The following is a 57,671-nucleotide window of genomic DNA, read 5'->3' on the forward strand; positions in this document are numbered from 1 at the left end:
CTAAATATAATTGACAGAACTGCCAAAAACAATTGTTTTAAAGTGGCTCAGCATAGCCGTAATTCACGGTAAAATTAACGCTTACCGCTGGCTAAATAGCCGACTATTTTACTTGTTAGGGTTCAGCCTGCTCTGCTTTTTTAGCACTTAAAGCCTCGGCAAAAGACGCTAGCCCTGTTTGCACCAACTGATAAGTTTTATCAATATTATGGCTAATATCGCCCGCCAATACTTTTAAATCAGCTAAAATACCTTTGGCTTCAGTAAAACCTTGCTCTATACCGCCACTGATAATATCAACAAAAGCCGTTAACGATTCTTCTGCCGCCATTTCAGGATGCTGCTCTTGATAAGCACCTAGAAACTGAGTACTAAAAGCAAGAATACGCTCCGCTGTTGCTTCAGGGCTGAAATCAAGCCCCGACTGATAACTGTCTTCAGCGCTACTTTCAACACGATTATCAGCCCCAGTTTCTTTAAGCGCTTCGTTTATGCCCTGTAAGGCCGTTTTTAACAACAATGACAGCGGCTGATCGCCCACTGTGGTATTGAACTTCAGTGAAGACTCTATAATAGCGGCATTAAGCTGTTTTTTATTGTTGGCATAAATAGAGCCTTCTGCTTTAACAATATTTTTATCATTAGCCAGCTCAGATATTTGCTGCCCCTTTGGCTTGTTCAAGGTTTTATCTGATGCGTTTGCTAATGTTCGAACATCTTGACTATAGGCATCATTAGGTTTAATGGTTGAGCTCATAAAATTTACCTCGGTTTATCAAAGCATATATAACAAGTATCGGCACCATTAAGTGTAACTTAAGTTTACGCTGTAACTATCTCACTCAACACAAGCTTACATTTATCATCACAAGGTTAATTTATCAAAAACTGTCAAAGATCATGACTGACAATGAGAGTGTTAATCATCAATTTCCCCTTGACCATTACGGGTTAATTTTAGCCTATGCAGACCTTATTATTTCACTAGCTACTGGCATGGCTAACGATAAGGAATACCGTCCAGCTTTAATCATTTTTATAAAAAACAATGACACTTATTAAGCACTTAACACGGTGATTTCCCCCTGGGGTTTTCGACATTACATGGCCTAAATGATACAATTTCAATTTTAAAATAAACAAAAAATAAGCGTTGCTGAATGTCTAACATTGTATTACTGAAAACCGGTATAGAACTCCCGATGAACGCAGAAATGGTCTATTTCAATTACTTCTGGTTACGCGATAATTGTGCCACCTCATGGGATAGCAGCACTCAGGAACGCACCTTTGATATTCTTGATGAAGCTGATGATTTACACGCAACAAGCGCCTGGATAAATGCAGCCTCACTGGAAGTTATTTGGAGCGATGGCTATCAAAGTCGTTACAACCTAGACTGGCTTGAACGTTGGCACAAGGGAGAAAATCATGGTGATTTGGCCGTTCGTGCCCGTAAAACTTGGTATGGCGATCACTACCCAAACATGGCGCGTTTTAGCTATGACGATGTTATAGCTAACCCTGCCAGTGTAGCTGATTGGGCAGAGGCGATGTTAGATGAAGGTGTTGCCCTAATCCAAGATATGCCAAATTCAAACGAAGGGCTGAAAACCCTATGCGAACTGTTTGGCACTGTGCGCCCATCTTTTTCTGGTTACACCTTTGATGTCCAGTCTAAAGCCAATCCTGAAAATCTTGCTTACACCAGCAAAGCACTTGAGTTACATACTGATTTACCTGCAGAAGAACTGGCTCCAGGTATCCAGTTCTTACACTGTAGGGTTAATGATGCAGAAGGCGGCAACAGCTTGTTTGTCGATGCAACTACCGTGGCCAACGCCTTAAAAAAAAGCTATCCACAATACTTCAAAATACTGACAGAATACGAAGTGCCGTATCGCTATACCACCCACTATCAAGATGTACGCACTAAGCAGCGAATAATCGAACTCGACCCTAATAATGGTGAGGTTAGTGGTATTAATTTTAGTCAGCACTTAGCGGATGTATTTGATTTTTCTCAGCGTGAAATGGATACTTTTTATCCTGCTTTTCGTAAGTTTGGACAGATGCTACAAGACGCTCAATATTTGATGACCTTCCGCCTAAATGCTGGCGAGTGTATGGTGTTCGACAACCACCGCATCGCTCACGGCCGAGCTTCCTTTATCAAGGGCAGTGGCGCAAGGCACTTACGGGGCTGTTATGTTGACCGAGGCGATTTGCGCAGTGTTTACCGTGTTTTACGTGCTAGCTATCCAACAGCAGAAGCAGAAATAACGGCGCCACTTTAGCCATCACTAGAGGCGTAATCAGTCGAAACCTATTGAGGATAAGAAAAATGCAAACAGAACAAGAATTACGCGTCGATTTGGCTGCTGCTTTTAGGCTTATTTATGAAATGGATATGCATGAGTCAGTCGCCAATCATTTAAGCGCTGCGGTCTCTACTGATGGTAAACAGTTCTTGATGAACCCTCGTTGGATGCATTTTTCAAATGTTACGGCGAGTAACCTACAGTTACTGGATAGTGAAGACGATAGTATTATGCAGACTGACCAAGCGCCTGATGCTTCGGCTTGGACTATTCATGGCAACATGCATGCGTCATTGCCTACAGCTAGGGTTATTCTGCACCTGCACTCTACCTATGCAACTGTCCTCTCAACGTTAAAAGATCCACGTATATTGCCCATTGATAACAACACCGCGCGCTTCTTTGAACGCATCGCCTATGATAAAAGTTTTGGCGGTATTGCCACCAGTGATGCAGAAGGCAAACGTATCGTGGATAGCCTGGCCGGTAAAAATGCTTTAATGATGGGTAATCACGGTATTACGGTTACTGGCGCGACGATCGCCGAAGCTTTTGAGGATCTGTATTATCTGGAAAAAGCTTGTAAGACTATGGTGTTGGCTTATTCCACTGGCCAGCCTCTGAATATTCTCTCTGATGAGCTAGCGCGACAAACAGCAGAAAGTTGGGATGAGTTTCGAGGCCAGTCTTACGCTCATTTTGAGCAGCAAAAAGCTATGCTAGATAAAAAGGGTAGCTCGTATCGGGAGTAATAATAACTTATTACTCCCTACTTGCGCTTTAAAATGTCTCAGTTGTGTGACAAAAAACTATCTTTGATCAAGCGTTATGCCAACATCAGGCAATAGTTAGAGCTGAATTAGATCTGAATTAGGTCTGAACTTGGCCTGAATGAGCCCAGAGTTAATCTGGTCTCATTTTAACTTGGATGGGTTGCAAGCCATGCAGCGTTTTATTTAGCTTTGCCAACTAACATCAGGTTTCCAGCGACTAATCCACGCGGGAATATCACTAGCAGGCATAGGTCTGGCAATGCCATAACCTTGTGCTAATTCACAGCTCAGTTGCAATAATGCTGTGCCGTGTTCTATCGTTTCAACGCCTTCTGCAATCACTTCACGTTTGAATGATTTAGCTAAAGCAATGACGCCTTCAGCAATGGCCAAATCATCAACATCAATTAACATATCTCGCACAAAGCTCTGATCTATTTTAATCAGACTGACAGGTAAACGTCTAAGATAAGTCAGAGACGAATAGCCAGTACCAAAATCATCTAAAGCAAAGTTTCCCCCTAACGCCATACAGTCATGCATGGTGGTTGAGACCCGAGTCACATCATCTAAGGCACTTGTTTCTAACACTTCTAGTTCTAAATGGCGTGCTTCAACATCCGAATGAGCGGCTAGTAGCCTAGAGAGTCTCTTGGTAAAGTCAGGCTGTTGTAATTGCATGGCAGCAATATTTACACTTATACCTGTGGGTAAAATAAGACCACTGGTTTGCCATTGGCTCATTTGTCTCAATGCTGTATCAATAACCCATTCACCCATTTCGATACTCATCGGGTTATTTTCAATTAAGGGCAAGAACTCAAAGGGGTTTCATAAGCCTCGCTCGGGATGTTGCCAACGAATAAGCGCCTCAACCCACATCACTAAGCCTGTCTTCATATTAACTTTAGGCTGATAATGAAGGACAAATTGATGCTGGTCTAATGCGCGACGAATAGTCTTTAGGTTGTCGAGTTGTAATTTACTGGCGACATCTTCAGCGGTATCAAATAAATGATAACCATTTTTACCCGACTCTTTAGCCACATACATAGCTTGGTCAGCATGGCGTATCAGCAAGTCTGCCTCCGCATTATCTTGCGGATACAGGGTAGCGCCAATACTGGCTGATACAGTTAATACCAGATTACCTAAGGCAACAGGCTATGATGTTGCGCTATATAACCTGCTTTATCATCTCGAATACAACGGCCTGTGCAATCCACTAATGCACAATAACGAGCGTAAAGGCTTTTCTATTTTTTAACTAAATTATAGGGATTTAGGTCTAAAGTTAAGTTATTACAGAGCCTGATTTGGAATCTTAGGTTTTTCGTTTAGATTTCATTTGTACCACCTGATGCTGTTTGCTATACAGCCAGTCTTTGAGTGCGCTTAAGGGCATAGGTTTGGCAAAATAATAACCTTGAATTTGAGAACATCCTAACTGCACTAATCTATCCAGTTCAACTTGAGTCTCAACGCCTTCTGCAATAATATTCATACCCAACTCTTTGCCTATATTGATAATATTTCGGGCCATAAGATCATCTCCCTCCCCTAGCGGAGTCACAAAGCCACGATCGATTTTCAGTGTATCAAAAGGCAGGTTCCTCAGACGATCGAGCGAAGAATATCCCGTGCCAAAGTCATCTAAATGAAATTTAAAACCATGCTCGATGAATTTTTGCATTACAGGTAAAATATCTTTTTCGGCCTCTATCACCATACTTTCCGTCAGTTCTAAATGGAAGGCTGACGAGGGCAACTGATATTTATTTAGGCAGGTGGTGATCTCGGTAAATAAATCCTTATTCTGGAATTGCCTAACCGATAAATTAATATTGCACTGAAGATAAGGGTGTTCTCCCCTTAACTCTTGCAGAGCTAAACCTACCTTGTCGAATAATTGTTGTCCCAGTGTGATAATCATGCCGGTTTTTTCAGCAATCTGGATGAACTCATTTGGTGGAATAAATTCTCCGGCAAATGACCAACGTGATAGCGCCTCTATGCTGACCACTTCTCCACTGTGCAAATCGACTATTGGTTGAAACCATACCTCAAGCTGATTATCGTTAAGCGCGGAGTTTAGTGCTTGCTCTAACAGCATCCGGCGAGAAACGACATCGAGCAGAGCCATTTTAAAAAGGCTCACTTGTCCCTTACCCAGTCGTTTGGCTTCATACATTGCTAAATCAGCATATCTGAGGAGATTTTCTTTGCTGAGACTAGCGGTTACTGCCGTTAGTCCGATGGAAGCTCTAATACTAAAATTTTCACCGCTATGTTCAAAGGATTGAGTTATTTCAACCAGTAGTCTCTCGGCAAAAGACCGTGCCATCTCCAAGTCGGTGTCATTAAGCAAGATAGCAAATTCATCACCGCCTAAACGAGCAACCGTATCGTAATTGCGTACTTGTAAGAGCATACGCTGGGACATGAGTTTAAGGATGTCGTCTCCCGCAGTGTGTCCTAGCCCATCATTGAGTAATTTGAATTCATCGAGATCAATGAACAACAGCGTGCTGACAAAAGTAGGATGGCGCTGCTGCCGATGAATATTGGCATCGAGCTCTTTCAATAATAAGCGCCGATTACCTAATCTCGTCAGAGGGTCATGGTCTGCAAGAAAGCTCATTTCTTTATGCCTCACTTCCACATTGGTCATTAACTCATTCAAAGCAGAAGCAAGATTATCAAGTTCATCGTTATTTTTAACTGGCCAGCGTACTAGCAGGTTTGGTGTCAGTCGATGTTGATCCGCAAGCTGAGAAAAAATAGACAGTCTTTTCAGAATATTAAAATGAAGGGTTAGATAAATACCGAGCAATGAAAGTAGTATCAAACCCACAACGCTGGCCCCCAATAACATAAAGCTCATGTAACGTTCTTTTTTTAAATGTGTCTCCCCCTGTACTTGAATTATAGCGGGTAAATTATCCAGACTTTTACTTATTAACCATGCGGGCTCGGCTAAGTCAGACAAGTACTGTACCTTAATGTCTGCTTTATTATTTTCGAGCTGCGGCAGTAAAGTAAAATCCACAGAGGTTAACGATTTAAAGCCATCCAATATCGAGCGATCAAAATGACGTAAAAAAAACAGGTAACCACTTGGGGATCTTGATTCATTAGAATCTGTGATGGTCACGCCAGCAACCAAAATGGCATGACTATCAAACCAAAATAGGCCGGTGTTGGCGGTCAGTTTATCGGGAGTCATTAATCTCGGTAACAAGGGAGCTAATGCAGACCTCATGTCTGCGGGCATCGGAATAATAGCGCCATCGACAAGTATCATAGGGGGAGTGGCAAACGAGCCATCAAGTTTGGTCATCATATAGCCGCTGAGCTGATTGTTCTCCAGCGATATTGGGGTAAAGTTCTCTTCTATATAAACAGGATAGTCGCCTAAGACGAATGCTTCTGTACTATCCCAGTGGGCATAGTCTTTTATTTGCAATTCAAATGCGAGTTGATGCTGTTTTAACACACTGTCAACTCTCTTCAATTCCGTTTGATAAAAGCTAACGTCAAAATCATCGAAACTTGATGCAAGCTGGCTATATGTTGTCCACCAAAACAAGGCACCAGTAATGAGTAATAACCCCGTCATACAAATGACCATATATCGACCCAAGCTGGCTTGATACATCTTGCGAAATTCTAAAATTCGATTCATAAAGATAGTCCTCAGGTCCATTTGCTGATATTAAAAATTTAACTATGTGCTCCATGCGACAGATCTAAAGACCTTAACGAACTGATATAAGCAATAAAAATGCCACCACCTTACTTTCACCTTTACGCTACAAATACAGGAAAAATAAGGTAATTAATTATACCATTTTGACTCTAACACATTTAAGTTAGGCAGATTCAACTTTAAAGTACATAACTACTAAGCAGCTAAAGCCACCTTATGTTCAGCCATTAATTTAGCTGAAGTATCTGCTGGTAGGCTGTATTCATCAATTGCTGATGAGAATTAGTGTAAGCAACAATCAGTATCAGTAATATAGTAAACACGCTAAAGAACAACAATAGATAAAATGCGATCTAAAATAACCACCGCAACACTTAGTTTCTCAGTCCGTGAATAAAGCCTTACCTCCCTTGCACTCAGGCACTTTAACTCTGACATCAAAAGTATTTTTTCTCAGGTATAAAGACTTAAAACCTGTCACTGCCTGCACTTTACTGACTCAAGTTGACCAATTGTTTAAAACCCTGTACCTGTCCGTGTCACAATAATTTGAGATTTTAACTCATTGGAATTGATATTGAGCTGAAAGTTTGTCCAACCCGACTATCAGCTTAATAAGATTAACTGAAAAGTATTAACTGAAAAGTATTAACTGAAAAATAATGTACCAAAAGCTTTAAGTACTATATCTTAGGCGCATCAGCAGACTTTGAGCGAAAAAACCTATGGCGTTAAAAGCAGATTTAAGACATTTTCTGGACGAAGAAGGTAAGTTACTCGCCCTGACTGAACAAGCAAAAACAGTGTTCAAATTTCTCAGTAAAATTGTATCATCGGTTTCTGAGCGTATTTCTAAGCGTATAGAGCAGCCAATAGTTGATATTGACTTAGTGGCTGTAAATTTGAAATGCAACACTCGCGCTGAGCAAATCAATTGTGAGGGAGACATTGAAGCAAAGTGTATTAACCTGAGCCTTATTGAGTGGCATTGCGATAGTTGCGAAGCGGCTGGAACCATCTCTCATTGGCAAGGCAGTCTATGGGACAAGCAACAACACACTATTCATTAGTCGACAATCTAACCCTAAAATCCTAATCCTAAAAATTGCCCCTTAACAAGTGCGGCCCACAAAAAATAAAACAATCATCTCACTATAAACAGCACTAAAATTACCCTTTGCACATAAAGGTAACCGTTACAGAACTTGAGTTTAATTCACTATTAATGACACAAAGTTAACCACTAAAAGTGCCCACATTAGGCAGTAACAAATAATCACTAAATATGCATATTTATTCATATTTTAATACTAATACTCCAGTGCTATAGTTTTCGAGTTATAAAAAACCAATATATGTAATTTAATTCATATACTTGTGTTAATAAAAACAAGGTAGTTAAATTGATTGTCAAAAAAAGATATAAAAACTGTGGTTAGTTTTAACTATAAGGATTTTATAAAAACATACATTCACCTTAATTATTCTCTTTTTTTATACTTGATACAGCTTAACTATGAATGATTTAGAACAAAGAATAACGGTAAAACATTATCTATTTTATGCTCAAATAATATTTTTTGAAAATAAATAGCTGCTGTAATTACCCTTCATCAGTGTGCTAGTTGTACGAGTATAAATATTTATATCAAGCTGTAGCTATAAGGTATTAAATAATGTCAAATAACAGTGGGGGCTTTTTTTCTTTCTTAATGAAAGATAAAATAATTGCTAAATCGGGGTTTAATCGCTGGCTAGTCCCACCAGCATCTATTGCCATTCATTTATGTATTGGTTCTGTTTACGCATGGAGTATTTTTAACCCTGCGCTGATTAAAGAATTAGGGGTAGTAACTAGTTCATCTGGAGATTGGTCTTTAAGTAACGTGGTTTGGATATTTTCTGTTGCTATTGTTTTTCTTGGCTTATCTGCCGCAGTCGCTGGAAAATGGCTAGAAAAAGTCGGTCCTCGCTGTGTTGGTGTTACTGCTGCATTTCTTTGGGGTGGCGGCTTCATCATAGGTAGTATTGGTATATCAAGCCATCAATTATGGCTTGTTTACCTTGGGTATGGTGCGCTGGGGGGTTGTGGTCTAGGTTTAGGCTATGTTTCACCTGTGTCCACTTTGCTGCGTTGGTTCCCTGATAAACGCGGTATGGCTACGGGCATGGCCATTATGGGATTTGGTGGCGGTGCGATGATCGGTGCTCCACTTATTACTGCTTTGTTAAAATTCCACGCCGTTGCTCCTACTTATTTAGGCACAGAAGGTGCTGTAAAACTAATAACTGAAGCGGGCAAACGTTTTGCAGAAACAGCTTCTGGTACAGTAGAAGTTATTGTTGCAACGGCTGGTGAAGCGGCAAATATGGCTTTTCCTGGTGATGCAGGTGTTTATATTGTCGGTACGGGTGATACCGGTGCTGCAGGAACATTCCTGACACTAGGTGTTGTTTATTTTATTGTCATGATTATTGCCTCATTCTCGTATCGTGTGCCGGCTGAAGGGTGGACACCTGAAGGTTGGACTCCTCCAGAGAAAGATGAATCTGCAAAAAGCATGATTTCACATAACGATGTACATATTGATCAAGCACTAAAAACACCACAATTTTGGAAGTTATGGGTTGTACTTTGTTTTAACGTAACAGCAGGTATTGGTGTTATTGGTGTGGCTAAAACCATGATGGTTGATATTTTTGGTTCGACCTTACCTGATGTAGCTACCGCGACCTTTGCGGGTACTTACGTATTAATGATTTCGGTCTTTAATATGTGTGGTCGATTTTTCTGGGCATCCATTTCTGATTTCATTGGCAGAAAAAACACTTACCACTTTTTCTTTGTCTTAGGAACGCTACTTTACTTATCAATACCTTACGCTGCATCTCAAGTCAGTGCAGATCCGTCTACGGTCTGGTTAGTTATGTTCTACGGTGCCACTATGGTTATCTTCACTATGTATGGTGGTGGTTTTGCAACTATTCCAGCTTATTTAGCCGATATATTTGGTACATTACATGTCGGTGGTATACATGGTCGATTGTTAACAGCATGGGCAACCGCTGGTGTTTTAGGCCCATTTGCTATCACGTATCTTAGAAATATGTCTGTCAATGACGCCATAAGCGACTTAGTAGCAAAAATAGATCCTGCAGTATTCCAGGCTAAATTTGGCTCTGCCGTTAGTCAGTTAAATGAACTTGTTGCAGCAAAAACAGTCACGGTAAGTAAATTAATGGAATTAGTGCCCGCGGGTACTATTGACCCAACACCAAGCTTATATAATACCACTATGTATGCTATGGCCGCTTTGTTAGTTGTTGCTTTCTTTGCCAACTTAACTATTCGTCCTGTAGATGGTAAGCATCATGTTGAAAATACACATCCTAAGAGTTAATACTTTCAACTTGTAAAACTACAATTCAAGCCGCTTTAAATTCGTTTAAAGCGGCTTGAATTTTATCATAGCGAGTAGAGTAACAAGCGCTATAAAATTAAACGTGCCAAGGTAACATATCTTCTAAATCCACAATATCACCACAAGCAGTAGACTCATAGCCTGCTAATTTCGATACCTCCTCATGAAATTTATCACTTTTGATCTCGGTAATTAAGCGCTGTACAGAGAGTTCTTTAAGGGTCTTGTGATGACAAACTAACACGTAGTGTTCAGTGGTTAATGGGATGAAATTCAGACCAAATTGACGAGCGGCGGTTTCAATACCAATGCCAACATCGGCCATGCCTGAAGCTACATAGGCAGCGATAGCAGAATGTGTAAATTCAAATTTATCAAAACCAATCACCTTTTTAGAGTCCACTGATGATCTTGCCAGTAATTCATCTATTAATAAGCGTGTACCTGAGTGTTTTTGCCGATTAATAAATTTAACCTCCTCCTGCATTAAATCTGAAATTTTAGTAATATTTTTAGGGTTGTCTTTTTTAACAATTAAGCCTTGTTTACGGGTCACAAACCGAATGACTTTATAGGTATTAGCTTTAAAATATTTATTATAAATATCAATTAAGCTTTGGCTAACAATGTCGGTGGGTAAGTGAAATGCGGCAATATCACACTCACCTTTACTTAAGGCATCAAATGACTCTTCATAGCTTTTATATTGTAAGTCTAGCTTAAATTTATGAGTAAAATCAGGAAGTAAAGCTACTGCATAACCATAGCTTGCAGCAATTTTTAGCAAAGGCTCTTTAACCATTAAGTGTTTTTGTATTTCTAAATTTAATTCTGATGCTATGCTGATTAACTGAGGTTCAAATCTAGCCTGTGCCCTTTGTTCAGCCCAAAGTAGTTTTTCACCTAACGGCGTTAAAAGTGCCCCTTTGCCTTTTTTTAGTTCGACTAAATCAGAGCCAAAAAAGTCAGTCCATTTTTTTAGTACATTCCAGACATGACGATACGACATACCTAGTTTTGTTGCCGCTACCGTCAATTTGCCATATTTGTGTACCGCATTAAGCAAGACAAAAAGTCGAGGGTCTACATACTCACCCTGCTCATCGTAAAATGACCATGCGGGCTTAATTTGAATTCTCTTTGACAATACTGTTTTATTGGTCATTTTCTTCCCTTGCATATTATTTTTGAGTTTTATTTTTGGCTGTTCTAATGATCAATAATACTTTATGCCATTGACCAATAAATTTTATATTTAGCGGTCAAATCGCAGCGCTAAAGCCAGCCAAAAAAAACACTAAAATATGAATAAAAATTCATATTCTTATAATAAATCAATGGTGCTATAGTCAGGCTATAAAAAGAACTATAAGACAATAACAAATATGCAATTAATTTCATATGTATATTTTATAACAGGCCTTCGGAGTTAGTATGAAAATAGAATTTTCTTCCCCCTTGTCAAATGTGGAAAACATCATTGATTCTTTGAAAAATAAAGAAGGCTCTCTGTTACCAATATTACATGCTATTCAAAGAGAAATGGGCTATATATCTTCTCAAGCGATTGAGCGCATAGCGACAAAACTAAAACAAACACCAGCAGAAATTCACGGTGTTATTAGTTTTTATCATCAATTTCGCACATCTCCTCCTAGTAAATATCAAATTCAAATTTGCCGTGCAGAAGCATGTCAATCTCGAGGAAGTCGACAACTTGAAGCACACGCTAAAGACTTTTTAGCTATTGATTATCATCAAATGACCCGTGATAAAAAATTCAGCTTGGATAGTGTTTATTGTCTCGGTAACTGTGCAACTGGCCCTAACATTAGAATCAATGATGATCTTTATGGTCGTATTTCTAATGATAGATTTGAAGAAATTCTTTCTAATTTAGACCACGAATCAAAGTGAGAGTGACCATGACAACGAAAATTTTTATTCCACGAGAAAGTACCGCTATTTCTTTAGGAGCACATGAAGTTGCTCAAGCCTTTACGCACTATTTGTCAGATCATGATATTGACCTAAAAATAATCAGAAATGGCTCGCGTGGTTTATTTTGGTTAGAGCCTATGGTTGAAATAGAAACAGCACAGGGCCGTATGGCATATGGCCCCGTAGCATCCGCTGATGTTGCAAGCATTATGGAAGATATTAGCCAGAATATCCTCCATGAAAAACCACCATCGCATGCGCTAGCGCTAGGCCTAACTGAAAACATTGCCTATCTAAAAAATCAAACTCGTCTTACCTTTGCCCGTGCAGGTATTACTGACCCGATTTCTCTTGATGATTACCTTGCCTTAGATGGTTTTAAAGGCCTACAAAAGTCACTCACGTTATCGACTCAGGAAATTGTCACCGCGGTTGTAGACTCGGGTCTTCGTGGTCGAGGTGGCGCTGCTTTTCCTACCGGCATAAAGTGGCAAACGGTAAGAGATGCCACTGCGGATAAAAAATATATCGTCTGTAATGCCGACGAAGGCGATTCTGGGACCTTTGCGGACAAATTAGTCATGGAATGTGATCCCTTTATGCTGATTGAAGGCATGATTATTGCCGGATTAGCGGTTGGTGCAGACCAAGGCTATATTTATTTACGATCAGAATACCCTATTGCCGATGAAATATTACAACAAGCTATTGAGATTGCTAGTGCAGCCGGTTATTTAGGTAATAACATTTGTGGTAGTGGTAAAACCTTTAATTTAGAAGTGAGATTAGGCGCAGAAGCTTATATATGTGGTGAAGAAACTGCTCTTTTAGAATCACTAGAAGGTAAAAGAGGCATGGTGCGCTTTAAGCCACCACTTCCGGCTTTAGAAGGATTATTTGCTAAACCCACCATTGTTAACAATGTCCTGTCGCTGGCGGCTATTCCGTTTATCATGAGTGAAGGCAGTCACGCCTACCAACAATATGGCACAAATCGTTCACGAGGCACCTTACCTTTTCAACTCGCCGGTAATGTTAAACAAGGTGGATTAATTGAACTACCTTTTGGCTCAAGCTTAAAAGATCTTATTGATAATTTTTCTGGTGGCACCGCTAGCAACCGTCCAATAAAAGCCATTCAAGTCGGTGGCCCATTAGGCGCTTATTTACCTAGCCATAAACTAGATATTCCACTTGATTATGAAGCATTTTCTAAAGCCTCTGCCGTGTTAGGTCATGGCGGCATTGTCGTGTTTGATGACAGTGTTGATATGCTAGAACAAGCACGTTTTTCAATGGAATTTTGTGTGGTTGAATCTTGCGGGAAATGTACGCCTTGTAGAATTGGTTCAACACGTGGTGTAGAAGTGATTGATCGGATAAAAAATGATGAGCGCCGCGCTGAGGCTATGATTTTACTTAATGACCTTTGCGACACCATGATTGACGGTTCTTTATGCGCAATGGGCAGTATGACACCTATACCCGTGCGCAGTGCTTTTACTGATTTTCCTCAAGACTTTTATTTAACCACACAGGAGAGCAATCATGATTAATTATTTTGATCCGGCCACTAATACCACGTCGAATAAACCAATCGATTTTAATAAAGATTATGGCACTCCTGCTAGCACCTCAACACAAACAGTGTGTCTTGAGATTGACGGGGTAAAAATAACGGTTGCTGCAGGTACTTCTGTGATGCGCGCTGCCGCAATAGCTGATATTAATATTCCTAAACTTTGTGCCACTGATAACATCGAAGCCTTTGGTTCATGTCGTTTATGTGCGGTACAAATTGAAGGTATGAGAGGCTACCCAACCTCATGTACGACATCGGTTAAAGAAGGCATGGTAGTGTCTACTGAAAATAATGACATTGCAAAATTACGACGCAATATCATGGAACTGTACATATCTGATCACCCACTTGACTGCTTAACCTGTTCAAGTAATGGTGATTGTGAATTACAAGATATGGCCGGAGCCGTTGGCTTACGTGAAGTGCGTTATGGTTTTGATGGCGATAATCATCTTGACGCCAAGATTGATGACTCTAACCCTTATTTTACTTTCGAACCCAGTAAATGTATCACCTGCTCTCGTTGTGTTAGAGCTTGTGAAGAAGTTCAAGGTACTTTTGCCTTAACCATTGAAGGTCGCGGTTTTGCCTCAAAGGTCAGCGCTGGTACCAGTGAAAACGATTTTTCATCTTCTGATTGTGTCTCTTGTGGCGCCTGCGTACAGGCTTGCCCAACGGCAACACTGATGGAAAAATCAGTGATTGACAAAGGACAACCAGAACACAGTATTATCACCACTTGTGCCTATTGTGGCGTCGGTTGTTCTTTTAAAGCTGAAATGAAAGGCGAAGAAGTCATACGTATGGTGCCCTACAAGGGTGGTAAAGCCAACCAAGGTCATTCTTGTGTCAAAGGCCGCTTTGCCTTTGGTTATGCCACTCATAAAGACCGCGTCACTGAACCTATGGTGCGCGACAGCATTAATGAAGAATGGCGGATAGTCAGTTGGGACGAAGCCTTAGAGTTTTCCGCTAATAAAATTAAAAACATTCAGGCTAAATATGGCCGTGAAAGTGTAGGCGGTATTACTTCATCTCGCTGTACCAATGAAGAAACCTATTTAGTACAAAAATTGATCCGCGCTGCTTTTGGTAATAATAATACCGACACCTGCGCTCGTGTTTGTCATTCACCCACAGGTTATGGACTCAAAGCAACCATTGGTGAGTCTGCAGGTACACAAACTTTCGACTCAGTGATGAAATCTGATGTTGTTCTGGTTATTGGCGCAAACCCTACTGACGCTCATCCAGTGTTTGCCTCGCAGTTGCGTAAACGCTTACGCCAAGGCGCAGAGTTAATTGTTGTTGATCCCCGAACCATTGATTTACTTAATACCGCTCACATAAATGCTCATCATCATTTGCCGCTAAAACCGGGTACCAACGTTGCTATGATCAATGCCATAGCGCACGTCGTTATCAGTGAAGGCTTAGAGGACAAAAATTTCATTGAGCAGCGTACTGATGAATATAACGCATGGCGTGAATTTATTCTTGATGAGATCAACTCACCCGAAGCGATGGAAAGTATTACCACGGTTAATGCCGAAGAAGTTCGCATTGCCGCGCGTGCTTTTGCCAAAGCAAAAAATGGCGCTATTTATTATGGCTTAGGCGTTACCGAGCATAGCCAAGGTTCAACCATGGTCATGGGTATAGCAAACTTAGCATTAGCCACAGGTAACATAGGCCGTGAAGGCGTAGGTATTAATCCATTGCGTGGACAGAATAATGTTCAAGGCTCTTGTGACATGGGTTCATTCCCACAAGAGCTCCCAGGTTATCAGCATGTCAGTGATGATGTCTTACGCGCTAAATTTGAAAAAAATTGGGGCGTAACCTTAGATAACGAACCGGGCTTTCGTATTCCAAACATGTTTGATGCCGCCATCGAAGGCACGTTCAAAGCCATGTATGTGCAAGGAGAAGACATTTTACAGTCAGATCCTAATACCCAACATGTGCAGGCCGCATTGTCATCATTAGAGTGTTTGATTGTGCAAGACATTTTTCTAAATGAAACCGCGCTATATGCACACGTATTTTTACCCGGCTCTTCATTTCTAGAAAAAGATGGTACCTTTACCAATGCAGAAAGACGCATAAATCGGGTGCGTAAAGTGATGAAGCCATTAGCTGAATTCGCTGACTGGGAAGTCACCCAAAAGCTGTCTAATGCTTTAGGCTACCCGATGAATTATCAACATCCTTCTGAAATAATGGATGAGATAGCGTCATTAGTGCCTACTTTCAGTATGGTAAGTTATAAAAAATTGGACGAACAGGGAAGTATTCAGTGGCCTTGTAACGAAGAGTTTCCTGATGGTTCACCCATCATGCACGTGGAAAGCTTTCCCATTGGAAAAGGTCGTTTTGCGATTACGCCCTATCTTGCTAGTGAAGAACGCGCTAACAAACGCTTCCCGTTATTATTGACCACTGGGCGAATACTCAGTCAATATAATGTCGGGGCACAAACACGACGCACCGAGAACCATACTTGGCACCAAGAAGATTTACTTGAAATACATCCTAACGATGCCGAAGAAAGAGGTATTAATGATGGTGACTGGTTAGGCATCAGCAGCCGTGCGGGTGATACTGTACTAAAAGCAAAAGTCAGTGAACGTATGCAAAGTGGCGTGGTATTCACTACCTTCCATCACCCAATTAGTGGCGCCAACGTTATTACCACCAATAGTTCGGATTGGGCAACGAATTGTCCTGAATATAAAGTCACCGCGGTACAGGTGGAAAAAGTTACCTCGCCATCAGCTTGGCAAACCCGTTATAAAAAATTCAGTGCCCAACAAAAAGAGCACTTTAAACGTTCACCTAAAAAACAAAAAGCCACTATAGGAAGTTAAGTTTGACGCTGGAAGACGAAACAAAATTGCAACCAAGCCATTTAACACTCCCTGTGCACTATTGGCAGCAAGGTAGCGAGCAAAGAAAACTTGACTGTATCGCAGAGGAAGTGCCTATTGCCATGGTTTATAATGGCATTTCTCACGCGGTTATGATGGCCTCACCCGCCAATTTACATGAGTTTTCCTTAGGCTTTAGTTTGTCTGAAGGCATTATTAATAACGCGGCTGAAATCTATGATATTGAGCTGGTAACCAGTGAAAAAGGCATAGAAGTACGTCTTGAGATTAGCTCTGAACGTATGATGTCTTTAAAATCACACCGACGTAACCTTACTGGCCGCACAGGCTGTGGTTTATGTGGTAGTGAATCACTGGAGACAGCCATTCGGCCCATTAAGAGTGTAACGCCACAAGCGCTGCCCTCTTCGCCAGTAATACAAGATGCACTGTCACAGTTAAGTGAGCATCAAAAATTACAAGCATTAACAGGTGCGGTTCATGGCGCCGCATGGTGTGACGATACTGGCAAGATACTCCTCTTGTGTGAAGATGTCGGTCGACACAATGCGTTAGACAAGTTAATTGGCAGCTTAGCGCTGCGTAAAATCAACAGCCAAAGTGGCTTTGTTGTCATTTCAAGCAGAGCAAGCTATGAGATGGTACAAAAGGTAACCAGCGTTAATATCGCCACATTAGTAGCGGTTTCAGCGCCAACGGGCTTAGCAATAAGCTTGGCAAATCAAGCTAAGCTCAATTTAATTGGCTTTGCTCGTCCTGGTAGACATACTTTCTATACCAAATTCGATAAATAAATAGGAAAATAGTGATGAGTAGTTCTCAAATTGACAATCTAATTAGTATGCTCAACCAAATTGCTAATAATAATAATTACAAAAAAACTGACGAAGAAACAGCTATGATCGTTGCTAATCACGTAAAGAAATTTTGGGCACGTTCAATGAAAGTAAACATAATAAAGTATGCCGATAGTGATGGTTCACAATTATCCCCTACCATAAAACTAGCCTTAGCCCAGTTATAAAAGTTGGCTCATCATGCTTATCCAAGTCTACTTAACTAAATCTAAATACATAGATTTAGTTGGCTGATGATAGCATTATCGTCATAGGTAATATTGCCATGATATCCTGTATAGATATCCTGTATAGATATCATGGCAAGTAAGTGCCCTGCACTAGCATATACTGACCGTTTTTAATCAAGGCCCGTGGCTTAAGCTTCTAACCATTTTTGTCCACTCGATTAGGTGTTTTTATTGCCAAACTTAGTATGCTTTGAATAGAAATAATAGCCACACACCATTGATTACATTGATACAGCGTGACTTTAAAGCAACTCACTATTTATAAAATAAACATTCACCAAAAAAAATAAAACATTTAGAAACAGACTAAAGCATCAGTTGCCGTTTTGCTCAGCCACATTGCGTCATTTTTTATCATTAGGTGGCTTTGCGCTTTTCGTTAAGTAAGGAGCAAGTACGCTTTTAAAATCCAGTGTTGCGCCTAACTTATTGGCTAGCAATATCATGCCGGTAATTTTACGATTGACTAATGCAACCTCAAATATAGGAGATGCTGCGGCTGTTTTATCAGTAATCAGTGGCATACTAACTTCTTGAATTCGTTTAATTAGGTGTTGTTTTTTTAAGTTGTAGCCAGTATCACTTTGCAAGCAATCACTCGCTTCAAAACACGCTTTTAACACAGTATCTATGGCCGCAGCGCTCATATTATTGTCAATTAAACCAAGCGAATACAGGGCTGAACGCATGTCATTAGTATCTTGGCGCTGCATAGCATCAGCCATAGCGAGATAATGCACTGAGGTCTGCTGAGAAATCTGCCGGCAGGCTCCAAAATCGAGTAACACTATTTTTTGCGTATCGCTCTGATACAAAAAATTGGCAAAGTTGGGATCACTTTGCATGAGTTTATGGGTGAACAGTTCTTGGTAGGTTAAGTGCATTAACTGAGTACAAACTAGATCCACAATGTCAGCACTCATGGCACTAATATCTGTGATGGCAGAACCTTCGATGTATTCCATCGCGAGTATGTTTTGGTCAGTTAGCTCGTCAACGACAAAGGGCACAATAAAGCTAGGGTCGTTGCACAGATTGGCACGATAAGCGTTAAGAAATTTGGCTTCTTGCAAATAATTAGCTTCGTTTTTAAGTTGTGCTTTTGCTTCAGCGAGCAAGCTGGTCAAATCGATATGTTGAGGTAATACACCGCTCAGTTTCAGTAAACTCATGACATTATCAATGTCGCTGTCAATGCTTTCTCTTACCCCCGGGTATTGGACTTTAATCGCCAGCTGACGACCATCTTTGAGTGTCGCTCTATGCACCTGACCAATGCTTGCCGATGCGATGGGGGAAAATGAAAAATAACTAAATTGTTGATACCAGTCTTTTGACCAAGATGCTTCTAGGGTTTTGAGTAGTTGCGCCTTAGGCATTGGGTCAGCTTCTTGGCGTAGTCGTGATAGAATAGGCTCCCATTCAGCAGGCAGTAATTCACCTGCATCCATCGAGAGCAATTGACCCAGTTTCATGGCTGCACCACGCATATGTGCTAAACGCTTGGTGATCGATATGGCGTTGTCGATATTCAGTAAGGACTGAGTTAATGATGGGCGCTGACCACTGAGCATTTTTTTTGTGGCGCCTTTAACAATATTGCCAGCAACAGCTGAGGCCAAACCACCCAGCTTAGCTAAGCGAGCAATTCTTCCGGACGGTACTTTCCGCTCGTTACGTTTTTCTGTCATAATAAAATTGATTCGCTGAGCATGGTAAATATTCTACCTTTGTGTTGTTTTGTTGTGTTTAATGCAGCCTCGCTGGAATTTATAACGAGGGTCGACGACAATATTAGCAAAAAAAATTTGCTGATGCCTGCGCTAGCTGCCCTCTCAAACATTTTATTTGGCAGCATAGCCTAGTTAACTTTTTCACGGATGACCTGTTTTAGAGCAACAATAGCAGTGAACAGGTTGGTATTGTGCTTATTAGCATGACTTTTGACTTATTAAGTCAATTGAAAGCGATTATTTTTTTACTCATAATACTTGAGTGATTTAGTCAAGTACTATATGATTAATACTTGAGTAAATTAGTCAAGTATTATGCTGTTGCCGTCAACATTCGTGGTTTACAAAAACTTAGACAGCCACTCTGGTATCTAATTATTTAAATCAGGGCAACATAGCTATGGAGAAACTAAAGTATGAGTGAGCAACTCGATCAGGCGTTATCCCGCAAATACGATGCCGGTTTTGTTTCCGACATCGAATCTGAAACCTTTCCACCTGGCTTGGACGAAGATGTTATACGCCGCATCTCCACCATGAAAGAAGAACCAGAATGGATGTTAGAGTGGCGTCTTCGCGCCTATAACAACTGGCTTGACATGGAAGAGCCGGATTGGGCTCATGTGCATTACCCGAAAATAGATTTTAATGCCATCTCATATTACTCAGCACCTAAGAGTATGGCGGACAAACCCCAGTCCCTGGATGAAGTAGACCCTGAACTCTTGCGCACCTATGAAAAGCTGGGCATTCCGCTTTATGAGCAAGAAATGCTCGCTGGGGTTGCTGTAGACGCCGTTTTTGATTCTGTGTCTGTGGTGACCACCTACCGTGCAAAGCTGGAAGAAGCAGGCGTTATTTTCTGTCCTATTTCCGAAGCCGTGCATAAGTATCCTGAACTGGTAAAAAAATACCTCGGATCTGTGGTTCCCCGTTCAGATAATTACTTCGCCGCTCTTAACAGTGCAGTATTCACCGATGGTTCATTTGTCTATATACCCAAGGGCGTGCGTTGCCCTATGGAGCTGTCCACGTACTTTCGTATCAATGAAGAAAATACTGGCCAGTTCGAACGGACACTGATTGTTGCCGAAGAGGGCAGCCATGTAAGTTACCTGGAAGGCTGCACCGCGCCTCAACGGGATGAAAACCAGCTACATGCTGCCGTGGTTGAACTGGTTGTTATGGATGATGCTCAAATCAAGTACTCTACCGTACAAAACTGGTATCCCGGTGATGAGAACGGTAAAGGGGGTATCTATAACTTTGTCACCAAACGCGCTATATGTCACACCAATGCCAAGGTTTCTTGGACTCAGGTAGAAACCGGCTCTGCAATCACCTGGAAATACCCCAGTTGTATCCTCAAAGGCGATAACAGTGTAGGTGAATTCTATTCTGTTGCCCTGACAAGGAGCAGACAGCAGGCCGATACAGGCACCAAGATGATCCATTTGGGCAAGAATACCAAATCCACTATTATTTCCAAGGGTATCAGCGCCGGTAACAGCAACAATACCTACCGTGGCCTGGTCAGTATGGGTGCTAAGGCGGAAGGTGCGCGTAATTTTACCCAGTGTGATTCACTGCTCATTGGTGATCGCTGTGGTGCTCACACTTTCCCTTATATCGAGAGTCGCAACCCCTCTGCCATAGTGGAGCATGAGGCTACCACCTCCAAGGTTAGCGATGATCAGATGTTTTTATGCCAGCAACGTGGCCTTGATCCTGAAAAGGCCGTATCTATGATCGTTAATGGCTTCTGTAAGGAAGTATTCAAAGAACTGCCAATGGAGTTCGCCGTAGAGGCGGGCAAATTACTCGAGATCAGTCTTGAAGGCTCAATAGGATAAAAATACATGCTTAAAATTAACAACCTACACGCCAGTGTAGAACAAAAAGAAATACTCAAAGGTCTGAACCTAGACATTAAACCCGGTGAAGTTCATGCCATTATGGGCCCTAACGGCGCAGGTAAAAGCACCTTAGGTTTCATTCTATCCGGTCGCGAAGGCTATGAGGTGAGTGAAGGCCAAGTAGAATTTAACGGCGAAGACCTGCTCGACATGGCGATAGAAGAACGAGCCCGCAAAGGACTGTTTCTGGCTTTTCAGTATCCAGTAGAGATCCCCGGTGTCAGCAATATGGCCTTTATGAAAGAATCGGTGAACGCCATACGTGAGCAACGTGGTGAAACGCCATTAACTGCCACAGAGTTTCTGAAAAAAGCCAAGGAAGCCTGCAAACAAGTGCAGCTATCGCTAGATTTTCTTAAACGCGGTGTTAACGAAGGCTTTTCCGGCGGCGAAAAGAAACGCAACGAAATTATGCAGATGATCCTGCTTGAACCCAGTCTATGTATTCTGGACGAATCCGACTCTGGTTTGGATATCGATGCCCTACAAGTAGTGGCTAACGGCGTGAACAGCCAACGCGACGGCAAACGCAGCTTTATTATCATCACCCATTATCAGCGCTTGCTCGATTATATTAAACCTGACTATGTGCATATTTTGGCCAATGGTAAAGTCGTCAAAAGTGGCGATGCTTCACTGGCCACAGACGTGGAAAAAGAAGGTTATGCTTTCCTAGGACAGGATAACGTCGAGGAGACAAATGCATGAGTCAGTGGTTAAAGCAGGTAATAGACCGTGGTCAGGCCATTGATGACTGGCTTAGCCCACTTCGGGCTCAGGCCCTGGAAGCGCTGGGCAACACTAAATGGCCCAATCGCCGGGTAGAAAGCTGGAAATATACCTCACTGGCACCACTGGAACAGCTTGAATTAAGCCCTGGTAGCACAGCAGGCGAAGTCATCATTGAAGATATAGCGGGTCTGAACAGCCTAGACTTGGTTTTTGTAAATGGCAAATTACAAAGCGATATAAGCTTACTGTCTTTACCACAAGGGCTGCATATCAGTAGCTTGCTAGATGCATCAGATAAGCAACAAAACACGGCTAACGCCTTGTTTGCCAAGATCAAACCTCAGCGTCATCTTTTTGGGCTGGTCAACGATGCTTTAGCAGAAGATGGTCTGATTATCGATATTGATGCCAACAGCAAAATTGAACAGCCGATTCGGATTGTTAATATCAGTAGCGATGGACAAGAATCTCATCATCGTGTTCTGGTGCGCTTAGGGAGCCATGCCAGTGCCACAGTAATTGAGCACGGACAAGGTGAACAAGCCAGCCTTAGCACAGGTTTTGCCGAATATGACATAGGTGAACAAGCTTATCTTGAGCATTACCGACTGGCCATGCATACCCATCAGGCCATTCATATCGGCGGCGATCATTTCAGCCTGCAGGAAAAAGCACAGCTTAACAGCACGCTTATCGCTTATGGCAGTGAATTGTCACGCATGGATGTGGATATCATTCATAACGGTGAGCATGCCAAGGCCAAATTTAACGCCATTTACCTGCTTGGCGAAGCAGAGAACTTTGATCTGCACAGCACCATCGAACATGTGATGCCCAATGGCACCACAAAAGAAAATGCCCGAGGCATTGTCGGTGACAAGGCCAAGGCCGTTTTCAATGGCCGTATTCATATTCACCGCAATGCCCAGAAGACGCTAGCAGAGCTGCATAACCGCAACCTGTTATTGTCCCGTCGCGGTCAAATAAATACTAAGCCTGAATTAGAAATCTATGCCGACGACGTGCTGTGTGCTCACGGTGCCACCGTTGCCGAGACCGAGGAAGAAACCTTGTATTACTTGCTTTCCCGCGGCATATCACGATCCCAAGCGCTGGTTATGCTCAACTTCGGCTTTATTCAGGAATTGGTGGAACAGATGCCTAATCAGCACCTGGCGCAGTGGCTAAAGCCCCAGTTGCATTCACGCTTCGTGGAAATGGAAGTCAAATGAATACCAGCAAAAGTGCACTGAATATGGATGAAATTCGAGGCCAGTTCCCTATTTTGCATCAGCAAATTGAGGGTCACCCCTTGGTATATTTGGATAATGCCGCCACCACCCAGAAACCTCAGGCGGTGATCCAGGCGATAACCGACTTTTACACTCAGTGTAATGCCAATGTGCATCGCGGTGCCCATCATCTTTCCGATGAGGCCACCCGGCGCTACGAAAAAGCTCGGGATACAGTCGCCAACTTTATTCATGCCCATGATCGCAAGGAAGTGATTTGGACCAGTGGCACCACCGAAGGTATCAATATTGTTGCCAATGGTATGGCCCAACGCCTGCAAAGTGGCGATGAAGTGCTGGTAACTGAAATGGAGCATCACGCTAACCTTGTCACCTGGCAGCAGGCCTGTGTGCGTAGCGGTGCAACACTGAAAATTGCGCCTATCCATGATAATGGCACACTGGATACCGAAGCCTTTGCTGCCTTGTTGTCACAGAAAACGAAAATGGTTGCCCTGCCCCATGTCTCTAATGCCCTGGGTACAGTTAATCCGGTAAAAGAGCTCACCGCCCTCAGTAAAGAACAAGGCGCGTTAGTGCTCATTGACGGCGCACAGAGTATTGCCCATGGCAATGTGAATGTAAGCGATATCGGCTGTGATTTTTACGTATTCTCCGGCCACAAGCTGTTTGGCCCTACCGGTATCGGTGTGCTTTGGGGTAAAAAAGCGGTACTTCAGGACTGGCCTGTATGGCAGACCGGCGGTGAAATGATTGCCACTGTCACCTACGAAAGTTCCACCTGGGGCGAATTGCCTAACCGTCTTGAGGCTGGCACCCCCAATATTGCCGGTGCCATAGCTTTAGCCGCCGCCATAGACTGGTTTACCAGCCTGGACTTAAGTGCGGTACAAGCGCATGAGCAGGCACTGATGGCTAGCGCCCTGGAACAGGCCCAAGCCTTTGAGGGCTTAACCATTATCGGCAATGCTGCCAATAAGATGGGGGTGTTGAGTTTTATATTACAAGGCTGCCACCCCGCCGATATAGGCTTTCTTTTGGATCGTCAGGGCATTGCCATCCGTACAGGTGATCATTGTGCCCAACCACTGATGCGCCGCTTGAATTTACCGGGGACAGCCAGAGCTTCATTCTCGGTATATAACACTTTAGAAGAAGTGGACGCGTTGTTTATTGCCCTTAAAAAAGTCCAGAACATGCTGGCCTGAGGATTATTTGATGAATGTAGAAAAGTTTACCCCAGAAAAAAGCCAAGGCGAAGCCGTCACCCTGACAAAAGCTGCGATAAAGTATTTTGAAGGCAAGTTAGCAGAGCACCCCGGCCATCTATTGCGCCTGTCTAGTAAAGTCAGCGGCTGCACTGGTTACTCCTATGTGTTGGACGTTGCCAAGCAACCAGAAGACGGAGATACGCGGATCGAGGCGAGTGATAAGCTCACTCTGACCATCGCCGCCAAAACGATGGATTTAGTCAGAAACACTGAAATTGACTATGTAAAAGAAGGCGTCAACGGCGTAGTCAGGTTTAATAATCCCAATGCCGTCAATGAATGTGGTTGTGGTGAGAGCTTTAGCGTCAGCTAGATGTCATTACAAACCTGTGCTTTGTCATAAAGAGGTTCAATAAATGCAACAAAAAATAGTCGTTACTGAGCGCGAATGCAAAGCAAGGGGTGTGCCTAATGGCGATTTACAAGTGATCCCACAAGGTGAATTTGTCAATATCACCCAGGATCTTGGCGGCAACTACACCGTCACCTGGCGCGGAAATATGCTGCGTATTGATGGCACTGATGCCGATGCTATAGGCCGAAAATCACAAAAACTGGATTTTCCTATCCTCAACGATGGTCTTATCCATAAGGATCATGTTTTACAAGCCCTAGCCACTGTCTATGATCCTGAAATTCCCATTGACTTGTTATCTCTGGGGCTGATCTACAAAGTTTCCATCAATCAGGATACACAAACCGTGCATATCGACATGACCCTGACGGCCCCCGCCTGTGGTATGGGACCTGTGTTGGTAGGTGATGTAGAATACCGAGTGAGCATGGTACCCAATGTTAAAAAGGTTGCGGTAGAGCTGATATTTGATCCCCCCTGGTCCCGTGAGATGATGAGCGAAGAAGCTCAGCTCGAAGCCGGTATTTTTTTCTAGCTAGATAACCTGAGAGTCCCTGATGAACCTACCAAGCAGCCAAGAAATTATTGAGGATATGGCCTTTTTTGATGACTGGGAGCAGCGCTATCAGTACATCATCGATTTGGGCAAAAGTATTCCACCTATTGATGAAAGTCTGAAAACTAACGAGAATCTGGTCAGAGGTTGCCAAAGCAATGTCTGGCTAGTGAGCACTGAGCGGTACGGTAAATTACAGTTTCAGGCAGACAGTGACGCGGTAATAGTTAATGGTCTACTGGCCTTAGTGATAGCCGTTTTTAATGACAAAACCATGGCGAAAATTCTGGATTTTGACATTAATGGCTATTTCAAAGCACTGGACCTTGAGCGCCATATCACCCCCACTCGTGGCAACGGCCTGCATGCTATCGTCGCTAAAATTCAGGCCATTGCTAAAACGAAGATGTAAACAGATAAGACTGAGCCGTATTTACAAACTAGCTTGGTTCAAACCCTGTTCAAGAATTAATATTAACATCATATAGCTACGGATAGCTTTCCCCACCCTAGTTTACAAGAGTATTAAATGAGACATACCATTACAGAAACAGTTACGAGTGTTCATCACTGGAATGATACGCTGTTTAGCTTTAAAACCACTCGTCAGCCCACATTCACCTTTGAAAACGGCCAGTTCGTTATGATAGGCCTTGAGGTCGATGGCAAACCATTACTACGGGCTTACAGCATTGCCAGTGCCAATTATGAAGATGAACTTGAATTTTTTAGTATAAAAGTTCCCGATGGGGCACTCACCTCTCGTTTGCAACACATTCAAGTTGGTGAGCTACTTACTCTATCAACACGCCCTACCGGAACCTTGGTAGCCGGCAGGCTTAAGCCTGGAAAGCACCTATACTTGCTGGCGACCGGAACCGGGTTAGCACCCTTTATGAGCATTATTAAAGATCCACACCTATACGAACTGTATGAAAAAATTATAGTGGTTCATGGTGTGCGTAATATTTCTGAGCTCGCTTATCAACACACCATCTGTGATGAACTACCGAACAATGAATTTTTTGGTGATTGGGTCAAAGAAAAATTGATTTATTACCCCACAGTGACTCGTGAGGAATTTCGTTCCCACGCTCATCAACAAAGAATTACTCACTTGTTAGCGAATAATACCTTAACACAAGAAATTGGCTTGCCGGCTATTGATCCAAGTACGGATAGATTTATGCTTTGTGGTAATCAATCCATGCTTGATGACACCATGGCAATGTTAAATAAACAAGGTTTTAAAAAGGCCACCTCCCGAGAGCAAGGTGATTATGTCATCGAACAAGCCTTCCTCGAAAAGTAGTCATAGACAGGCAAATAATTAATACACCCTATATTAAGCACATGTAGTGACATAGTTAATTTGGCCACCTAACTGGAGGTGTTATTATGCACCCCATCAAACTTAGGTGGCACAATGACAAAAAGAATAAGACCACACTTCACAGCAGAATTCAGACTTGCATGTGCTCAATTAGTTGTTGATAAAATAGTCGTTGATAAAAATTTGAGATTTGAAAAAATTGAAATTGATGTTGATTTGATAAGTTTATCAGGCAAAAAATGAGCCTAAATGTATTTTGCAGAGAAATATGAAGCGTAAATTTTACCGGTAAGTTCTTGAGTAGATAAATCAGTACCCTGTGACTAACCGTGTATCATTTTTTGAATGTAGGACTTGATATGAAAGGATTTTAGAAAACCGCTTGAACTATTAACAACAGATCAAGCGGTGTCTAAAATTGTTGAGATGACGCATAAGCCGGGTTTTGTATCTCTTCCAAGGAAGAGTGACAATCATTCGTCTAGGCTATAAATCGCTCTATAGCTCAAGCAACCTACCCGGTTTCCACGCGAACCACGCTTATACTATGAAAACTTGCGTTAACATAGTCATGAAACCCTATTTGGTCTTGCTCCGGGTGGAGTTTACCCTGCAATTACTGTTACCAGCAATCCGGTGCGCTCTTACCGCACCCTTTCAGCCTTACCTGTGAAACTTTCGAAAAAGTAACCATCGGCGGTCTTCTCTCTGCTGCACTTGTCGTGGGCTCGCGCCCCCCAGGCGTTACCTGGCACCCTGTTCATTGGAGCCCGGACTTTCCTCCCCTCTATCTGTTTACCGCTTATTAAAAATAAACGATACAACGATAAAGCAGCGATTGTCTCGTCAACTCAGGGCGCATTCTACCCGATATATTCACTTAGGTCTAAATTAAATATCGCGGGTATAGATCTGCTGTTATAGTAAGCTAAAAATGACTTAGGCTTTATTTATGATCGAACTTTGGCATTGCCACAATACTCGCTCACTTCGTGTTTTGTGGGCTTTAAAAGAAATGCAGTTTGAATACACCTTGCACACCTTGCCATTCCCACCACGTTTTTTAGACAAAGCTTATTTACAGACCAATCCTTTAGGCACAGTACCTTTTCTTAAAGATGGTGCTACCACGCTGACCGAATCAAGTGCTATGTTGTTATACTTAGTAGAGCGTTACCCACAAACTCAGTTGAGTTTACCTGCAGCACACCCAGAATACGGTGCCTACCTAAACTGGCTCTTTAGCAGTGATGCTACGCTGACATTTCCACAAACCTTAGTCTTGCGATACAGCCAGTTTGAAAAGCCTGAACGTCAACAGCCACAAGTAGTTAAAGATTACGCCATTTGGTATTTAGCGCGCTTAAAGCGCTTAAATATCCATTTAGAAAACCATCACTATTTGGTCGACAATCGCTTTACCATTGCCGACATTAGTGTCGGTTATGCGCTTTATTTAGGTGAACTACTCGGGCTAGCCAAACACTATCAGCCACAAACTCAAGCTTACTTACAAAGGCTTAAAAGCAGAGAGGGCTTTATAGCAGTAAAAGATATCGGTGAAAAAAACAGTCATTACAGCATAAAGCCAATAGACATCACCTAAGCCGCTACTCTTTCATTGCTAAAGCATATTCATAAAGTGCGTTTTTCTTCACCCCATGAATTTCTGCCGCAATAGCACAAGCTCTTTTTGGCTTCATTTCTGACAGTAGTAACTTCAGTGTTGCCACTACATGGGCGGGAATATCATTAGGATCAATTTTTTTCCCTTCGATAATGAGCACCATTTCACCTTTAAGCTGATTAGGATCTGCTTGTAAAAAGCTTAATAGATTTTCGGCAGTGTCTGAATGAATGGTTTCAAAGGTTTTGGTTAATTCTCGCGCCATTACCACGTAGCGTTCACCGCCAAGGGTTTTAACGATATCTTCAACGGTATCAATGGCGCGGCGCGGCGCATCATAAAACACCAGGGTACGTGTTTCGTTGGCCAATGCGTTTAATGTCGATTGTCGCGCACCTGTTTTTGAGGGTAAAAAACCTTCAAAGGTAAATCTGTCGGTGGGTAAGCCCGCGACAGACAGCGCCGCTATGGCCGCACAAGCGCCTGGAATCGGCGAAACCTGAAGCCCTTGCTGGCGGCAATGGCGTACCAAATGAAATCCCGGGTCACTGATCAACGGCGTGCCCGCGTCTGACACTAAGGCTACGCTTTTGCCTTCTTTTAACAAGACGGCAATTTGTTCTTGGCGTTGACGCTCGTTATGATCATGCATCGACATCGTTTTATTTTTAATCGCATAAGCTGATAACAAACGTTGGGTATGCCGAGTATCTTCACAGGCAATAATATCTACCTGTTCGAGTATATCCCGCGCCCGTTGACTAAGATCACCTAGATTGCCGATAGGTGTGGCAACTATATATAAGGTGCTGGGCTGAATTTGAGAATCCGACATAATAAAATACTTGTGTTGAGACTGAAGAGGATGAAGTTTATTATAAAGCACTATTAAAAAGTATGGATTTATTAACTTTGACACTCACTAAATGGTTTTCATCTTATAAAAGTGCGCTTTGTGCGTTGGCAACAGTGGCCATTTTGGCCAGTTGTTCAACAACTAAGCCAAGTCAACCAACAAAGTCAGCTGAAAAACAAGCTGAAGTTATGCCAGCGCTTGATACAAATTTAACCACTGAACAACAGCTTGCACAAGCGGCATCACAAATATCAGCCAACCAGCAGGATGAAGCCCTTAGCTCGTTATTAAACGCTAGTGAGTTATATTTAGCAGAAGCTAAACCTCATAAAGCGCTTTGGTTAGCTAAGCAACTTAATGGCTTAGCGCCATCACTAACAGAGCAATATCGCCTAGCTATCATTGAGGCTAAAAGTTTATTAGCCTTGGCAAGAATACCTGATGCTTATCTCGCACTGGAAAACGCAAATAATATTAAAGAAAAAGCGCAACTGACTCATCGTCTTGATTATTTTCAAACATTAACCACAGTGCAAACACAAAGAAACCTGCCCATTGCCGCACTAGATGCAAATTTAAGAGCCTTTGCTGAAAGCTCGCCGGCAACTGAGTACGATATTGACATTATTTGGCAACAACTTTGTCAGCTATCACCTTGGCAGCACCAGCAGCTAATTAAAATGTCGCCGCCAAACTTTAAAGGTTGGAGCAAACTGCTTTCTTTTGCCAATAAATTTGGTGATGACGACGCAAGATTTAAACGCTATTTACGCCAATGGCAACGAGAGTTTAGCAGCCACCCTGCACAATATATTGTCGCAAGGTTACGACAGCAACCACCAACATTAACTAACGAATATCAAAACATTGCCATTATTATCCCACTTTCAGGTAAACAAGAGCGCGCCGGCAAAGTAGCACAACAAGGTATACTAGCCGCTTACAATATTAATAGCGCTAAAACCTTACACTTTATTGATTCAACAACCTTAGATATGACGACCTTAAATGCCAAGCTAACCGAGCTAAAGATCGACTATGTTATAGGCCCGCTACTAAAAGAAAATGTTAACCTCTATTTAGCCCAAACCGAGATAACAACCCCCACGTTATTACTTAATTTACCATCAGCCATTACCTTATTACCCCATCAAGTTGCTCTATCAATGCGACCAGAAGATGAAGCGATACAAGCGGCAACTACGCTCAGTCGTCAACATTATCAATACCCTATAATATTAAGCCATCAAGACAGTGCCAGTCGTCGTATCGCGCAGACTTTCAGCAAACAATGGCAACATATCACGAGTAAGGCACCAGAAATTGTATTTTTTAATAGTGATGCTAAAATGCAAAATCAACTTAAGGCCAGCCTTGGCGTTGATCTAAGCCAGCAACGCACCAAAGAGCTAAATCGCTATATAAAATATTCCATTAAAAGTGAATTACGTAACCGTCGAGATATTGATATGATTTACGTCGTGGGTTTGCCGCTAGAAACCAAGCTGTTAAAGCCTTATATTGACGTTAACATCAGCCCTTTTGCTGATATAATTCCAGTCTATGCCAGCTCACGCAGTCACAGCTCTAAAATAGACAAAAGTGATAATCGTGATTTGTCTGGTCTAATATTTACTGAAATGCCTTGGCAGTTAAAAAGTAAACAACAAAACCAAGTCTTAGCCGCACAAGCAAAAAAACTTTGGCCTAATCGCAGTGACAGCTTACAAAGCATTTTTGCCATGGGCTTTGACAGTTTAGCGTTAGTAGACAAAGTTTCTGCCATGCACAATAAAACTTATGTCCGCCATTATGGTCAAACAGGTATATTACAATTGGGCGTTGATAATATTTTGACGCGCAGCTTAATTTGGGGCAAATACAGTCGCAGCAAGGTACAAGAAATTGCTATGGACCAATAAAACCAACACAGTAACCACAGGTAAGAATAGTGAGCAATTAGCCGCCCACTATTTAAGCCAACAGGGTCTAGTATTACAGACTTGTAATTTTCAAAATCGTCGTGGTGAAATTGATTTAATCATGACCGAAAATGACGTTTGGGTGTTTGTAGAAGTGAAATATCGCAAAAATAATCACTTTGGTGGTGCTATTGCCGCTGTTTCTGTTAAAAAACAGCAAAAAATTAAACAATGTGCGGCATTTTACCTGCAACAGGCCGGATTAAATGAATATAATACCCCTTGCCGATTCGACGTTATTGCGATGCAAGGCGATATTGATAACCCAGCAATTACTTGGCTTAAAAATGCCTTTTAATTAATGCCTTTTAAGCAATGAAACAACGGAGCTAAATCCACCATGTTAGAACGGATAAAAAGTAATTTTACTGAAAGCATACAAACAAAAATTGCCGCCAGCGAATTATTAGCAGGGCCAATTGAGCAAGCTGGCATGACAATGGTTCAAAGTCTATTAGCCGGTAATAAAATATTAGCCTGTGGTAATGGTGGCTCAGCCGCTGATGCCCAGCATTTCGCCGCCGAACTATTAAATCGTTATGAAACTGAACGTCCACCCTTGCCAGCCATTGCTCTAACAACCGACAGTTCAACTATTACCTCTATTGGTAATGACTATCATTTTGATGAAATTTATTCTAAGCAAGTGCGCGCATTAGGTAACAATGGTGATGTATTGCTCGCTATTTCTACCAGTGGCAATTCTCGCAACGTGATCAAAGCGATCGAAATTGCCGTTTCTCGTGATATGCCAATTATTGCCTTAATCGGTGGTGACGGCGGTGATATAGCTGGCCTACTAGGCGAAAATGATGTTGAAATTCGAGTGCCGTCGAGTCGCACAGCACGAATTCAAGAAGTCCACTTAGTGGTTATTCATTGCTTATGTGACATCATAGATACTACATTATTTCCGCAATCTGAGGCTTAGTATGTCGATAAAATCAATTGTAAGCATAATCACCCTTGCTGTGTTACTGCAAGGGTGTGTTGCTGTCGCGGTTGTTGGCGTTGTTGGTGGTGCGAGTATGGCAACTGATAATCGTTCTTTGGGTAATCAAATAGACGACCAAAAAATTGAACTAGATGCGTATGCAAAACTCACACAAATAGACGCGTTAAGTGACAACACTAACCTACACGTGGTGAGTGTTAATGGCAGTGTGCTAATTATTGGACAAGCGCCAAATAGTTATTTGCGCGATCAAGCTATAAAAGCCATTAATGAGGTGAATGGTGTTAAGCAACTACATAACCAAATTCGTATTAGCAACACGACATCTTTTATCACAAAAACTAGTGATGTTTGGCTAACATCAAAAGTAAAAGCCTCTTTACTTGGTACTGAGAAACTAGACGCCACCAATATTAAAGTGATAACAGAAAATGGCGAAGTGTTTTTAATGGGCTTGGTTACTAAGGCACAAGCGACTATGGCGGTAGATATTGCGCGCAATGCAGGTGGCGTTAACCGAGTATTTAAAATATTTGAATACCTAGATTAGCGCTTGAAAGAACGTCTAACACACTCATATATTGCAAGACAGTATGTCTGAGAAGCCTGCACATAGTTACTCTTTTACCTCGATATACATCTATGTAAAAGAGTAACGCAAGGGCAATTACCTAGACGGCTAGGAGCAGCTAGGAGCGACCATGTGATCGTGACACCCTTCTTCCCTGAACATAACACTCTTCAATCATTTCAAGTGACCATTCAATACCTTCATCGATGGTAACTTCATCGATGGTAACTTCATCGATATTTTCAGTAAGCAATGTGAAGTAAGCAATGCTTAATCTATGCTTCATTCTGCTCCTTTTATCTAGATAATTTCAACTACTTTTTAGCGACTTTTTAGCGACTTTTTAGCGCCATTTTTGCTCTAGCTTGGTTGCCGCTTGGTTGCTTAAGTGGCGTTAATTTACGGCCACTTTTATACACAAGCTATTAATTATAATACTGAAAACGGGGTTATTCAAACAACAAAAGCGCTAAAAGCTTAGCAATTGAATTCGCTATAAAACTAAGCGCCAAATAATTTCTCTAGCCAAGATTTCTGCTTAATATTTTTAGCATCTTCTTCGCACTGTCTGTCATAAATCAGGCCAGTGGTAACAGCAGGCAGTAATTGCGAATTATCACAAGTTTGGCTAACCGCCCGACCACTTTTATTATCAAAGCGCACTAATTCAACACTTGTTGGTACTTTAGCCTGACGACTAACAGCCCCTGTTTTCTGCATAAACTCAGCAAATAGTACCAGTGCACCACTACTACCGGTTAATTTAGTTGGCTTGTTATCGTCTCGACCTACCCAAGTAGTGACTAAAAGTTCATTGTCATAGCCGACAAACCAACTGTCTCTTAGGTCATTGGTTGTGCCTGTTTTACCCGCTATTTTTTTATCTTTAAGCCGCCACGTTAACGAACTCGCCGTGCCTGACGTTGTCACTTTATTTAAGGCAAAGTTGAGTAAATAAGCCGCTTGCGTTGAGATAATCGCCTGCTCTAAAGCCTGAAACTGCCATAAGGTTTCACCACGGGCGCTGACTATCCGCTCTATTGCATGTGACGTTTCACCCACACCATGATTAGCAACCGGTATATAGAGTTGGTTTATTTGCATTGGTGACATATTTAATGCCCCAAGCAGCATTGACGGACGAGTAACAATATCATCCTGATAACCCAGGAGATGAATAGCTTGAGCAACATTGTCCAAACCCAACGCCATACCTAAATTCACGGTGGGGACATTAAGGCTTGATACTAAGGCGTCAATTAAATGCACTTGGCCTCGATACTGACCATCGTAATTTTTCGGCCGCCATGCTTGGCCGTTTTCCGTTGACAAGGTAATTGCTTTATCGGCAATTAAAGTGGCTAAATTAAAGCGTTGATAACGCTCTAACGCCGCAATATATATCGCAGGTTTAATTAAAGAGCCAATAGGTCGCTTAGCATGTAGCGCACGATTAAAACCTGCGTAGCCCGCTTCTTTCCCACCCACTAACGCACGAACTGCACCGGTTTTAAAATCAGACACCACCATCGCCACTTGTAGTTCAGCGCCCGACCTTTGCTCTAAGCTCGGTAAGGTTTGATCAATACTGGCTTGTAATGCCAGTTGTTGATTAATGGCAAAACCGGTAAACACTCTAACGCCAGATTGCTGCTCATATTGGGATAAATGCCGCGCTAATTCAGCTTTGACTAATTGCAGATAGGCGGGAAATTTTTGCTGTTTTACCCGACGTTTTTTTCTGACTGATAACGGCGACTCGACCGCACGCTCAAACTCATGTTGGGCAATAATTTCTTGTTGATACATTAGCCTTAAGACTAAATCTCGACGCTTGATAGTGCGCGCTGGAAAACGCCAAGGATCATAGTAACTAGGCCCCTTCACTTGGCCAATAATCATCGCCATTTGTTCTAAGTTAAGTGATTGAATTGACTTGCCAAAGTAAAACTCAGCGGCGAGTCCAAAGCCATAAATGCCATTAGCATAATGCTGGCCTAAATAGACTTCGTTAATATAGGCTTCTAATAATTGATCTTTGCTATATCGATACTCTAATATCAGCGCCATAATGGCTTCATTAGCTTTGCGCCATAAGGTTTTATCGCGCGTTAAAAACATATTTTTAACCAGTTGCTGCGTTAAGGTACTGCCACCTTGCACCGTTCGCCCTGCCTTAAGGTTTTGGTAAAGTGCCCGTAAAATACCTAAGGGGGAAACGCCATGATGAAAATAAAAATCACGATCCTCGATTAATAATAAGGTGTCTAATAATATTGTTGGCACCGCTTGCAAGGACACCAAAACTCGGTCTTCTTTGCTTTCAGGCAAAATTCTATCCAATAAAAGTGGCTCTAATCTCAGTTGCGAAACCCTTTTATCGTTAAGGTATAAATTTTGCACATGACCGTTAGCCAGATCTATGGTCATTTTTGTTGCCACTTCCATACCAACGCCAAAATCAAAAGCGCGACGATAAATAATGGCGCGAGTTTTTGATAAGGCAAACTCGCCAGGGCGTCTAACATCAAAAACTTTTTTATAACGATTAGCCATTAACGACTGCTTTAAGTGAGTCAGAGTTAACTCACTACCTACCTGATAACTTTCTATCGCACCATAAACCTGAACAGGCACCTGCCAACGCTGACCTTCAAACTTATCACGCACTTTACCATCAAGATAAATGCTATAGATAAATAGCACAAATACGGCGATAACAGCTATTTTCACTATCAGCCAAAATGACCAACGAATAACACTTTTTAAGCGGCTATTGCTCATATCCTCTGGTTTTTTTGCGCTGTTAGCTTGGTCATCTTTTGATTTATTGCTCGCTGTTTGTGCAGTTTTTTTGACTGTCATAGGTAATTAAAAAGCCTCAGGATATGCGATTAAGCTCTTATAATAATCTAGCTAAGACGAGATCCCAAACGATAATTTTTATCGTTTTAAAATAGTGCTTAACTCACAAGCATAACGGCGAAATTAACGATATAATTCTGCTTTTATCTAACTACCAATGGCTAAAGGTTAACTATGTCTGCATTTAACATGCTCGTTGTGCTTGGTTCAACAGCGTCGGGGAAAACCAAACTGGCAGTAGAGTTAGCAAGAATGCTAAATGGTGAAATAATTTCCGCCGACTCTCGACAAGTTTATCGCGGTTTAGATATTGGCAGCGGTAAAGACCTTGATGAATACCAAGAAATTAATCATCACTTAATTGATATTGTTGACCCTGGTTACGAATATAATATTTTTGATTTTCAACAAGATGTTATTAATGCACATCAGCAAATAAACTTAAAAAATAAGCTGACTATTTTAGCTGGCGGTTCAGCGCTTTATGTTGACTCAATATTAAAAGGCTATCGCTTAATTGCCGTACCTGAAAATAAAGCCCTGAGGTCAACATTAGCTAAGCTAAGTCATGAACAATTAATTCAAAAGTTAATACAGCTTAAACCTAATGTGCATAACACCACAGATCTGATCGAACGTGGACGACTGGTACGAGCCATTGAAATAGCCGAAGGCGAGCGAGCCGCACAAGATGAAATTAATGACTTCCCCGCACTCAAGCCACTTATATTTGCCATAAAATGGCCCAGAGAGATTATTCGACAACGTATAACCCTGCGTTTAAAGCAACGCATGGCACAAGGCCTTATTGAAGAAGTAGCACAGTTACATGCCCAAGGGGTTAGTTGGCAAACCTTATATTTTTATGGCTTAGAATATCGTTTTATTGCCCAACATTTACAGGGGCAATTAAGCGAAAATGACTGTTTTCAAAAATTGAACTCAGCTATTCATCAATTTTCTAAAAAACAAGACACTTGGCTGCGACGGGTAGAACGAAATGGCACTGAAATACATTGGCTAGACGGAGATAAAAATACGCTTGCACAAGCCATGGCCGTGATAGCAGGCTTAAATAGCAAAAATACTGCAAATGAGTGCAAATGAGTGCAAAACATAGCACAATAAAATTTAGCCGTTTTCGACTAAAAATGGTCTTTGTAAGCTTAGCTATTAACTGAGAAAAAAGTTAGCCGAATAACCTGTGCTAATAAAGATGATAATACCGATGGGCTTAGCCTGCGCTGCTCATAAAACCTAGAGCAGCGTCAGCTTGACAGTAGGTGGAAAAATAGTGTGTTGTTAACCGCAACACTTTTTATATTTTTTGCCACTACCACATAAACAAGGATCATTACGGTTGGGCGTTTTATCAAACCTAGTGGTGCTTGGTTTGTTCAGTATGGCGCTCAGTTCAATAATATCTTCATCAGCGGTGCTATCTACCGTGATATTAGCAAACAGTTCATTATCGGCAACTAATATGGCGACCTGTAATTTCTTTTCTTCACTTGTCACCACTAGCGTTAACGGGTGTTTTTCTGTGCCAAGCTTAACAGCACGCTTAGTGTTATAACCTGTTTTTACATGGTTTACTCTGGTATGGATACGCCCTTTGTAATACAGATCGTGCATGATGAACTCCGCTAAATGAAAAACTAAAAATTAAATACTAGGTTTGAGCGCGGCAGTATAACGTAAAACGTAAAATAGTCGACTGTTGAATGCAGGAACTTAAGCCTTGCCTAGCTTTTAGCGAAAGGTGGGAGATATTAAATTTTTTGCTCATCAGCCACCGGGTAAAATTTTCTTGATTAGAAAATTAAGCCAATAGCGAGTTATTGGTCTAATGTCCTTGATATAAAAACATGGCCATGGGCTGCATAGCAACTGATATTAGTTAGCACTTGGGGTGGGGGTAATTTAGCTGGTACACTTAGAAAAAGTCAGAGATAAAAGTGTCGCACAGAGTAATTAATTAGCCTCAGCATTGGCTTTATCAAACTGTAATTCACAAAGCCTTTGATATAGTTTCGAGCTTTTTAACAACGACTTATGATCGCCTTGATCAACAATTCTCCCTTGGTCCATCACCACGATTAAATCTGCATGAATCACAGTAGCTAATCGGTGCGCGATAATTAATGTTGTTCTATTGATCATTAATTCATCTAATGCGGCTTGCACATGGTATTCACTTTCTGCATCTAAAGCGCTGGTTGCTTCGTCAAGCAGTAATACCTCAGGGTCTTTTAAAATGGCTCGGGCTAAAGCAATACGCTGCTTTTGCCCACCCGATAATCGCACCCCTTGTTCACCTAAAAAGCTCGCGTAACCTTGGGGTAATTGTTCAATAAACTCATGGGCATGGGCTTTTTTCGCCGCGCTAATCACCTCTTCATCACTTGCTTGTGGCTTACCATAACGTATGTTGTGCCAGACATCAGAGCTAAACAGTATCGGATGCTGCGGCACCATACCCATGGCTTGACGTAAATCAGTTAATTTTAACTCAGTGATGTCGATATCATTAAAACGAATACTGCCTTTTTGAGGGTCATAAAAACGTTGTAGCAATTCAAATAACGTTGTTTTACCTGCACCCGATGGACCCACTAATGCCACAATTTTTCCCGTCGGTATGGCTAAATTAATCTGATGAAGTGCCGCACTGTCTGGCCGTGATGGATAACAAAAATCAACCTCTTTAAAGCTGATCACCGACTGGGCATGGTTATTCATCACTTGTGGAGAAACTAACTCTTTAATATCACTTTCAATCTCAAGTAATGCTAACAGCCGAGTTGCTGAGCCTGCTGCTCGTTGTAATTCACCGTATACCTCAGCAATAGTGGCGACAGACATAGCAACAATGATGGCGTAAAAAATAAAGGCGCCTAATTCGCCAGCACTCATCTGCCCTTTTAGCACGTCCATACCGCCCACCCACAACATGGCGCTAATCGCCCCAAAGGTAAGAAAAATAACAATAGCGATCAAGTATGAACGTTGCTTTACGCGCTGTTTGGCGACAGAAAATGCCTTCTCTACTTCATGGGCAAAAGCATCTTGTTCTTTTACTTCATGGGTATAACTTTGCACCACTTTTATATTTTGAATGATTTCGCCGGCATAAGTACCTACATCAGCAATAGCATCTTGTGAACTTTCTGCTAATTTTCTGACTTTACGACCATAAATCATCATAGGTATTAAAATAATGGGTACTGAAAAAACCACAAAAAGGGTTAATTTAAAATTAGTCACCATTAACATCACCAAGCCACCAATAAGTAATAATATACTGCGCAGTGCCATTGAAAAAGACGAACCAATAATAGACTGTAATAAGGCGGTGTCAGTGGTTAAGCGCGACATTAACTCACCACTGCGGTTTTCTTCAAAATAGCTAGGATGCAAAGTAACAATGCGATTAAACACCGCTTTGCGCATATCTGCGCTGACCCGTTCACCTAACCAAGACATTAAATAAAAACGACTAAAAGTGCCAACGGCCAGCAAACTAATTAAGCCGATTAAAGCTAAAATAGCCGATTGCAATTGTTCAACTGAACCGGCAATAAAACCGTTATCAATAACAAACTTTACCCCTTGTCCTAAAGACAAGTTAACCGCTGCAGTGACTAATAAAGCCAATAAGGCCAAGGCTAACATTAGCTTATATGGTTTTATAAAGGCGAAAATAGGCAACAGACTGCTGAATGCTTTAGGCTTTTTTTTTGCAGAGCTATGATCTGAAATAGGCTGATTAATGGTTTGGCTGTTGTCGCTCACAGTGGCTGTCCTGTAGGGTAATCTTCTACTAAAGGTGGTTATAAAAATGCCTATTTCAAGTAAACACGCGATAATAAAGCGGCTTAAAAACGCTTAGTAAAAATACAGTCATGACTTATTTAGTTAACCTAGCGCTAACGCATTAGCACGTTGAGATCTCAAAAATTATTATTTGATATAGACGCTTATGTCATTCGTTTTTTTCTAGAGCTACCTGCTTGTTCAGAAAAGGGATCAATCGGCCATCTATGGCGGGGATACTTAGCTCGCATGTCTTTTGCAACTTCGACATATGATCCCCCCCAAAAGTTGGCTAAATCACTCGTTATTTGTATTGGTCTTCGCGCTGGTGATAACAATTCAAATCGTAGTGCAATACTATTATCTGCCAACATTGGAGATTTAAGCTCACCAAACAATTCTTGCAATACGACAGCCACTGTTGGCTCTGAATTTTTGTCGTAAATGATGGAAACCTTTTTATTACTGGGTGTTGTATAAATTACTGGAGCTTCTTTCTCAAGTACTTTTGATTCTTCATATGTTAATAATGATGATAATAGGGGTAATATTTTCACTCGTTTTAAATCCGATATTTTTTTAATATTTGAAACATACGGTAATAACCAGTTTTCAGACGTGTTCATGATTAAAGTCTCTGATAACACGGGAAAGCCTTCCACTTTGCCACCAAGCCATATCACCCTTTTCATCCAATCATCGCACTCTTGAGTCCAGCTTAATATGTTTCTAGCATCTGTCTTTACCAGAGATTTAATACTGTCTAATATGAATTCAGTCGGCACATCATTACTTCTTGTTTCTTCGATGATTAAACTGCCATATTTTTTCAATACCCTTGCGTATACACGGCTATTGTTTGCTGCTAACTCATATGCTGTTTGTTCTGAAATTTCCTGAGAAAATTTTTCAGATAAAATATCTTTATTAAAAGTAATAGCACTAAAAACTCGACCTTCTTTTTTTTGCGCATCACAATCATTAACTACTAAATACTCATGATTAATAAGAGGATCATCTTCTGCAAGGAAAGCCCCCTTACCATTGGCTAGTTGATATTTATTGCTATTAGCTGAACGTCTTTTAGCCAATCTTTCCGGAAATGCTAGAAGCAACAAATATGCTGCGATGTCTGAAATACCTGAGATATCTACTTTGCTTTTTTTATGTCTTATAGATGACTGTAATGTCTGAACATCTTTAACTACCGTTTTTAACGTATTTCTATTTACATAGGCTTTATTAACATGACCCGCCGCGTTCTCAATAAGAACCTGTAATCTCATCAAGAAATCAGCACTATCACTCCCTTGCAATATATCTCGTTCTGACAAGAGAGCAGCAATATTACAAGCAATTTCACGCTCTTGGTTACCATTCGCTGCCAACATCATCTTAGCTAGCCTTGGGTGGATAGGCAGAGTACTTGCTTGTTTTCCAAGCCTTGTGATTTTTCCTGATTTCTCAAGCATACCTAATTTCACCAGCAAATCTTGAGTTGAGTCATAATGAGCTTTTGGCGGAGGTGTTAACCAATTAATTTCCTCATAATTCGAATGTCCAGCGCTTGCTAGCTCTATCACGGCATCAGCTAAATCTGCATTCAAAATTTCTTCTTCTTGGTAGTCTTTTAGCGATATATGTTCGGTTTCACTCCATAACCTTAAACATTTCCCTGCAGATAACCTACCTGCTCGCCCTTTACGTTGCTCGGCTGACGCTTTTGATATATGAGTTGTCGTCAGCTTTGACATGCCACTTGACGGGTTGAAAATAAGTTTTTTTTCCAGACCTGAGTCAATGACACAGGTAATACCTTCGATAGTTAAACTAGTTTCTGCGATATTAGTTGTGAAAATAATTTTTCTAACGCCTAGCGGTGCTAATGCAATCGCCTTTTCCTGCTCTTCTAATGGCAATGAACCATGTAATGACACCAGTTTAAGTTTATTGTGCTCTGAAAATACTGTTGCAGCATGTGAAATACATCTTTTTATGTCAGCAACGCCAGGGAGGAATACAAGAATATCTCCCTCATCTTCAATGACATTAAATATTGCTTTACAGACATTCGATGCCAACTGTTTTTTATCTGTTTTTTGATGCAAAACGCTAACTGGATATGCTCTTCCTTGACATAACATCACAGGTGCGTCACCGAGATACTTTGATACTAAATTTGTATCTAATGTCGCAGACATCACTAAAAGACGAAGATCTTCACGAATGACTTGTTGAATTTCGAGAGAGAACATAAGTGATAAATCAGTATTAATAGACCGCTCATGAAACTCGTCAAATATTATAAGGCCAACACCTGCTAATTCAGGGTTTGATTGAAGTCGCCTAGTCAGCACTCCTTCGGTTAAGATTTCAAGTCTTGTGGCCGCTGATATTTTTTTGTCATTTTTTACTTGATAACCAACAGTCTCACCAACCTTTTCACCCAGGCACTTAGCTAAGTAATGAGCAATTGACCTTGCTGCCATTCGTCTAGGCTCAAGCATAATAATTCGCTGACCATTCAAAAAGTCAGCTTTTAATAATTCAAGCGGAACGGCAGTAGATTTACCTGCCCCAGGTTCTGCCTGCAACACCACACTCTGATTACTTTTTAACTCTTGTAAAAGGTCGGCTAATATTTTATTAATTGGAAGGTTAATTTTATGGACTCTACTTTTTATATTTTGATTGTTTGGATTTTTTATAGGTATAAAAATATAAATGATAAAACGCATCAATTAGCGGCGCAGTAATTGACTGACAAGTTATTATCACTTAGATGAAGTCAACAAGTTGGCGCATCTGCTATGCTTTAACTTGTTACTTTTGATTATGCTATTTATCTTTGGCTACACTTGGACTTTCCATATTTCACTAGACAGTTTTTAACTCAGAAAAATATGCTTTCTCAAATTTAGTAGCTGAAATACTATCTGTATGAGAGTTATGCTTTTTAGGATTGTAGAACATTTCTATAAAATTAAATATCTCTCCTTTCGCATCATTCCGTGTTGAATATAATTTTAGGCGTTTTATCAATATAGCGCTTAATAATTTTACCTAGTGTAGTCGACAAGTGAACTCTATAAGTTTAGCTGAATTCGACTCCTTGCTTAAAGTATATTAATTAACGTTATGGAAAAAACAATGAAAATTATCAGTTGCTTGGCCGGTATATTATTCTTATCGTCATGTCTCCATTATGGTGTTCAGCGTAACTTTGAAATAGGTAAGGATACTCAAAAATCTGCCTGCAATACTGGTTCAATGAAAGACAAAGAAGAATGTAGAGCTGTTCTGAAAAGACTTAACGAATCAATCAAATCACAGAAAAGCAAATAGGCTTTATTAATATGAAGAGCAGCGGCGACTTCCTACTATTATTTCAGCAACCTGAATATAGTAGCCATACAAAATATATAGCGAATAAACGCTACAGTACTTATGCTTAATGTCCGTTTAATCGCCAGAAGATCAAAGTATGGTCACAAGCTTAATGAGATTAATAGCAACTTTACTGTCATTTTCTTAAGTCGCTAAAGTGGAAAGATTGATGAAAAAACGCATGTTTATTGCCTTAGATATTGTCGACACAGATAAAGTAAAAATTGCCCAATGGCGCGAGCAACACTTACCCTTGCCATTTAAACCCATCGACAGGCAAAACTTTCATATTACTTTGGCCTTTTTAGGTTTTATCGCCCCGCAACAACAAGCGAGTGTAGCGCAATTAATTAGCCAACAGCATGGTTTTATTCAACAGCACCTAAAAGCTCTTATACAACAAAACAAGACCTCATCTATCGTGTTGTCAAAGCTAGGTTATTTTAAAAAGGCACAGGTATTACACCTTATGCCAGCAAGCTGTCCTGACTGGTTAATATATTTACAGCGCACTGTGCTTGAGTTAAGCCTGAACAGTAATATTGCGCTTGAAAACAGCGGCTACCAACCGCACCTAAGCCTTTACCGCAAAGCAAAAACTCCGTTACCCGCACTATGTAAAAACCTTCAACAAAGCGTATTTAAACAACAACTGAGCATCACTAGCTTTAGCTTATATCATTCATACTCGACCGCCCTAGGTGTTAGGTACGAGTCAGTTCAAACATGGGAAATAAATTTTTAGCCTTGATTTTTAAAGAGATTTAAATTGGCAAATTTTAGAAAACATGCTTACTTGGCAAGCGGGCAAAATACTGTTATTACTGTTACCCCTCTGGTTAAAATGGAGTTTGCACAATGGAAACAATAGTAGAAGATAAATATTCAATAGCATCGCGATCGAACATTTTACAAGTAGAAGCTTTTGGCCCATTTAATGAGCACGTAACCGAAAAATATATCAAGGATATGTATGGTGCTTGTGAACAGTTTTCCGGCCAACCTTGGGGCTTATTAATTGCTTTTTATGGCAATAGTGTTTTTTCACCTGAAGCGGAAGATGCCTTAATCAAGGTCAATAAATACCGCGTAAAACATGGCTTAATCGCCAATGCGAGTGTATTAATTGACAGTAGCACTGCTGATATTCAGCAGTTACAGCTAGGACGGATTTACCAAGCCTGTAATATTACCTTTTATATTTTTAGTGATATAGACAGTGCAAAAACTTGGCTAGAACAGTATTTACAACAAGGCTAAAGCCCATTAAAAAGTTGACAGTCCTCGCCCATATCACGCCCTTAAAGCCATCGTTAACAGATATAAAAAGTGCTAGAAAATATCTTTTCTAGCACTGCTTTCATATCTTAAATTGAAGCTTTAAATTGAGGTTTTAAAAGACCATAAAAAGCTGAGTAAATGTCAGTTGGCTTAGTAACCAGCGCTTTGTTTCCTGCTAGTGAAAGCAAGTAACTGCCACTTAGCCTAGCCAAAACCTGCTTTTAAAAAATTAATGCTTAGTGATCAAATCTGCAATTGTAGCAATACCAAGACCTGTTGCACCTGCGGCCCATAAGTTAGATTCAGCACCATTATAAGCGCCAGCTAAATCAAAATGTAACCAACCAGCACCGTCGTTATCGACAAAGCGTGATAAAAATCCTGCGGCATTACTCGCACCACCAGCCCCACCACCTTTTGCCGTGCGGCTATTGGCTGTATCAGCAAATGCTGATGGGCATTTATCTTGGTGCCAAGACTCTAAAGGAAACTGCCATAATGCTTCACCGGTGGTTTTTGCTGATGCTTGCGCTTTTGCCGCCACACTATGATCAAGCGCGAATAAAGCAGAGTAATCACCGCCAGTGGCCATCACAGCAGCACCGGTTAAGGTGGCCGCATCAATAATCATTGGCGCACCCGTTTCACTGGCGGCCATTAAACCATCAGCCAGCACCAGACGGCCTTCGGCATCGGTGTTAGCCACTTCACAAGTAACGCCATTTTTATAGGTAATAATGTCGCCAAGTTTATAGGCATTGCTGCTGATCATATTTTCTGCACAGCATAGGTATAACTTAACCCTTTGGTTCAAACCTTGTTTGATTGCCAATGCCAACGCGCCGGCAACAACAGCTGCACCGCCCATGTCACACTTCATATCAAACATACCAACATTGCTTTTAAGACTATAACCACCACTGTCAAAGGTAATACCTTTACCCACTAAACAAGCAGTAACTGCTGCACTTTCATCGGCACTCGGGTTAAAATCAAGCTCGAGCAAACATGGCTCATTAACACTCCCTTTACCTACATTGTAGATACCCATCCATTGTTGCGCTTTGAGTTCTTCACCTTGAATAAGACGAGTAGAAACATGGTTAGGGGCGAGGTTTTTAATATAGTCTGAGGTTAATTGTGCCAACTTTAACGGGTAAAGTTCAGCCGGTGTTTGGTTAGTTAAGTCGCGACTCCAAGCATAAACAGCGAGCTTATTATGCAAACGTTCAATTAACTCTGGCTCACCACAAAAACTAATATTCTCTAGTTTGTTAACACAACTAAATCCAAGCGCAAAAGCCCACTGACTCGCTTCATCCCAGGCATCGCCCTGAAGCGATGCATGCGCAATATCTAATTTTTCTATTTTACGCGCAGCCATTTGAATTTGACGTAAGCGATGGGCAGCGTCTTGGGGTAAGTAAATGGCAATATTATCATGGGTAATTTGTAGGGTTTTATCTTGCTGCCAACCTTGTGCATTATTACTAGTGGTCAAGGTTATTGATACTGAAGCAGAATTAGCTGTGGTCATGTTATCGCCTTTGCATTTAATGTTAAGCTAATAGTCTATACCCGTTGCACCATACCGGCAACATAACGGCAAATAATTAACCTTTGCAGCTCATTTATCAAACTGCTTTTTTTATCTACTTTAGGCTAAAACTGAGTAATGGCATTAAGCCTGGTAAATACCTTGTTGTTAAGCTAGCGTAGAAAATTTATAGCGATAGTCGTTGCGAAATTTTGCACATGATTGACTAGAGACCAATATAGACTTTCTCTTCTATGGCTTACTGAATTGCTTACTGAATTGCTTACTGAATTGCTTACTGAAAAAATTAAGTACGGCAACACAGTTTTATGGTCTTAAAGCTGTTTTTATCTCTAAGTCATTTTTTCCCTAAGTTATAAAGACAGTAAAGCCTGTTGAGAGAAATTAGCAGTTCAACGGCTCATCACGTAACATGCAATAAGCCTGATGACTTATAATATGTAATGAAAATATGTAATGAAAATTAATTTAACAAAAGCGACTATAGTTAAGCGCTACAAACGTTTCTTGGCAGATATCACCTTAGCAGATGGTAGCGATTGCACCATTCATGTTGCCAATACCGGTGCGATGAGTGGCTGTGCGGTGCCTAATGATATTGTTTGGTTTAGCACCTCAGACAACGCCAAACGCAAATATCCCTTTAGCTGGGAGTTAACACAGACCCAAAAAAATCATTTTATTTGTGTTAATACATTGCGGGCTAATCAACTGGCAGAACAAGCCATTTTAAATGGCACCATTACTGAACTACAGGGTTTTAACGCATTAAAGCGCGAAGTTAAATATGGCGACGAAAATAGTAAGATTGATTTTCACCTGACGGATAAAAGTGGCCAAGAGACTTTCATCGAAGTCAAAAGCGTAACTTTATTAGCCGAAGATCAGGGCTATTTTCCAGATGCGGTGACTTTGCGAGGGCAAAAACATTTACGTGAATTAATGGCCATGGCAGAAAACGGCCACAGAGCCGTGCTTTTATTTGCTGTACTACATTCAGGCATAAAAGATGTTAAGCCTGCAGCACATATTGATGCTAAATACGCAGAGCTGCTGCGTGAAGCAAGCCAACGAGGCGTTGAAATCATAGCTTACAAAGCTACTTTTCAAAAAGAAAAACATAATTTCACCATTATGTTAGCGAACAAAGTACCGGTCACATTTTAGTGATAATAAAAAAATAGCAAGAATAATGATTGACGAGAGGGTTAAAAACTTGCTAAAAGAGCTTGCTCAAATTTTATTGTCATCTTGGTTAAAATTTAAACCGCTGTAATATTTTAAAAAAACTTTATATTTTATCCTGATTATTTATCAATTAAGCCTTGAATTTTATATAAGTTAGCACAATATATGTGGGACATTTTGGGCCTGTATGAATTGGCCGTTGCAACCAAGCGATGAAGTTACATGACGTAACCAATATTCATCGATTTAGGGCTAGGAGAATTAGCATGCCAGCACAGAAAACATTAGGTATTTTAGCATTAGCAGGTGTCAACCCTTACGTTGAAAAGCCTAAAGAAGAATACATGAATGCCGCGCAACTAGAACATTTCAAAAAAATTCTAGACGCGTGGCGTATACAACTTCGCCAAGAAGTAGATCGTACCGTATCGCATATGCAGGATGAAGCAGCAAATTTTCCTGATCCTGTTGACCGTGCGGCTCAAGAAGAAGAATTCAGTCTTGAATTACGTACACGCGACCGTGAACGTAAACTAATCAAGAAAATAGAGAAAACCTTACAACTTATCGAAGATGATGATTTTGGTTTTTGTGATTCTTGTGGCATTGAAATTGGCATTCGCCGTTTAGAAGCCCGCCCAACAGCTGATCTTTGCATTGAATGTAAAACATTACAAGAAATCAAAGAACGTCAACTCGCGGGTTAAAAGCCCTCGACATTGTTTGATATCAGCCAATCTTTGCGACCCGATACTGCCAGTCACTATCGGGGCCGCTTTGCACCTTCGCCTTCAGGCTTATTACATTTCGGTTCATTAATTGCTGCACTAGCCAGTTATCTAGATGCCAAGCATAATCACGGCCAATGGCTAGTAAGAATTGAAGATATTGATCCACCTAGGGAAAAGGCCGGCGCCAGTGCTGAAATATTAACCACACTGGAAAACTATGGTTTGCACTGGGATGAAGACGTACTTTACCAAAGCCAACAAAGTGAAGTTTATCGTGAAGTATTATCCGCATTAGCCCAAGAAAAACTCAGTTATTATTGCCCCTGTACGCGAGCCCAAATTAAAGCCACGGGCGGAATCTACCAAGGCCATTGTCGACACTTATCACAGCCGGAAAATGGGAGTGCTATTCGCGTGATTAACACTATAGGCATCTCACACTATCACGATCTTATTCAGCACTCAGTCACCTGCAATGCTAAACTGGCTCAAGAAGACTTTATTGTCTTAAGAAAAGATGGCCTATTTGCCTATCAATTAGCGGTCGTTGTTGACGATATCTATCAAGGGATTACCCATGTTATCCGTGGTTGTGATTTACTTGAACCCACAGCAAGACAATTAAGTTTTTATCAAATTTTACAGCATAACGCCCCTAAATTTGGTCATTTTCCACTAGCAGTAACTCCGCAAGGTTTTAAACTCAGTAAGCAAAATAACGCCCCTGAAATTGATCAAAAAAACCCAGTACCTTCACTATTTGCCGCCTTAAAATTTTTGGGTCAACAGCCGCCTGAACAATTACAACAAGCCAATGTGACTGAGCTTTTAACTTGGGCAATCGCCCACTGGTCGATCACTCAAGTACCAAAATCACAAGAAATAGTTTTATAAGTACAATTAACGCCGACTTTTCACACTGTTTCCATTCTCTTTTCCTTTACACTGTTATATCATTGCGCGGGAAATTTATCGATAAACCTGGGGTCCATCATTATCAAAAGCGTGATCAATTTGTGTAAAAAAGTACTCGGAAAAGCCCGAAAAAAAAACGCTAAGCAGCCATCATTTGAACAGCCTATTATACTTTCACGTGATCAGCACCCTGTCTCTAGAAAACACATCGGTCACAATGCCTTAAAAGTATTGTATCGCTTAAATAAAGGCGGCTATGACGCTTACTTAGTGGGCGGTGGTGTTCGCGATATTATCTTAGGTTTTGAACCCAAAGATTTTGATATTGCCACCAACGCAACCCCTGAGCAAATTAAAGAATTGTTTCGTAATTGTCGACTTATTGGTCGTCGCTTTCGTCTTGCCCATATTGTTTTTGGTCGGGAAATTATTGAAGTGGCCACCTTTAGGGGCCATCACGATAGCGATGAAGAAAAAAATTGCCAAAAAACCTCAAAGCAAAGTGAAGACGGCATGTTATTGCGTGACAATATTTATGGCAGTATTGAAGAGGACGCCGAACGTCGTGACTTTACCATTAATGCACTTTATTACTCAGCCAAAGACTTTAAAGTTTATGACTTTGCCAATGGTGTCGCTGATGTTTACGCTAAACAAATTCGCTTAATTGGTGACCCAGAAACACGCTACCGTGAAGACCCCGTTAGAATGTTACGTGCTATTCGTTTTGCGACAAAATTAGATATGGAAATTCATCCTGACACCAAAGCGCCGATAAAAACGCTTGCGCCACTGATGGCTAATATTCCGCCTGCGCGTTTGTTTGAAGAGTTTTTAAAGCTGTTTATGTCTGGCAAAGCGTTAGCAAACTTTGAACTGCTGCGTGATTACAGTTTATTTCAGTACTTCTTCCCTGCGGTTGATCAACAACTGAATCAAAAATCTCAAGTTTATTTAGCTGACTTTATCAGTTTGGCGATGAAAAACACGGATCATAGAGTTAATAATGACCAGCGTGTTACCCCTGCATTTTTATTTGCTGCTATGCTTTGGTATCCGATGCAAGAGCAAATACAAAGATTAAATCGTGAAGCCCAACTAACACCACAAGATGCATTTTTTGGCGCCTTAAGTGAAGTGATGTCAGAGCAACAGCGCAGTATTGCTATACCCAAACGTTTTCAAGCCGTGATGAAAGACATTTGGATTTTACAAGAGAAGTTAGTTCGCCGAGATGGTAAACGCGCATTTAAAGCACTTGAACACCCTAAGTTTAGAGCCGGTTATGACTTTTTATTACTGCGCGCTGAAATTGAACAGCCAAACATTAGTCAAAGCGAACCAGGTTCTCTGCAAGAACTGGCTAAGTGGTGGGGAGACTTTCAAGAAGCTAATACCGACACACAACAAGTGATGATAAAAAGTATTGTACCCAGTAAAAATGGCCCTCGACGCACCACACGTAAGCGCAAAAAACCTCGGGTAGAAAACGCTAGTAGAGAAGCCTAATGGCTTTAGCCTATATTGGTTTAGGCAGTAATTTAGCTGATCCGCAAGCACAAATATCTTCTGCGTTAGATAAACTAGCGCAATTAGAAAACTGTCAGGTTAGCCAAGTGTCTTCATTATACTTTAGCCGCCCAATGGGACCACAAGATCAACCTGATTACATGAATGCTGTGGTCGCCATTGAAACCAGCCTAAGTGCCATGGCATTACTTGATCAACTACAACATATTGAGCAAACTGCCGGTCGTGTTCGCAAGGATAATCGTTGGGGCGCTAGGGTACTAGATTTAGACATACTGTTATTTGCCCTGCAAGTGATAAGTACTGAGCGCTTAACCATTCCGCACTATGGCTTAAAGCAACGAGAATTTGTGCTACTACCGCTGGCAGAAATAGCACCTGACTTAATTTTACCTGATGGTGATAATATTCAAGAACTGGCTGACCAGATTAATAAAAATGGACTAAAAATTCACAGTAAGTTAAGTTAGAATAACAGCACTAAAAGTAGCAAAAATTAATGCTGCATCATAACCAACGGAAATACTATGGCCAGAATAACCACAGCCACCTTGCAGAAAATGAAACAACAAGGTGAAAAGATCACCACTATTACCGCCTATGATGCCAGTTTCGCGAAAATATTCGATCAAGCAGGTATTCACGCAATATTGATCGGTGACTCACTAGGCATGGTTTTACAAGGCCATGACGATACCCTACCCGTTGATATCGACCATATGGCTTATCATACACTCTGTGTAAAACGTGGTGTGGTAAACAGTCTTATTATCGCTGACATGCCTTTTATGAGTTACGCGACTACCGAACAAGCCTATATAAACGCCGCTAAGCTAATGCAAGCCGGTGCCAGCATGGTAAAAATAGAAGGTGGCCAGTGGTTAGAAGCCAGTATTAAAGGCTTAGTTGAGCGCGGTATCCCCGTTTGTGCCCATTTAGGCTTAACACCACAGTCAGTTAACGTCTTTGGTGGCTTTAAAGTACAAGGTAGAGAAAGCGATAAAGCCCTAGAGATGATTGAAAACGCCAAAGCATTAGAGGCCGCCGGTGCACAGTTATTAGTGCTAGAGTGTATTCCAAGTGCCCTAGGTAAAGCCATTACCGAAGCTATATCGATACCGACCATAGGTATAGGAGCAGGTAAAGATACCGACGGACAAATTTTAGTGATGCATGACGCCTTAGGCATCTCATGTAGTTATATGCCTAAGTTTTCACGTAACTTTTTAATCGATACTGGCGATATAAAAAAGGCAGTAGAGCTCTATATTGACGAAGTCAGTAAAGGTAGTTTTCCAGGCCCTGAGCACATATTCACCTAACCAACAACTCTGATGACACAAAGACGCGGTATATTATGTCTACCATTAGAAGATGAGCAATTAATGTATCTGTTGGCTATAAAACCCATAGTCATTAGAACTTTAGCCTTCAACAGCGAGTAGAAAGTTGAATAACCATGCAAACAATTGAACAAATTTCGAATTTACGTGGCAAAATTAATCTTTGGCGCCAACAAGGTCTTAAAATTGCTTTTGTTCCCACTATGGGCAACTTACATCAAGGGCATATGACCTTAGTAGAAAAAGCCAAATTAGTTGCCGATAAAGTGGTTGCCAGCATTTTTGTTAACCCAATGCAATTTGGCGTTAATGAAGATATCGGCAATTACCCTCGCACTATGGCGGCGGATCAAGAGAAATTACTTACCGCGGGTTGCGACTTATTATTTACGCCAACGCCTGCGATTATTTACCCCAAGGGTTTAGACCAACAAAGTTACGTTGAAGTACCGAATGTTTCTCAACACTATTGTGGTGAAAGTCGCCCTGGACACTTTCGTGGTGTAACAACGGTTGTCTGTAAGTTGTTTAATTTAGTTCAACCCGACATTGCCTGCTTTGGCTTAAAAGACTATCAACAAGTGCAAGTTATTCAAACCATGGTAGAAGACTTATCTATGCCGATTGAGATAATAGCCGTTGAAACCGTGCGAGAAGCCTCAGGTTTAGCGTTAAGCTCACGTAATAATTATCTTAATAAAGAAGAAAAAAACATAGCGCCCGCCTTAAATCAAAACCTTAAGTGGCTTGCTCAAGCCATACGAAGCAACGATGACTTTATTGGCTTAGCGCAAAAAGCAGCCCGTAATATCAATATGGCTGGCATGAAAACTGATTACATTCATATTTGTCACGCGCGCACTTTACAACCCGCAAGCAAAGACGATAAAGAACTGGTGATTCTCGCGGCCGCGCATTGTGGTAAAGCACGGTTAATCGATAACCTACAAGTAACATTAGCTTAAGTTATTTTATGACTGGATAGCTTTATAACGCACTTTATAACGCAGTGACCATTAAAGCGACTACTCAGGGTAGTCGCTTTTTTATTTGCCGATAAAAATGTTCAGGTCATCGACAGTAACAATGGCAAAAAGCTTTCACTTTCTTGTGCCAAGGTTGTTTGCTCGGCTAAAACATCTTGAAGAATAGTTTTTGAGGTCAATGGATTGGCTAATACCACACGAAAAACCAAGGTTTTACGCCCTTGATATTTTTTCACTTCAATACGGGTACGAGAAACAAAAGATTTACCATTTTCACGTTGGCGTTTTTGAATAAACTTAGTCAGTTTATCGAGTAATTCATTGATATTTTCTTGCTCAATATCATCAGCATGCGCCAACAACTTTTGCACCATGGCAGGATTGTAGCGATAAGTTAATAAGCATAACTCAGGTGTAGTGATCAGTTCAAAATCAGGCTGTTGCTCTATCAACTTAGCAAAATAATGTGCTTTTTCAATGCTGTTATTAATCAGCATTTCATAGCCAGGGCGACTGATCACGTGCAGCGCAGAATAGACCAGCATTGCCATACCTGGGCGTGAGCCTTCCAAAGTATGACTACCTAAATCTTTTGAGCCCTTACGTAAAATGTACTCCGCATGATGTTCAATGGCTGCCACCGAGGCTGGATTTTTAAACACCACTAGCCCAGCGCCCATTGGCACATACATTTGCTTATGTGCGTCGATAGTCACAGAGTCAGCTAACTCGATGCCTTTTAATAAAGGGCGATATTTATTTGATAATAAAGTGGCTCCGCCCCAAGCGGCGTCAACATGAAAATGCGCGCCATAACGTTGGGCAATAGCGGCCATTTTATCAAGGGGGTCTATATTGCCTGTTTCCGTTGTCCCAGCGACACCAACAATACTGAGTACATGAATATTTTCACTGGCTAATTGCTGACATTTAGCCGCTAGCAATTGGCAGTCAATTTTATTATTTTCATCGGTTGGAATAGCAATAACGCTGTCTTGACCTATGCCAAGTACATCGGCTGATTTTTTCAGTGAGTAATGACCACGAGCCGAGACTAAAATAGCTAAGCCATCATACTGATAGTGTTTAAGCGCCTTAAATAAGCCCTCACGCGCTACACCGTTAAAATCGCCATCAGGTTTTAGTAAGTTGTTACGCGCAACCCAAAGTGCCGTTAAATTAGCGACAGTGCCACCTGAGCAAAATGCGCCTAAGGAGTGATTAGCACTGTGCATCCACTGTTGATAAAATGGTGCTTCATCTTGATAAACTAAACGATGCATCATACCGAGGACTTGTCGCTCCATCGGGGTGAAGGCTTTAGAGGTCTCAATTTTAACCAAGTTTTGATTTAAGCCCACCATCAACTTTGACAACGGCAAAATAAAGTAAGGCAGTGCTGAGGTCATATGACCAATAAAACTTGGACTTGAGGTATGTACGGACTGAGACACCAACTTGTCAAGCAAGTGCTGCATGTGATCAGAAACAAAAGCAGGCTCTTCCGGGATCTGCGAATAAGCAAAGTCTTTTTCAATTTCGCTCAACGCTTGCTCTGTTGCCGCTATATGTGCGCCAAGGAAGCCTGCCAAGTTTTGCGACATCTCACTCTCTATTCGACCTAATGTAGAATCAGGTGCGACAGGAATGGTAAAAATGCGCAGTAAAGACTCTTCAGACGCTTTTGCCGCGCGTTTATTCACCGTCATATTTATTCACTATTAACGACTTACCTTAAGCAAGTTGATATTTATATATGAGCGGCACTGTAATAAAAAATCAAGCAAAAGTCTCGTTTTTTCAATAAAAATTGAGCTTTAAACCTAAGATTAAGCCAAATAAAGCTCAATTTAACTCACCTGAATTTAGCGGTAATACTGAGCTAAAATCGTGCTTAAGCCACTAAAGTCGCTATATAAACCAAAGCCAGTTCAACAATGGCCAAGCTGCTTAACGCCAGCATAAAAACGGTTTTTTTAATATTGTTTGTCATGATATTCATCCTAAATTACCAGTTGATATACTAAAGTAATATCAACATTCAGGCCAAAAACATAACCAAATGAAATATATAATAAAAACAATAAAAAGCAGCTTAACACTGATGGTTAAAATGCTATAAATTGGCTAAAAATTTGTTAATTTAACCAATTTTTTGTTTTTATTTTACTGCTGTCGTTACTTAAAAATACGCAATTGCCAGCATTGCTGCCCACTCGCTTGATACTTTGCCTCAAATGGCGTTAACGGCTCAGCATCATTAATCGCTGATATATCACCTTGCAAAGAAAATATACTCGCGGCCAGTTGAAACTCTTCTAAATAAAGTCGCCAGTTACTGCGTAAAATAATTTCTTGCCCAACAGCAATAATTTGTGGAAAAACCGCACTACCGTGCCAGCGTCTCTGCACATGCTTAGCTTTTGGCCAAGGGTTTGGATATAAAATATAATGCTGACTTATTTGCCAGTTAGCCGTCACAACAAGGCGATAAAAGTCATTTAAATCAGCGCGGATCAAATGATAATTCTGTACTTTTCCTTGACCGTCATCATGCTCAACTTCATCGACATTACGGTTAATTCTATGGGCAGATTTATCTACCCCTATGACTAAGGCATCCGGGTTTTGCTTGGCTAATAAGCGCGTACTTTGGCCAACACCACAACAGGAATCAAGAATAACTTCGCCCGAAAATGCGAGCACAATAGCGTTAATTTCATCAAATGCTTGCTGAGTGTGTGCTTGTATTGGCTTTCGTGATGGATGCTCAATATGCTTATGAACGATATCAACCAACTTTTCATGCATATCGGGTTGGTTAGTTTCAATCATTCTTGAGTCACCGATTATTTCTGTATTGCTCATTACTTTTTACCTATAAATTTCAATTTATTAGCTAGTGGTTAAGCTTAACTTCTTAAGCCAATACCTTTAGTAATTAACACCATAGCAATAGTGTACAAACTCACAATAAGCACGCCTAACACTGAAAATGACAAGGTCAAACTCACATCAGAAATACCTAAAAAACCATACCTAAAAGCACTGACCATATACACAATAGGATTGATTTGCGATACACCTTGCCAAAAATCAGGTAACAAACTGATCGAATAAAATACTCCGCCCAAATAGGTCAGTGGCGTTAATATAAAAGTGGGGATAATAGATATATCGTCAAAACTACCGGCGAAAATGGCGTTAATTAACCCCCCTAAAGCAAAGGTAGCTGAGGTAAGTGCCACTGTGCTAATAATCACCCAAATGTTATGTATTTGTATATCAACAAAAAACATAGATACTAGCGTCACTATACTGCCGACTAACATGCCTCGTGCCATTCCGCCGCCCACATAACCAGCAACAATTACCCAATTAGGTACAGGTGCCACCAACATTTCTTCCACATTTCGTTGCCACTTGGCACTGAAAAATGACGAGGCGACATTAGAATATGAGTTGGTAATAACACTCATCATAATCAAACCGGGCACAATGAATGACATATAATCAAAGCCACCCATTTCACCAATACGCGAGCCAATTAACGAGCCAAAAATAACAAAATATAAACTAATGGTAATCGCTGGTGGCACTAAGGTCTGCACCCAAATACGCATAAAGCGGTGTATTTCTTTGTGCAGAATACTCTTAAGCGCAATGATATTTCTAGATGATGCCATAATATTTATTCCTTAACCGCGCTTTTGCTTGCTGCTTGACCGCTACCGACTAGACCGACAAATAACTCTTCTAGGCGATTACTTTTATTTCGCATACTTAATACTTCAATACCTTGTTTATTGAGATCAATAAACACAGCATTAATGGTTTGACATTTTTTAACGTCAACTTCTAAAGTGTGATCATCAATCACTCTAGAGCTAAAATCCGCCAAGGCTGTTGGCACACTATTGGGTTTTAAATCAAAAACAAAAGTTTCGACATCTAATTTAGCTAATAAGGATTTCATATCGGTGTTTTCAACGATAATACCTGAGTCTATAATGGCAATATTTCGGCAAAGCATCTCAGCTTCTTCCAAATAATGTGTGGTTAAAATAATGGTAATGCCTTGCTGATTAAGCTCACGTAAAAACTCCCACATTGAGCGGCGTAGTTCAATATCTACACCGGCAGTAGGTTCGTCAAGTATCAGCATTTGTGGTTCATGCATTAATGCTCGAGCAATCATTAACCGACGCTTCATACCCCCTGAAAGCATACGGGCCGAGTCATTACGTTTATCCCATAAGTCTAATTTTTTTAAATATTTCTCAGCTCGCTGAACCGCTAATTTACGCTCTACACCGTAGTAACCTGCTTGGTTAACCAAGATTTTCATTAACGACTCAAATTGATTGAAATTAAACTCTTGCGGTACTACACCAATAAAGCTTTTCGCTGTTTCAAGTTCTTGATCAATATCATGTCCAAAAACAACAACTTTACCTGCCGTTTTATTCACTAATGACATAATAATGCCGATAGTGGTCGATTTTCCGGCGCCATTGGGGCCAAGCAAAGCAAAAAAATCGCCTTGTTTAACCGTCAGATCAATACCTTTAAGTGCTTGAAAGCCACCTTTATAGGTTTTCTTTAATCCTGATATTTTTAATGCTGATTGCATAGCGAACCTCAAAAAAATTGCGTGCCTTTAATGTGGGGGCAAATTAGTCATTTTCAACTTATAATGCCTTGTGCTTTAGCCAAAACGCACTGAGTAAGTTAACGAGTAATAATGGCGAACGAGTGAAAAGTTGTGTTCAAGGCCTTTGCCTTGCCACGGGAGAAAAATGCCATTAATTTAAGCAAGGGTATCATTGCTCAGCAACAAAAAAGCCCGCAAAATGCAGGCTTTTGTCATTAGCCAATAGTAGCTAAAACTTAAGACTTACCCGCACGTGACACATAGTCACCATTGCGCGTATCAACCTTTACCACATCACCTATTTGGACAAATAGTGGTACACGTACCACGGCGCCGGTTGCCAGTGTTGCCGGTTTACCGCCAGTGCCTGCGGTGTCACCTTTTAGGCCAGGGTCAGTTTCAGTAATTTGTAATTCAACGAAGTTCGGTGGCTCGACTGAAATAGGGTTACCATTCCAAAATGTAATGGTACAAATATCACCTTCCGCTAACCACTTAGCGACATCGCCCACAGCTTTATCATCGGCCGCCACTTGTTCAAAGGTTACATT

50 protein-coding genes, 1 other RNA gene and 1 pseudogene (1 of these 52 only partly in view) are annotated in these 57,671 nt (G+C 41.1%); 34 read left to right on the forward strand and 18 right to left on the reverse strand.

What is annotated here, in order from left to right; all coding sequences use genetic code 11:
* Positions 1 to 115 precede the first annotated feature (115 nt).
* Complete coding sequence (locus tag H4J54_RS14695) at positions 116 to 757, reverse strand: DUF5610 domain-containing protein (RefSeq protein WP_182191759.1); 642 nt, start codon at positions 755 to 757, stop codon at positions 116 to 118.
* 403 nt (positions 758 to 1,160) lie between these two features.
* On the opposite strand from H4J54_RS14695, the gene H4J54_RS14700 reads away from it, so the two are divergent.
* Positions 1,161 to 2,297: a TauD/TfdA family dioxygenase gene (locus H4J54_RS14700; RefSeq protein ID WP_182191760.1), complete on the forward strand. Its 1,137-nt coding sequence runs from the start codon at positions 1,161 to 1,163 to the stop codon at positions 2,295 to 2,297.
* 47 nt (positions 2,298 to 2,344) lie between these two features.
* Positions 2,345 to 3,073, forward strand: coding sequence for a class II aldolase/adducin family protein (locus tag H4J54_RS14705; protein WP_182191761.1), 729 nt, complete (start codon positions 2,345 to 2,347; stop codon positions 3,071 to 3,073).
* Between the two features lie 204 nt (positions 3,074 to 3,277).
* Here H4J54_RS14705 and H4J54_RS14710 read toward each other — a convergent pair.
* Both H4J54_RS14710 and H4J54_RS14715 read right to left on the reverse strand, forming a co-directional pair.
* Positions 3,278 to 4,258: pseudogene (locus H4J54_RS14710) on the reverse strand (putative bifunctional diguanylate cyclase/phosphodiesterase); the annotation flags it as partial.
* A gap of 160 nt (positions 4,259 to 4,418) precedes the next feature.
* Positions 4,419 to 6,779 (reverse strand): EAL domain-containing protein, encoded by a 2,361-nt coding sequence (locus H4J54_RS14715; protein ID WP_182191762.1) that lies wholly within the window; start codon positions 6,777 to 6,779, stop codon positions 4,419 to 4,421.
* A 749-nt stretch (positions 6,780 to 7,528) separates the two neighbouring features.
* Between H4J54_RS14715 and H4J54_RS14720 the strand changes: the two genes are divergently transcribed.
* Both H4J54_RS14720 and H4J54_RS14725 read left to right on the forward strand, forming a co-directional pair.
* Positions 7,529 to 7,873: a hypothetical protein gene (locus tag H4J54_RS14720; protein WP_182191763.1), complete on the forward strand. Its 345-nt coding sequence runs from the start codon at positions 7,529 to 7,531 to the stop codon at positions 7,871 to 7,873.
* Positions 7,874 to 8,479: 606 nt separating this feature from the next.
* Positions 8,480 to 10,204 (forward strand): OFA family MFS transporter, encoded by a 1,725-nt coding sequence (locus H4J54_RS14725; RefSeq protein WP_182191764.1) that lies wholly within the window; start codon positions 8,480 to 8,482, stop codon positions 10,202 to 10,204.
* Positions 10,205 to 10,301: 97 nt separating this feature from the next.
* Here the strand turns inward: H4J54_RS14725 and H4J54_RS14730 are convergent, their stop codons facing one another.
* The gene (locus H4J54_RS14730; RefSeq protein ID WP_182191765.1) at positions 10,302 to 11,390 is read right to left on the reverse strand and encodes a substrate-binding domain-containing protein; all 1,089 of its coding nucleotides are present in this window, start codon (positions 11,388 to 11,390) and stop codon (positions 10,302 to 10,304) included.
* A 269-nt stretch (positions 11,391 to 11,659) separates the two neighbouring features.
* Here H4J54_RS14730 and H4J54_RS14735 point away from each other — a divergent pair, with 269 nt between their 5' ends.
* From H4J54_RS14735 to H4J54_RS14755, 5 genes are read left to right on the forward strand one after another with little or no spacing between them, the layout of a single operon-like run.
* A complete protein-coding gene (locus H4J54_RS14735; RefSeq protein ID WP_182191766.1) occupies positions 11,660 to 12,142 on the forward strand; it encodes an NAD(P)H-dependent oxidoreductase subunit E in 483 nt (160 codons plus the stop codon).
* Between the two features lie 8 nt (positions 12,143 to 12,150).
* On the forward strand, positions 12,151 to 13,722 hold the full coding sequence (locus tag H4J54_RS14740) for an NADH-quinone oxidoreductase subunit NuoF (RefSeq protein ID WP_182191767.1): 1,572 nt from the start codon (positions 12,151 to 12,153) through the stop codon (positions 13,720 to 13,722).
* Positions 13,715 to 16,618 carry a formate dehydrogenase subunit alpha gene (fdhF, locus tag H4J54_RS14745; RefSeq protein ID WP_182191768.1) on the forward strand — a complete coding sequence of 968 codons (2,904 nt, stop codon included), beginning with the start codon at positions 13,715 to 13,717 and terminating at the stop codon, positions 16,616 to 16,618. Before H4J54_RS14740 ends, fdhF begins: the two co-directional genes overlap by 8 nt.
* A gap of 2 nt (positions 16,619 to 16,620) precedes the next feature.
* On the forward strand, positions 16,621 to 17,433 hold the full coding sequence (gene fdhD, locus H4J54_RS14750; RefSeq protein WP_182191769.1) for a formate dehydrogenase accessory sulfurtransferase FdhD: 813 nt from the start codon (positions 16,621 to 16,623) through the stop codon (positions 17,431 to 17,433).
* Positions 17,434 to 17,447: 14 nt separating this feature from the next.
* Positions 17,448 to 17,663, forward strand: a complete 216-nt coding sequence (locus H4J54_RS14755; RefSeq protein WP_182191770.1) for a formate dehydrogenase subunit delta — start codon at positions 17,448 to 17,450, stop codon at positions 17,661 to 17,663.
* A gap of 407 nt (positions 17,664 to 18,070) precedes the next feature.
* Here H4J54_RS14755 and H4J54_RS14760 read toward each other — a convergent pair whose 3' ends face one another.
* Positions 18,071 to 19,417 carry an AarF/ABC1/UbiB kinase family protein gene (locus H4J54_RS14760; protein WP_182191771.1) on the reverse strand — a complete coding sequence of 449 codons (1,347 nt, stop codon included), beginning with the start codon at positions 19,415 to 19,417 and terminating at the stop codon, positions 18,071 to 18,073.
* Positions 19,418 to 19,875: 458 nt separating this feature from the next.
* Here H4J54_RS14760 and sufB point away from each other — a divergent pair, with 458 nt between their 5' ends.
* From sufB to H4J54_RS14805, 9 genes are all read left to right on the forward strand, one after another.
* Positions 19,876 to 21,312 (forward strand): Fe-S cluster assembly protein SufB, encoded by a 1,437-nt coding sequence (gene sufB, locus H4J54_RS14765; RefSeq protein WP_182191772.1) that lies wholly within the window; start codon positions 19,876 to 19,878, stop codon positions 21,310 to 21,312.
* Positions 21,313 to 21,318: 6 nt separating this feature from the next.
* Positions 21,319 to 22,083, forward strand: a complete 765-nt coding sequence (gene sufC, locus H4J54_RS14770; protein ID WP_182191773.1) for a Fe-S cluster assembly ATPase SufC — start codon at positions 21,319 to 21,321, stop codon at positions 22,081 to 22,083.
* A complete protein-coding gene (gene sufD / locus H4J54_RS14775; protein ID WP_182191774.1) occupies positions 22,080 to 23,339 on the forward strand; it encodes a Fe-S cluster assembly protein SufD in 1,260 nt (419 codons plus the stop codon). The genes sufC and sufD overlap by 4 nt, the downstream gene beginning before the upstream one ends.
* Positions 23,336 to 24,568 (forward strand): SufS family cysteine desulfurase, encoded by a 1,233-nt coding sequence (locus tag H4J54_RS14780; RefSeq protein ID WP_310650088.1) that lies wholly within the window; start codon positions 23,336 to 23,338, stop codon positions 24,566 to 24,568. Before sufD ends, H4J54_RS14780 begins: the two co-directional genes overlap by 4 nt.
* 10 nt (positions 24,569 to 24,578) lie before the next feature.
* Positions 24,579 to 24,944, forward strand: coding sequence for an iron-sulfur cluster assembly accessory protein (locus tag H4J54_RS14785; RefSeq protein WP_182191775.1), 366 nt, complete (start codon positions 24,579 to 24,581; stop codon positions 24,942 to 24,944).
* A 43-nt stretch (positions 24,945 to 24,987) separates the two neighbouring features.
* A complete protein-coding gene (gene sufT / locus H4J54_RS14790; protein ID WP_182191776.1) occupies positions 24,988 to 25,521 on the forward strand; it encodes a putative Fe-S cluster assembly protein SufT in 534 nt (177 codons plus the stop codon).
* Between the two features lie 22 nt (positions 25,522 to 25,543).
* Positions 25,544 to 25,954, forward strand: a complete 411-nt coding sequence (locus tag H4J54_RS14795) for a SufE family protein (RefSeq protein ID WP_182191777.1) — start codon at positions 25,544 to 25,546, stop codon at positions 25,952 to 25,954.
* 117 nt (positions 25,955 to 26,071) lie between these two features.
* Positions 26,072 to 26,854, forward strand: a complete 783-nt coding sequence (locus H4J54_RS14800; protein ID WP_182191778.1) for a ferredoxin--NADP reductase — start codon at positions 26,072 to 26,074, stop codon at positions 26,852 to 26,854.
* A gap of 114 nt (positions 26,855 to 26,968) precedes the next feature.
* The gene (locus H4J54_RS14805; protein ID WP_182191779.1) at positions 26,969 to 27,118 is read left to right on the forward strand and encodes a hypothetical protein; all 150 of its coding nucleotides are present in this window, start codon (positions 26,969 to 26,971) and stop codon (positions 27,116 to 27,118) included.
* 175 nt (positions 27,119 to 27,293) lie between these two features.
* Here H4J54_RS14805 and rnpB read toward each other — a convergent pair.
* Positions 27,294 to 27,729: RNase P RNA component class A (gene rnpB, locus H4J54_RS14810), an RNA gene on the reverse strand.
* 98 nt (positions 27,730 to 27,827) lie between these two features.
* Between rnpB and H4J54_RS14815 the strand changes: the two genes are divergently transcribed.
* The gene (locus H4J54_RS14815; RefSeq protein WP_220464132.1) at positions 27,828 to 28,481 is read left to right on the forward strand and encodes a glutathione S-transferase family protein; all 654 of its coding nucleotides are present in this window, start codon (positions 27,828 to 27,830) and stop codon (positions 28,479 to 28,481) included.
* 4 nt (positions 28,482 to 28,485) lie between these two features.
* Here H4J54_RS14815 and rsmI read toward each other — a convergent pair whose 3' ends face one another.
* The gene (gene rsmI, locus H4J54_RS14820) at positions 28,486 to 29,337 is read right to left on the reverse strand and encodes a 16S rRNA (cytidine(1402)-2'-O)-methyltransferase (protein ID WP_182191780.1); all 852 of its coding nucleotides are present in this window, start codon (positions 29,335 to 29,337) and stop codon (positions 28,486 to 28,488) included.
* Between the two features lie 77 nt (positions 29,338 to 29,414).
* Here rsmI and H4J54_RS14825 point away from each other — a divergent pair, with 77 nt between their 5' ends.
* From H4J54_RS14825 to H4J54_RS14840, 4 genes are read left to right on the forward strand one after another with little or no spacing between them, the layout of a single operon-like run.
* Positions 29,415 to 31,280 (forward strand): penicillin-binding protein activator, encoded by a 1,866-nt coding sequence (locus H4J54_RS14825; RefSeq protein ID WP_182191781.1) that lies wholly within the window; start codon positions 29,415 to 29,417, stop codon positions 31,278 to 31,280.
* On the forward strand, positions 31,264 to 31,638 hold the full coding sequence (locus tag H4J54_RS14830) for a YraN family protein (RefSeq protein WP_182191782.1): 375 nt from the start codon (positions 31,264 to 31,266) through the stop codon (positions 31,636 to 31,638). The genes H4J54_RS14825 and H4J54_RS14830 overlap by 17 nt, the downstream gene beginning before the upstream one ends.
* Before the next feature lie 42 nt (positions 31,639 to 31,680).
* Positions 31,681 to 32,271 (forward strand): phosphoheptose isomerase, encoded by a 591-nt coding sequence (locus tag H4J54_RS14835; RefSeq protein WP_182191783.1) that lies wholly within the window; start codon positions 31,681 to 31,683, stop codon positions 32,269 to 32,271.
* A gap of 1 nt (position 32,272) precedes the next feature.
* A complete protein-coding gene (locus tag H4J54_RS14840; RefSeq protein WP_182191784.1) occupies positions 32,273 to 32,845 on the forward strand; it encodes a BON domain-containing protein in 573 nt (190 codons plus the stop codon).
* A gap of 139 nt (positions 32,846 to 32,984) precedes the next feature.
* On the opposite strand, the gene H4J54_RS14845 is transcribed toward H4J54_RS14840, so the two are convergent.
* Both H4J54_RS14845 and mrcB read right to left on the reverse strand, forming a co-directional pair.
* Entirely contained in the window at positions 32,985 to 33,152 is a 168-nt protein-coding gene (locus tag H4J54_RS14845; protein WP_182191785.1) for a hypothetical protein, read from the reverse strand.
* A gap of 215 nt (positions 33,153 to 33,367) precedes the next feature.
* Positions 33,368 to 35,731 carry a penicillin-binding protein 1B gene (gene mrcB, locus H4J54_RS14850; protein ID WP_182191786.1) on the reverse strand — a complete coding sequence of 788 codons (2,364 nt, stop codon included), beginning with the start codon at positions 35,729 to 35,731 and terminating at the stop codon, positions 33,368 to 33,370.
* Positions 35,732 to 35,905: 174 nt separating this feature from the next.
* On the opposite strand from mrcB, the gene miaA reads away from it, so the two are divergent.
* Positions 35,906 to 36,838, forward strand: a complete 933-nt coding sequence (gene miaA / locus H4J54_RS14855) for a tRNA (adenosine(37)-N6)-dimethylallyltransferase MiaA (protein ID WP_182191787.1) — start codon at positions 35,906 to 35,908, stop codon at positions 36,836 to 36,838.
* Positions 36,839 to 37,033: 195 nt separating this feature from the next.
* On the opposite strand, the gene H4J54_RS14860 is transcribed toward miaA, so the two are convergent.
* From H4J54_RS14860 to hrpB, 3 genes are all read right to left on the reverse strand, one after another.
* Positions 37,034 to 37,366: a PBPRA1643 family SWIM/SEC-C metal-binding motif protein gene (locus H4J54_RS14860; RefSeq protein ID WP_182191788.1), complete on the reverse strand. Its 333-nt coding sequence runs from the start codon at positions 37,364 to 37,366 to the stop codon at positions 37,034 to 37,036.
* 339 nt (positions 37,367 to 37,705) lie between these two features.
* Positions 37,706 to 39,493 (reverse strand): ABC transporter transmembrane domain-containing protein, encoded by a 1,788-nt coding sequence (locus H4J54_RS14865; RefSeq protein WP_182191837.1) that lies wholly within the window; start codon positions 39,491 to 39,493, stop codon positions 37,706 to 37,708.
* 218 nt (positions 39,494 to 39,711) lie between these two features.
* Positions 39,712 to 42,285, reverse strand: a complete 2,574-nt coding sequence (hrpB, locus tag H4J54_RS14870; RefSeq protein WP_182191789.1) for an ATP-dependent helicase HrpB — start codon at positions 42,283 to 42,285, stop codon at positions 39,712 to 39,714.
* Between the two features lie 412 nt (positions 42,286 to 42,697).
* Between hrpB and H4J54_RS14875 the strand changes: the two genes are divergently transcribed.
* The 3 genes from H4J54_RS14875 (at position 42,698) to H4J54_RS14885 (ending at position 44,194) form a co-directional block, all read left to right on the forward strand.
* Positions 42,698 to 42,892, forward strand: a complete 195-nt coding sequence (locus tag H4J54_RS14875) for a hypothetical protein (RefSeq protein WP_182191790.1) — start codon at positions 42,698 to 42,700, stop codon at positions 42,890 to 42,892.
* Between the two features lie 211 nt (positions 42,893 to 43,103).
* Positions 43,104 to 43,679: an RNA 2',3'-cyclic phosphodiesterase gene (thpR, locus tag H4J54_RS14880; protein WP_182191791.1), complete on the forward strand. Its 576-nt coding sequence runs from the start codon at positions 43,104 to 43,106 to the stop codon at positions 43,677 to 43,679.
* 113 nt (positions 43,680 to 43,792) lie between these two features.
* A complete protein-coding gene (locus H4J54_RS14885) occupies positions 43,793 to 44,194 on the forward strand; it encodes a hypothetical protein (protein ID WP_182191792.1) in 402 nt (133 codons plus the stop codon).
* Positions 44,195 to 44,444: 250 nt separating this feature from the next.
* On the opposite strand, the gene pepB is transcribed toward H4J54_RS14885, so the two are convergent.
* Complete coding sequence (pepB, locus tag H4J54_RS14890) at positions 44,445 to 45,752, reverse strand: aminopeptidase PepB (protein ID WP_182191793.1); 1,308 nt, start codon at positions 45,750 to 45,752, stop codon at positions 44,445 to 44,447.
* Between the two features lie 477 nt (positions 45,753 to 46,229).
* On the opposite strand from pepB, the gene sfsA reads away from it, so the two are divergent.
* The 7 genes from sfsA to panC all read left to right on the forward strand — a co-directional run bounded on the left by sfsA (position 46,230) and on the right by panC (position 52,445).
* A complete protein-coding gene (sfsA, locus tag H4J54_RS14895; protein WP_182191794.1) occupies positions 46,230 to 46,940 on the forward strand; it encodes a DNA/RNA nuclease SfsA in 711 nt (236 codons plus the stop codon).
* A 287-nt stretch (positions 46,941 to 47,227) separates the two neighbouring features.
* Positions 47,228 to 47,668, forward strand: coding sequence for an RNA polymerase-binding protein DksA (gene dksA / locus H4J54_RS14900; RefSeq protein ID WP_182191795.1), 441 nt, complete (start codon positions 47,228 to 47,230; stop codon positions 47,666 to 47,668).
* A 21-nt stretch (positions 47,669 to 47,689) separates the two neighbouring features.
* A complete protein-coding gene (gene gluQRS, locus H4J54_RS14905; RefSeq protein ID WP_310650101.1) occupies positions 47,690 to 48,586 on the forward strand; it encodes a tRNA glutamyl-Q(34) synthetase GluQRS in 897 nt (298 codons plus the stop codon).
* A 120-nt stretch (positions 48,587 to 48,706) separates the two neighbouring features.
* Complete coding sequence (gene pcnB / locus H4J54_RS14910; RefSeq protein ID WP_259366994.1) at positions 48,707 to 50,116, forward strand: polynucleotide adenylyltransferase PcnB; 1,410 nt, start codon at positions 48,707 to 48,709, stop codon at positions 50,114 to 50,116.
* A complete protein-coding gene (gene folK, locus H4J54_RS14915) occupies positions 50,116 to 50,607 on the forward strand; it encodes a 2-amino-4-hydroxy-6-hydroxymethyldihydropteridine diphosphokinase (RefSeq protein ID WP_182191796.1) in 492 nt (163 codons plus the stop codon). The genes pcnB and folK overlap by 1 nt, the downstream gene beginning before the upstream one ends.
* 57 nt (positions 50,608 to 50,664) lie before the next feature.
* On the forward strand, positions 50,665 to 51,459 hold the full coding sequence (gene panB / locus H4J54_RS14920) for a 3-methyl-2-oxobutanoate hydroxymethyltransferase (RefSeq protein WP_182191797.1): 795 nt from the start codon (positions 50,665 to 50,667) through the stop codon (positions 51,457 to 51,459).
* A 137-nt stretch (positions 51,460 to 51,596) separates the two neighbouring features.
* Positions 51,597 to 52,445 (forward strand): pantoate--beta-alanine ligase, encoded by an 849-nt coding sequence (gene panC, locus H4J54_RS14925; protein WP_182191798.1) that lies wholly within the window; start codon positions 51,597 to 51,599, stop codon positions 52,443 to 52,445.
* Between the two features lie 101 nt (positions 52,446 to 52,546).
* Here panC and panP read toward each other — a convergent pair whose 3' ends face one another.
* The 5 genes from panP to efp all read right to left on the reverse strand — a co-directional run.
* Complete coding sequence (gene panP, locus H4J54_RS14930; RefSeq protein WP_182191799.1) at positions 52,547 to 54,175, reverse strand: pyridoxal-dependent aspartate 1-decarboxylase PanP; 1,629 nt, start codon at positions 54,173 to 54,175, stop codon at positions 52,547 to 52,549.
* 469 nt (positions 54,176 to 54,644) lie between these two features.
* Positions 54,645 to 55,334, reverse strand: a complete 690-nt coding sequence (locus H4J54_RS14935; RefSeq protein ID WP_182191800.1) for a tRNA (guanosine(46)-N(7))-methyltransferase TrmB — start codon at positions 55,332 to 55,334, stop codon at positions 54,645 to 54,647.
* A gap of 44 nt (positions 55,335 to 55,378) precedes the next feature.
* Positions 55,379 to 56,152: an ABC transporter permease gene (locus tag H4J54_RS14940; protein ID WP_182191801.1), complete on the reverse strand. Its 774-nt coding sequence runs from the start codon at positions 56,150 to 56,152 to the stop codon at positions 55,379 to 55,381.
* A 5-nt stretch (positions 56,153 to 56,157) separates the two neighbouring features.
* The gene (locus tag H4J54_RS14945) at positions 56,158 to 57,099 is read right to left on the reverse strand and encodes an ABC transporter ATP-binding protein (protein ID WP_182191802.1); all 942 of its coding nucleotides are present in this window, start codon (positions 57,097 to 57,099) and stop codon (positions 56,158 to 56,160) included.
* Between the two features lie 257 nt (positions 57,100 to 57,356).
* Positions 57,357 to 57,671: the 3' portion of an elongation factor P gene (efp, locus tag H4J54_RS14950; RefSeq protein ID WP_146879317.1), read on the reverse strand. 258 nt of this gene lie beyond the right edge of the window; only the last 315 of its 573 coding nucleotides appear in the window; its start codon lies off the right edge, out of view; the stop codon is at positions 57,357 to 57,359.

It is taken from the genome of Colwellia sp. MB3u-8, from assembly GCF_014076985.1.
GTDB lineage: Bacteria > Pseudomonadota > Gammaproteobacteria > Enterobacterales > Alteromonadaceae > Cognaticolwellia.

Excerpts from the sequence above, each read along its gene's own strand:
- H4J54_RS14695 (WP_182191759.1), bottom strand. The coding sequence starts at position 757 with ATGAGCTCAACCATTAAACCTAATGATGCCTATAGTCAAGATGTTCGA.
- H4J54_RS14700 (WP_182191760.1), top strand. The coding sequence starts at position 1,161 with ATGTCTAACATTGTATTACTGAAAACCGGTATAGAACTCCCGATGAAC.
- H4J54_RS14705 (WP_182191761.1), top strand. The coding sequence starts at position 2,345 with ATGCAAACAGAACAAGAATTACGCGTCGATTTGGCTGCTGCTTTTAGG.
- H4J54_RS14715 (WP_182191762.1), bottom strand. The coding sequence starts at position 6,779 with ATGAATCGAATTTTAGAATTTCGCAAGATGTATCAAGCCAGCTTGGGT.
- H4J54_RS14720 (WP_182191763.1), top strand. The coding sequence starts at position 7,529 with ATGGCGTTAAAAGCAGATTTAAGACATTTTCTGGACGAAGAAGGTAAG.
- H4J54_RS14725 (WP_182191764.1), top strand. The coding sequence starts at position 8,480 with ATGTCAAATAACAGTGGGGGCTTTTTTTCTTTCTTAATGAAAGATAAA.
- H4J54_RS14730 (WP_182191765.1), bottom strand. The coding sequence starts at position 11,390 with ATGACCAATAAAACAGTATTGTCAAAGAGAATTCAAATTAAGCCCGCA.
- H4J54_RS14735 (WP_182191766.1), top strand. The coding sequence starts at position 11,660 with ATGAAAATAGAATTTTCTTCCCCCTTGTCAAATGTGGAAAACATCATT.
- H4J54_RS14740 (WP_182191767.1), top strand. The coding sequence starts at position 12,151 with ATGACAACGAAAATTTTTATTCCACGAGAAAGTACCGCTATTTCTTTA.
- fdhF (WP_182191768.1), top strand. The coding sequence starts at position 13,715 with ATGATTAATTATTTTGATCCGGCCACTAATACCACGTCGAATAAACCA.
- H4J54_RS14755 (WP_182191770.1), top strand. The coding sequence starts at position 17,448 with ATGAGTAGTTCTCAAATTGACAATCTAATTAGTATGCTCAACCAAATT.
- H4J54_RS14760 (WP_182191771.1), bottom strand. The coding sequence starts at position 19,417 with ATGACAGAAAAACGTAACGAGCGGAAAGTACCGTCCGGAAGAATTGCT.
- sufB (WP_182191772.1), top strand. The coding sequence starts at position 19,876 with ATGAGTGAGCAACTCGATCAGGCGTTATCCCGCAAATACGATGCCGGT.
- sufC (WP_182191773.1), top strand. The coding sequence starts at position 21,319 with ATGCTTAAAATTAACAACCTACACGCCAGTGTAGAACAAAAAGAAATA.
- sufD (WP_182191774.1), top strand. The coding sequence starts at position 22,080 with ATGAGTCAGTGGTTAAAGCAGGTAATAGACCGTGGTCAGGCCATTGAT.
- H4J54_RS14780 (WP_310650088.1), top strand. The coding sequence starts at position 23,336 with ATGAATACCAGCAAAAGTGCACTGAATATGGATGAAATTCGAGGCCAG.
- H4J54_RS14785 (WP_182191775.1), top strand. The coding sequence starts at position 24,579 with ATGAATGTAGAAAAGTTTACCCCAGAAAAAAGCCAAGGCGAAGCCGTC.
- sufT (WP_182191776.1), top strand. The coding sequence starts at position 24,988 with ATGCAACAAAAAATAGTCGTTACTGAGCGCGAATGCAAAGCAAGGGGT.
- H4J54_RS14795 (WP_182191777.1), top strand. The coding sequence starts at position 25,544 with ATGAACCTACCAAGCAGCCAAGAAATTATTGAGGATATGGCCTTTTTT.
- H4J54_RS14800 (WP_182191778.1), top strand. The coding sequence starts at position 26,072 with ATGAGACATACCATTACAGAAACAGTTACGAGTGTTCATCACTGGAAT.
- H4J54_RS14805 (WP_182191779.1), top strand. The coding sequence starts at position 26,969 with ATGACAAAAAGAATAAGACCACACTTCACAGCAGAATTCAGACTTGCA.
- H4J54_RS14815 (WP_220464132.1), top strand. The coding sequence starts at position 27,828 with ATGATCGAACTTTGGCATTGCCACAATACTCGCTCACTTCGTGTTTTG.
- rsmI (WP_182191780.1), bottom strand. The coding sequence starts at position 29,337 with ATGTCGGATTCTCAAATTCAGCCCAGCACCTTATATATAGTTGCCACA.
- H4J54_RS14835 (WP_182191783.1), top strand. The coding sequence starts at position 31,681 with ATGTTAGAACGGATAAAAAGTAATTTTACTGAAAGCATACAAACAAAA.
- H4J54_RS14840 (WP_182191784.1), top strand. The coding sequence starts at position 32,273 with ATGTCGATAAAATCAATTGTAAGCATAATCACCCTTGCTGTGTTACTG.
- H4J54_RS14845 (WP_182191785.1), bottom strand. The coding sequence starts at position 33,152 with ATGAAGCATAGATTAAGCATTGCTTACTTCACATTGCTTACTGAAAAT.
- mrcB (WP_182191786.1), bottom strand. The coding sequence starts at position 35,731 with ATGACAGTCAAAAAAACTGCACAAACAGCGAGCAATAAATCAAAAGAT.
- miaA (WP_182191787.1), top strand. The coding sequence starts at position 35,906 with ATGTCTGCATTTAACATGCTCGTTGTGCTTGGTTCAACAGCGTCGGGG.
- H4J54_RS14860 (WP_182191788.1), bottom strand. The coding sequence starts at position 37,366 with ATGCACGATCTGTATTACAAAGGGCGTATCCATACCAGAGTAAACCAT.
- hrpB (WP_182191789.1), bottom strand. The coding sequence starts at position 42,285 with ATGCGTTTTATCATTTATATTTTTATACCTATAAAAAATCCAAACAAT.
- H4J54_RS14875 (WP_182191790.1), top strand. The coding sequence starts at position 42,698 with ATGAAAATTATCAGTTGCTTGGCCGGTATATTATTCTTATCGTCATGT.
- thpR (WP_182191791.1), top strand. The coding sequence starts at position 43,104 with ATGAAAAAACGCATGTTTATTGCCTTAGATATTGTCGACACAGATAAA.
- H4J54_RS14885 (WP_182191792.1), top strand. The coding sequence starts at position 43,793 with ATGGAAACAATAGTAGAAGATAAATATTCAATAGCATCGCGATCGAAC.
- pepB (WP_182191793.1), bottom strand. The coding sequence starts at position 45,752 with ATGACCACAGCTAATTCTGCTTCAGTATCAATAACCTTGACCACTAGT.
- sfsA (WP_182191794.1), top strand. The coding sequence starts at position 46,230 with ATGAAAATTAATTTAACAAAAGCGACTATAGTTAAGCGCTACAAACGT.
- dksA (WP_182191795.1), top strand. The coding sequence starts at position 47,228 with ATGCCAGCACAGAAAACATTAGGTATTTTAGCATTAGCAGGTGTCAAC.
- folK (WP_182191796.1), top strand. The coding sequence starts at position 50,116 with ATGGCTTTAGCCTATATTGGTTTAGGCAGTAATTTAGCTGATCCGCAA.
- panB (WP_182191797.1), top strand. The coding sequence starts at position 50,665 with ATGGCCAGAATAACCACAGCCACCTTGCAGAAAATGAAACAACAAGGT.
- panC (WP_182191798.1), top strand. The coding sequence starts at position 51,597 with ATGCAAACAATTGAACAAATTTCGAATTTACGTGGCAAAATTAATCTT.
- panP (WP_182191799.1), bottom strand. The coding sequence starts at position 54,175 with ATGACGGTGAATAAACGCGCGGCAAAAGCGTCTGAAGAGTCTTTACTG.
- H4J54_RS14935 (WP_182191800.1), bottom strand. The coding sequence starts at position 55,334 with ATGAGCAATACAGAAATAATCGGTGACTCAAGAATGATTGAAACTAAC.
- H4J54_RS14940 (WP_182191801.1), bottom strand. The coding sequence starts at position 56,152 with ATGGCATCATCTAGAAATATCATTGCGCTTAAGAGTATTCTGCACAAA.
- H4J54_RS14945 (WP_182191802.1), bottom strand. The coding sequence starts at position 57,099 with ATGCAATCAGCATTAAAAATATCAGGATTAAAGAAAACCTATAAAGGT.